This is a genomic window from Arthrobacter sp. 1088 (genome assembly GCF_031455315.1).
Lineage (GTDB): Bacteria > Actinomycetota > Actinomycetes > Actinomycetales > Micrococcaceae > Arthrobacter.
Window position 1 is genome coordinate 112,037 of sequence record NZ_JAVDSM010000011.1, and the last position, 57,671, is coordinate 169,707.

At 60.8% G+C, this 57,671-nt stretch carries 43 protein-coding genes, 2 tRNA genes and 1 pseudogene (2 of these 46 running past the window's edge); 25 read left to right on the forward strand and 21 right to left on the reverse strand.

All coding sequences use genetic code 11. The annotated features are described in order from the left end of the window. Positions 1–146 carry the start of a peptidylprolyl isomerase gene (locus J2Y41_RS17735; protein WP_216924370.1) on the reverse strand. The gene continues 397 nt to the left of window position 1, outside the view, so 146 of the gene's 543 nt are visible here — the first part of the coding sequence; it begins with the start codon at positions 144–146; the stop codon falls past the left edge of the window. Between the two features lie 153 nt (positions 147–299). Between J2Y41_RS17735 and J2Y41_RS17740 the strand changes: the two genes are divergently transcribed. Together J2Y41_RS17740 and J2Y41_RS17745 are read left to right on the forward strand one after the other, a co-directional pair. Beyond that, positions 300–1,265: a hypothetical protein gene (locus J2Y41_RS17740; RefSeq protein WP_224165939.1), complete on the forward strand. Its 966-nt coding sequence runs from the start codon at positions 300–302 to the stop codon at positions 1,263–1,265. Between the two features lie 144 nt (positions 1,266–1,409). Continuing rightward, positions 1,410–2,285, forward strand: a complete 876-nt coding sequence (locus tag J2Y41_RS17745; protein WP_309930395.1) for a glycosyltransferase family 2 protein — start codon at positions 1,410–1,412, stop codon at positions 2,283–2,285. A gap of 83 nt (positions 2,286–2,368) precedes the next feature. On the opposite strand, the gene J2Y41_RS17750 is transcribed toward J2Y41_RS17745, so the two are convergent. Then, positions 2,369–3,277, reverse strand: a complete 909-nt coding sequence (locus J2Y41_RS17750; RefSeq protein ID WP_224094507.1) for a DMT family transporter — start codon at positions 3,275–3,277, stop codon at positions 2,369–2,371. 119 nt (positions 3,278–3,396) lie between these two features. Here J2Y41_RS17750 and J2Y41_RS17755 point away from each other — a divergent pair, with 119 nt between their 5' ends. Further along, on the forward strand, positions 3,397–5,397 hold the full coding sequence (locus tag J2Y41_RS17755; protein ID WP_309930398.1) for a beta-N-acetylglucosaminidase domain-containing protein: 2,001 nt from the start codon (positions 3,397–3,399) through the stop codon (positions 5,395–5,397). A 98-nt stretch (positions 5,398–5,495) separates the two neighbouring features. Here J2Y41_RS17755 and J2Y41_RS17760 read toward each other — a convergent pair. From J2Y41_RS17760 to dnaA, 11 genes and pseudogenes are all read right to left on the reverse strand, one after another. Next, positions 5,496–5,571: transfer RNA gene (locus tag J2Y41_RS17760), tRNA-Ala, on the reverse strand. 71 nt (positions 5,572–5,642) lie between these two features. Further along, positions 5,643–5,762 (reverse strand): DLW-39 family protein, encoded by a 120-nt coding sequence (locus J2Y41_RS17765; protein ID WP_216924378.1) that lies wholly within the window; start codon positions 5,760–5,762, stop codon positions 5,643–5,645. A 46-nt stretch (positions 5,763–5,808) separates the two neighbouring features. Beyond that, positions 5,809–5,882, reverse strand: a tRNA-Ile gene (locus tag J2Y41_RS17770). A 113-nt stretch (positions 5,883–5,995) separates the two neighbouring features. Then, positions 5,996–6,700, reverse strand: a complete 705-nt coding sequence (locus J2Y41_RS17775; protein WP_309930401.1) for a DUF3566 domain-containing protein — start codon at positions 6,698–6,700, stop codon at positions 5,996–5,998. Beyond that, on the reverse strand, positions 6,697–9,366 hold the full coding sequence (gyrA, locus tag J2Y41_RS17780) for a DNA gyrase subunit A (RefSeq protein ID WP_224094503.1): 2,670 nt from the start codon (positions 9,364–9,366) through the stop codon (positions 6,697–6,699). Before gyrA ends, J2Y41_RS17775 begins: the two co-directional genes overlap by 4 nt. A gap of 60 nt (positions 9,367–9,426) precedes the next feature. Further along, on the reverse strand, positions 9,427–11,505 hold the full coding sequence (gyrB, locus tag J2Y41_RS17785) for a DNA topoisomerase (ATP-hydrolyzing) subunit B (protein WP_224165935.1): 2,079 nt from the start codon (positions 11,503–11,505) through the stop codon (positions 9,427–9,429). A 338-nt stretch (positions 11,506–11,843) separates the two neighbouring features. After that, positions 11,844–12,398, reverse strand: coding sequence for a DUF721 domain-containing protein (locus tag J2Y41_RS17790; RefSeq protein ID WP_224094502.1), 555 nt, complete (start codon positions 12,396–12,398; stop codon positions 11,844–11,846). Next, positions 12,385–13,578: a DNA replication/repair protein RecF gene (recF, locus tag J2Y41_RS17795; protein ID WP_309930406.1), complete on the reverse strand. Its 1,194-nt coding sequence runs from the start codon at positions 13,576–13,578 to the stop codon at positions 12,385–12,387. The genes J2Y41_RS17790 and recF overlap by 14 nt, the downstream gene beginning before the upstream one ends. Positions 13,579–13,601: 23 nt before the next feature. After that, positions 13,602–14,513: pseudogene (gene gnd, locus J2Y41_RS17800) on the reverse strand (phosphogluconate dehydrogenase (NAD(+)-dependent, decarboxylating)); the annotation flags it as partial. Positions 14,514–14,528: 15 nt separating this feature from the next. Continuing rightward, positions 14,529–15,653 (reverse strand): DNA polymerase III subunit beta, encoded by a 1,125-nt coding sequence (gene dnaN, locus J2Y41_RS17805; protein WP_309930408.1) that lies wholly within the window; start codon positions 15,651–15,653, stop codon positions 14,529–14,531. Between the two features lie 574 nt (positions 15,654–16,227). Beyond that, entirely contained in the window at positions 16,228–17,649 is a 1,422-nt protein-coding gene (gene dnaA / locus J2Y41_RS17810) for a chromosomal replication initiator protein DnaA (RefSeq protein ID WP_224094500.1), read from the reverse strand. Positions 17,650–18,114: 465 nt separating this feature from the next. On the opposite strand from dnaA, the gene rpmH reads away from it, so the two are divergent. The 8 genes from rpmH to J2Y41_RS17850 all read left to right on the forward strand — a co-directional run bounded on the left by rpmH (position 18,115) and on the right by J2Y41_RS17850 (position 23,788). Beyond that, positions 18,115–18,252 carry a 50S ribosomal protein L34 gene (gene rpmH, locus J2Y41_RS17815; protein ID WP_011776797.1) on the forward strand — a complete coding sequence of 46 codons (138 nt, stop codon included), beginning with the start codon at positions 18,115–18,117 and terminating at the stop codon, positions 18,250–18,252. Positions 18,253–18,293: 41 nt separating this feature from the next. Further along, entirely contained in the window at positions 18,294–18,704 is a 411-nt protein-coding gene (gene rnpA / locus J2Y41_RS17820; protein ID WP_309930412.1) for a ribonuclease P protein component, read from the forward strand. A 79-nt stretch (positions 18,705–18,783) separates the two neighbouring features. Further along, positions 18,784–19,137: a membrane protein insertion efficiency factor YidD gene (yidD, locus tag J2Y41_RS17825; protein ID WP_309930502.1), complete on the forward strand. Its 354-nt coding sequence runs from the start codon at positions 18,784–18,786 to the stop codon at positions 19,135–19,137. Between the two features lie 16 nt (positions 19,138–19,153). Continuing rightward, positions 19,154–20,128: a membrane protein insertase YidC gene (gene yidC / locus J2Y41_RS17830; RefSeq protein ID WP_309930414.1), complete on the forward strand. Its 975-nt coding sequence runs from the start codon at positions 19,154–19,156 to the stop codon at positions 20,126–20,128. Beyond that, the gene (locus J2Y41_RS17835; protein ID WP_309930416.1) at positions 20,128–20,679 is read left to right on the forward strand and encodes a R3H domain-containing nucleic acid-binding protein; all 552 of its coding nucleotides are present in this window, start codon (positions 20,128–20,130) and stop codon (positions 20,677–20,679) included. The genes yidC and J2Y41_RS17835 overlap by 1 nt, the downstream gene beginning before the upstream one ends. 6 nt (positions 20,680–20,685) lie before the next feature. Beyond that, the gene (gene rsmG / locus J2Y41_RS17840) at positions 20,686–21,336 is read left to right on the forward strand and encodes a 16S rRNA (guanine(527)-N(7))-methyltransferase RsmG (protein ID WP_224165928.1); all 651 of its coding nucleotides are present in this window, start codon (positions 20,686–20,688) and stop codon (positions 21,334–21,336) included. A 129-nt stretch (positions 21,337–21,465) separates the two neighbouring features. Continuing rightward, complete coding sequence (locus J2Y41_RS17845) at positions 21,466–22,479, forward strand: ParA family protein (protein ID WP_396133561.1); 1,014 nt, start codon at positions 21,466–21,468, stop codon at positions 22,477–22,479. A gap of 67 nt (positions 22,480–22,546) precedes the next feature. Then, positions 22,547–23,788, forward strand: a complete 1,242-nt coding sequence (locus tag J2Y41_RS17850; protein WP_309930421.1) for a ParB/RepB/Spo0J family partition protein — start codon at positions 22,547–22,549, stop codon at positions 23,786–23,788. 5,852 nt (positions 23,789–29,640) lie between these two features. Here the strand turns inward: J2Y41_RS17850 and trxA are convergent. From trxA to J2Y41_RS17875, 5 genes are all read right to left on the reverse strand, one after another. Continuing rightward, positions 29,641–29,967, reverse strand: a complete 327-nt coding sequence (trxA, locus tag J2Y41_RS17855; RefSeq protein WP_216924410.1) for a thioredoxin — start codon at positions 29,965–29,967, stop codon at positions 29,641–29,643. A gap of 37 nt (positions 29,968–30,004) precedes the next feature. Then, positions 30,005–30,961 carry a thioredoxin-disulfide reductase gene (gene trxB / locus J2Y41_RS17860; RefSeq protein ID WP_224165925.1) on the reverse strand — a complete coding sequence of 319 codons (957 nt, stop codon included), beginning with the start codon at positions 30,959–30,961 and terminating at the stop codon, positions 30,005–30,007. Positions 30,962–31,250: 289 nt separating this feature from the next. Then, positions 31,251–32,996 (reverse strand): ABC transporter substrate-binding protein, encoded by a 1,746-nt coding sequence (locus J2Y41_RS17865; RefSeq protein ID WP_309930424.1) that lies wholly within the window; start codon positions 32,994–32,996, stop codon positions 31,251–31,253. A gap of 140 nt (positions 32,997–33,136) precedes the next feature. Then, positions 33,137–35,200: a murein biosynthesis integral membrane protein MurJ gene (murJ, locus tag J2Y41_RS17870; RefSeq protein ID WP_309930426.1), complete on the reverse strand. Its 2,064-nt coding sequence runs from the start codon at positions 35,198–35,200 to the stop codon at positions 33,137–33,139. Between the two features lie 26 nt (positions 35,201–35,226). Next, positions 35,227–35,730, reverse strand: a complete 504-nt coding sequence (locus J2Y41_RS17875) for an NUDIX hydrolase (protein WP_216924651.1) — start codon at positions 35,728–35,730, stop codon at positions 35,227–35,229. 196 nt (positions 35,731–35,926) lie between these two features. Between J2Y41_RS17875 and J2Y41_RS17880 the strand changes: the two genes are divergently transcribed. The 5 genes from J2Y41_RS17880 to J2Y41_RS17900 all read left to right on the forward strand — a co-directional run bounded on the left by J2Y41_RS17880 (position 35,927) and on the right by J2Y41_RS17900 (position 41,846). Beyond that, positions 35,927–37,408, forward strand: coding sequence for a CCA tRNA nucleotidyltransferase (locus tag J2Y41_RS17880; protein WP_309930428.1), 1,482 nt, complete (start codon positions 35,927–35,929; stop codon positions 37,406–37,408). Further along, entirely contained in the window at positions 37,405–37,986 is a 582-nt protein-coding gene (locus tag J2Y41_RS17885) for a histidine phosphatase family protein (protein ID WP_216924419.1), read from the forward strand. Before J2Y41_RS17880 ends, J2Y41_RS17885 begins: the two co-directional genes overlap by 4 nt. 611 nt (positions 37,987–38,597) lie before the next feature. Next, the gene (locus J2Y41_RS17890; RefSeq protein WP_223935169.1) at positions 38,598–38,738 is read left to right on the forward strand and encodes a hypothetical protein; all 141 of its coding nucleotides are present in this window, start codon (positions 38,598–38,600) and stop codon (positions 38,736–38,738) included. Between the two features lie 155 nt (positions 38,739–38,893). After that, the gene (locus tag J2Y41_RS17895; protein ID WP_309930433.1) at positions 38,894–40,405 is read left to right on the forward strand and encodes a glycosyltransferase 87 family protein; all 1,512 of its coding nucleotides are present in this window, start codon (positions 38,894–38,896) and stop codon (positions 40,403–40,405) included. Then, positions 40,398–41,846, forward strand: a complete 1,449-nt coding sequence (locus J2Y41_RS17900) for an NAD(P)/FAD-dependent oxidoreductase (RefSeq protein WP_309930435.1) — start codon at positions 40,398–40,400, stop codon at positions 41,844–41,846. Before J2Y41_RS17895 ends, J2Y41_RS17900 begins: the two co-directional genes overlap by 8 nt. Before the next feature lie 21 nt (positions 41,847–41,867). Here the strand turns inward: J2Y41_RS17900 and J2Y41_RS17905 are convergent, their stop codons facing one another. Then, positions 41,868–42,473: an NAD(P)H-binding protein gene (locus tag J2Y41_RS17905; RefSeq protein WP_309930438.1), complete on the reverse strand. Its 606-nt coding sequence runs from the start codon at positions 42,471–42,473 to the stop codon at positions 41,868–41,870. 83 nt (positions 42,474–42,556) lie between these two features. Here J2Y41_RS17905 and J2Y41_RS17910 point away from each other — a divergent pair, with 83 nt between their 5' ends. Continuing rightward, entirely contained in the window at positions 42,557–42,955 is a 399-nt protein-coding gene (locus tag J2Y41_RS17910) for a helix-turn-helix domain-containing protein (protein WP_309930439.1), read from the forward strand. 48 nt (positions 42,956–43,003) lie between these two features. On the opposite strand, the gene J2Y41_RS17915 is transcribed toward J2Y41_RS17910, so the two are convergent. Then, complete coding sequence (locus J2Y41_RS17915) at positions 43,004–43,705, reverse strand: ABC transporter ATP-binding protein (protein WP_396133562.1); 702 nt, start codon at positions 43,703–43,705, stop codon at positions 43,004–43,006. Positions 43,706–43,735: 30 nt separating this feature from the next. Further along, positions 43,736–44,815 carry an FtsX-like permease family protein gene (locus J2Y41_RS17920; RefSeq protein ID WP_309930441.1) on the reverse strand — a complete coding sequence of 360 codons (1,080 nt, stop codon included), beginning with the start codon at positions 44,813–44,815 and terminating at the stop codon, positions 43,736–43,738. A 196-nt stretch (positions 44,816–45,011) separates the two neighbouring features. Here J2Y41_RS17920 and J2Y41_RS17925 point away from each other — a divergent pair, with 196 nt between their 5' ends. The 8 genes from J2Y41_RS17925 to J2Y41_RS17960 form a co-directional block, all read left to right on the forward strand. Beyond that, positions 45,012–46,289, forward strand: coding sequence for a sensor histidine kinase (locus tag J2Y41_RS17925; RefSeq protein WP_309930443.1), 1,278 nt, complete (start codon positions 45,012–45,014; stop codon positions 46,287–46,289). Next, positions 46,286–46,942 (forward strand): response regulator transcription factor, encoded by a 657-nt coding sequence (locus J2Y41_RS17930; protein WP_309930446.1) that lies wholly within the window; start codon positions 46,286–46,288, stop codon positions 46,940–46,942. The genes J2Y41_RS17925 and J2Y41_RS17930 overlap by 4 nt, the downstream gene beginning before the upstream one ends. A 191-nt stretch (positions 46,943–47,133) precedes the next feature. Then, complete coding sequence (locus J2Y41_RS17935) at positions 47,134–50,982, forward strand: NPCBM/NEW2 domain-containing protein (RefSeq protein WP_309930448.1); 3,849 nt, start codon at positions 47,134–47,136, stop codon at positions 50,980–50,982. 103 nt (positions 50,983–51,085) lie between these two features. After that, positions 51,086–53,062, forward strand: a complete 1,977-nt coding sequence (locus J2Y41_RS17940; RefSeq protein WP_309930450.1) for a penicillin-binding transpeptidase domain-containing protein — start codon at positions 51,086–51,088, stop codon at positions 53,060–53,062. A 13-nt stretch (positions 53,063–53,075) separates the two neighbouring features. Then, complete coding sequence (locus J2Y41_RS17945) at positions 53,076–54,338, forward strand: FAD-dependent oxidoreductase (RefSeq protein ID WP_309930451.1); 1,263 nt, start codon at positions 53,076–53,078, stop codon at positions 54,336–54,338. A 68-nt stretch (positions 54,339–54,406) separates the two neighbouring features. After that, positions 54,407–56,089, forward strand: coding sequence for an ATP-binding cassette domain-containing protein (locus tag J2Y41_RS17950; RefSeq protein ID WP_309930453.1), 1,683 nt, complete (start codon positions 54,407–54,409; stop codon positions 56,087–56,089). A gap of 156 nt (positions 56,090–56,245) precedes the next feature. Further along, positions 56,246–57,013 (forward strand): DeoR/GlpR family DNA-binding transcription regulator, encoded by a 768-nt coding sequence (locus J2Y41_RS17955; RefSeq protein WP_309930455.1) that lies wholly within the window; start codon positions 56,246–56,248, stop codon positions 57,011–57,013. Continuing rightward, positions 57,010–57,671 carry the 5' portion of an MFS transporter gene (locus tag J2Y41_RS17960; RefSeq protein WP_309930457.1) on the forward strand. 532 nt of this gene lie beyond the right edge of the window, so only the first 662 of its 1,194 coding nucleotides appear in the window; its start codon is at positions 57,010–57,012; the stop codon falls past the right edge of the window. The genes J2Y41_RS17955 and J2Y41_RS17960 overlap by 4 nt, the downstream gene beginning before the upstream one ends.

Below are 57,671 nucleotides of genomic sequence, written 5' to 3' on the forward strand. Positions count from 1 at the left end.
CCGGTTTCCGGGTGTGTCCAGGACTTTTCGCCCGTAGCGAGGCCAATGAAGTTGGCGACCGTCTTGGGGGCGTGGTTGCCGAAGAGGTCAACCTTGATGTCGCCGAGGCTCGTGTGGATCGTTGCTTTTGCGGTTGCGATGGTCATGGCCCCATTCTTTCATGCAGGGTCAACGGGGGCATGGCTGTAAAGCCGGTTCCGCGCTGGGTGAAATCCGGGAAGAATCCTGCAGATGAATAGCCGCTGTTCCTCAAGGCACGTAGGCTAGCTTCAAACGAGCATGTGTATCGGGAGGTAGTTGTGAAGAAATCAGACCGTATTGCCCGCGACCTTGAACACTCCGTTGCGGCTGGTGTGGATAACGCCCGCGACTGGGCGGCGCCCCGTGTGGAAGCAGCCGTCAATTGGGCTGTTCCCCGTATTCAGCACGGCATTGATACCGCTTCCCCCAAGATTCAGGAGGGACTGAAGTCGGCGGCGCACAACCTCGCCGACGGCGTGGCAACAGTTACGCCACGGCTTCAGGATGGACTGGCGCACCTCGCGCCGAAGATCCATGACGCTGTGGAGGACGCCACGCCCAAGATCCAGGAGACCCTTAATAAGGCAACTCCGGCCCTTGGACTCGCCCGGGACAAGGTAGTTGAGGAGTACCTGCCCAAGCTGTCCGAGCAGCTGGGCCAGGCTTCCGTAGTTGTCCATCACGTACTTGAGAACGCGCCCGCCCAAGTGGATGCCGTTGCGCAGAAACTGGTGGACTCGGGTGTGGTCCACAGCGTGCAGGAGCAAGCTCAGGCCACCGGCAAGCAGATCAAGGCAGTGGCGGACCAGACCAGCAAGGCTGTTTCCCAGCAGTTGGCTGTCCAGCAGAAGCCGAAGAAACGCGGATGGCTGGTTGTCACAGTTATCGCAGCCGCGGTTGCTGCCGGTGTTGCTGCGTGGAAGGCCTCCAAGCCTGTGGAGGATCCTTGGAAGACGCCGGCCCCGGTCAATCCAACCCCTGCGCCAACGCCGGCCCCGGCTCCCGCAGACACTGCAGCATCAGCTACGGCGACGGCAACCGTGCCGGCCGAATCCAAAACTTCTGACATTACGCCCGAGGAAGCGGCTGCCGAAGTGGAGCAGGCAACCAAGGATGCGTTCGAGAAGGGCAAGGATTCCACGTCCAACGTCGCTACGGATGCCAAAACCGCTACCAGGAACATTGCGGCAAGCGGCCACAAGGACGACGACACAACGTCCACGTCCAAGGACTCCCAGCTCTAGGGTTCTGATTGGCCTGGTTCATAGAGGCCGCCATTGATACAAACACTGAAGGGATCCCGGCCAGCCCGGGATCCCTTCAGTGTTTGCCAGCTTGTAACCCAACAGTCCGCTGGGGACGCTCTGCCGGGTGTTAGATTTGAAGTGATGTCAGCCGATAGACCCGTTGCGGGTGCCCTCAAGGAAGTCCCGGTGCCTCCGGGGGTTTCAATCGTCATCCCGGCGTATAACGAGGAAAGCGTCATTCGCCAGTGCCTCATCGCGGCCATCTACCAGTCTGTTCCTGCTGAAGAAATCATCGTGGTGGACAATCTCTCCACCGACCGCACCCCCAGGATAGTGCGCCAGATGCAGCAGGAATACCCGGAAAGCCCCATTATCCTTTTACGGCAGGACGCCACGCAGGGACTCATTCCCACCCGCAACTTTGGGCTCAACAGCGCCAACGGGGAAATCGTAGGGCGCATCGACGCCGATTCCGTCCTGGAGCCTGACTGGGTTGAGCAAGTCCAGAAGGCCTTCATGGACCAGTCCGTCCAGGCGGCTACCGGACCCGTGGTCTATTACGACATGCCAATGCGCCGGTTCGGGCTCAAAGCGGATGACAAAATGCGCCAGCTGATGCTGCGCCTTGCCAAGCACCAGTACCACTTCCTGTTCGGTTCCAACATGGCCCTTCGGCGTACCGCATGGGAAACCATCCGGGACGAAACATGCCTGGATGAAAAGGATGAGATGCACGAGGACATCGACCTCTCACTGCACCTCGCCGAGCACGATCTCCATGTCCGGTATTGCCCGCAAATGGTGTCCGGCATGTCGGCCCGACGCCTTGAGGACTCTCCGCGGGACTACCGCTATTACGTCACGCGCTTCGACCGGACGTACAAGGCGCACAACGTCAAGAAGATGGCCCTGAAAGCGCCCATGGTGGTCTTCTTTTCGGTCTACTTCCCCGCCAAGCTCCTGCGGGCCATTCATACGGCCAACGCGGCGCAGGGCATTAGACGCAGCAGCCTCTAAGGCCCCCAGTCCAACAACTTCCTGCCCGGCCACTTCCTGCCCGGCAACAGCACGCAGGGCAGTAGAAGCCCGACGGCGGAAGCTCAGTCAGTTCCCAGCTCGGCCTCCCGCCGGTCTGCTTCGCCTTTGTCGCGCCGTTGGCCGGCGACCACCACCGCAAGTCCAATGAGAATCAGCGCAAGGCCGGCGTATGTCCCGGCGGGCAGTGTTTCGTTCAGGAAGATGGCCGCAAGGATCGCTGCCCCGGGAATTTCCAACAGGATGATCATGGAAACCAGCAAGGGGCTCATTGTGGCCAGCAGGTGGTTGAACGCAGTGTGTCCTACCAACTGTGCACAAACGGTGATGGCGAGAATCCCAAGCCAACCTCCGGCGTCGAACCCTGCCAACGGTTGGCCACTGAGCAAAGCCAGCACAGCAACAATCGCGGCACACATTCCATAGCAGAGCGTGGTGTACGTGCCCGTTCCCATGGACTGGCGGGCTTTGCCGCCAGCCAGGGTGTACAGGCCGGCCAAAGCTCCGCCAGCCAGCGCCAGGACGTCGCCCAGCAGGGCCTGCGGTGAAGAGCCCATATCGAATCCGGTAATGGCCACGACTCCGCCAAAGGCTATCCCCAAGCCCACCAGGACCGGCCAGCGATGGCGGGCGCCCCTGAACAACTGGAAGACCGCGATCCATGCTGACTGGAGGCAGACCAAGGCAGTGGCTGCAGCTACCGAGGTCAGCTGCAGTGCCGTGATGAAGCAAGCGAAGTGAAAGGCCAGGGCGACGGCGGCAACCGTGCACCAGCCAAACTCGCGGCGGTTGATCTTCCCAAACTGTTTGGGCTCCCGGATGGCCACCGGCGCCGCCATCACGACTGCTCCGATCGCGTTCCGCCAGAAGGCGATCGCCAACGCCGTCACTGACGTGGCACCCAAGGTGCCGGCGATCAATGGTCCTGACGAAGCCACGCCAAGGACTCCCAGCGCTGAAATGAGAAGGTTCACGGATCAACCTTAGTTTGGTGCGGCACCCGTCCCGCCCTCTATGTGCGGCGCGGACAGTGTGGTTGTCTTGATTCAACATTCCAGACAGTCGGCGACGGCTTTCCCAAGGGGACACCTGATTGAACTCAACGCCCGTCCGTGGAGCCAGACGGAGACGATCAGTACTGCTGCTGATCGCAGTTGCGGCCCTGGCTGTCGCCCTGGTCGTTACGGGCTGGTTGGTGGTTTCCCGGGAACGGTCCGGTGGCCAAGGTACGGGCAAGACCGAAATCCCAAGTATCTTCCCCGTCCCACAACATCTCCAGGCCGGAGGGGGAGATCCCATCCCTCTGAACGGCCACGTTTACCTTGTGGCTTCCCCCGGCACAGACCAAGCGTCCATCGCTGCCCTCCAAGACCTGGTGACAGGAGCCGGGGGTACCGCAGAAGCCGTGACAGCCCTGGACAGCCCAGCGGCCGGCACTTCGGCCGTCTTCCTTGGCACCGCAGCAGATCCCACAGTAAGCCCGGTACTCAAAGAGCTGGGAAAGGAAAGCGCGGCGGACATCCAGAACGCAGTCGGCCGAGCTGAAGGCTACGCCATAGCCACTGGAAAAACTTCAGGGATTCCGACGGCGGTACTCGCCGGAACGGACGCCGACGGCGTCTTCCATGCCGTGCAAACCGCGCGCCAGTTGCTTAAGGATGGGGCCATGTCGGCGGCCCGGGTCAGTGATTGGCCGCTGATGGAAACCCGTGGCGTCATCGAAGGGTTTTACGGCACCCCATGGTCCCATCAGGCCCGTCTGGATGTCCTCAAATTTGCGGGACGCCAAAAAATGAATACCTACATCTATTCCCCAAAGGATGATCCATTGCTGCGGGAGAAGTGGCGGGCACTGTACTCGGACGAGGACCTCAAGCAACTACGGGAGCTGGTGGATACCGCCACTGCCAACCACATCCGCTTTACTTACGCGCTGTCCCCGGGCATCGATAGTTGCTATTCCGCCGAGGCGGATCTCAACTTTGCAGTGGCCAAGCTTGAATCCTTGTATTCGATCGGTGTCCGTTCGTTCGTGATTCCGCTTGATGACATTGCCACCAAAGTCCAGTGCGCAGAGGACCTCAAGGAATTTGGTGCAGGTCAAGCCAACCTGGCCAAAGCACAGGCTTCATTCCTCAATGACGTCAATGACCGGTTCATTTCGACAAAGCCGGACATCGAACCCCTGCAAACGGTTCCCACCTTCTACAGCGGTTCCGGGAGCAATCCTTACAAGCGGGAACTTGGCCGGTCCCTGAACCCCGGGATCGTTGTCCAGTGGACCGGTGAAGATGTGGTCTCCCACAGGATCAGCGCCAACTCAGCCGAAACCGCCAGGCTGACATACGGGACCCCGGGTTCTCCACGGGACCTTGTCATTTGGGATAACTACCCCGTGAACGACTTTTCCCAAGACCACCTCTTCATGGCCCCGGTCGTCGGGCGGGACCCGGACCTGTACAAATCAGTCCGCGGAATCGTAACCAATCCAATGATTGAGCCTTATCTGTCTCACCCCGCCATCTTCAACTACGCCGACCTCTCATGGAATGCACCAGCGTACAAGTCCGGCAAGTCGATGGACTCAGCCCTGCAACAGGTCTCGGGCCCGGATCCGGAGGTCCGCGCAGCCGTAAGGGCTTTCGTGGACCTCAACCAAGACTGGCAGGACGACAAGCTCACTCCGTCTGCTCCGGAGCTCCGGCGGGACATGGAGCAGTTCTGGTCGGATTACGACGCCGGCAGGTCACCTTCGGGCGGTCTGAAGGCGCGGGCCGAGCTGCTCCAGAAGCTACCGGAATTGTTGCCGAGGATGGCGGTGCCAGGCTTCGCGGAGGACGCCAGCCATTGGGCAAAGGCAGCAGCCAATTACGGACGGGGTGTGGAGGAGGCCCTGATCATGCTCGAGGCTGCCAAGCGAGGGGATTCCCCTGCCGTGGCTGAAGCCCGCCGCAATGTCCAGGCTGCGTTGGCAGCGGCGGAAGCCAAGACCCAGCCGACACTGGAGCTCGGGGTGGTGACTCCAGTGCTGGGGGATGGTGAACTGAAGGCATTCCTGGAGCGGGCCCTTAACACCGTGGCCCAGGCCAACTGAGGGTTAGCGGCCACTGGGTTGCGCAGTCAACTGAGTTGCTCAAGCCAAACTGGGTTAAACGCAAAAGTCCCGGTCATTTCTGACCGGGACTTTTCTTATGGTGGAGGCACGGGGACTCGAACCCCGAACCCCCTGCTTGCAAAGCAGGTGCGCTACCAATTGCGCCATGCCCCCATAAGAAGCAACCCGTCAATCATACCCCATGTCAGGACCGGCTTTTGCCAGTTCCAGACCGGGCTCCGTGGCTAGTCGACCTTGTCGGTTGACTTGCTCCAGAGATCCTTCCGAGCTTCGGATTCCTGCGCCTTTTTATAGACCAGGACGCCTGCGACCGCCGCTGCAACTACCACCAGCAACTTCTTCACAAGCACCTCATTCCGGTTCAGTGTTACCTGAACCTGTTAGGTTCCGTGGGCGTACCAGGACTTGAACCTGGGACCTCTTCGTTATCAGCGAAGCGCTCTAACCGCCTGAGCTATACGCCCCGATGCCTCATCGGGCCGAGATATGACTGTACAGCACATCCCGGCCCGATCTCAAATCGAGGCATTCCGGCCGCTGAATCCCACCGTTTTCGGCGTAAATCCGCGGCTTTTTGCTAGTCGTCCGTCAGGGTGACGCCGATGCCGCCAACCAACGTTGCCGAAATGTTATAGAGCACGGCAGAGAGCATCGACAGGGCGGTCAGCAGAACCACATTCACCACGGCAATAATCGTGGCAAAGGAAGCCACCTGGCCAAGTGAAGCGATTTTCTTCAGCTCGAAACCACTGCCTTCGGATCCGGCCAACGTTCCAAGCAGGCTGTCCACCTGGTTGAAGATGCCTGTGAGATCCAACACAGTCCACAGCACGATCGCGGCGACAACGGTGACGATGCCCAGTGCCACGGACAGCAGGAACGCCATCTTCAACACCGACCACGGGTCAACCTTGCTGACAAGCAGGCGCGCACGACGCACCTTGGCCTTGGGGGCTGGCTTCACAAGTCCCGGGCCGCCCTGGGCAGGGCGTTGACCGGGAGCACCAGCCGGACGCTGCCCCGGCTGCGCGGGCCGCTGGCCGGGAACTCCGGCGGGACGCTGCCCGGCTGAAGCGGGGCGTTGTCCAGGAGCTCCTGCTGGTCGCTGGGCCGAGTTGGTGGCAGTTGCCGGCCGGGCTCCGGCAGCTCCGGCACCGGCAGAGCCGGCTCCCGGGCGTTGCTGGGGCCTTGCAGGCGCTCCTGCCTGCGTGCTGCCCGAGGGCTGCCGGAGTCCGCCGGGGACACCTGTGCTCGGCTTGGGATATGAGTCGGAATTACTCACTCGTTACCTCCGGTGTTGTCTTCGTTCAGCTCCGCGCCCGATTCTGTATCCGGGTCCACGTCGTTTTCCGTTTCTGACGTGACGGTCGCCTCAATGGCTCCGTCTTCTGCAGCCAACGTTACGTCATCGTCCTGTCCGTCCTCGGACTCTTCGCCTTCCAAACCGCGTTCGCTGTTGCGGGCGACCTCAATAATGCGGTCGTTCTTGTCGGGCTTGGCAAAGATGACGCCCATGGTGTCACGGCCCTTTGCCGGGACGCCACTCACGGCAGAGCGGACCACCTTGCCGCCCTCCATGACCACCAGGACTTCGTCTTCTTCCTGCACAATCAAAGCGCCCACAAGGTCACCGCGATCCTCCGCGAGCTTGGCAACCTTGATCCCAAGGCCGCCGCGGCCCTGCAGACGGTACTCATCCACGGCGGTGCGCTTCGCATAGCCGCCCTCGGTCACGATGAAGACGAAGGAGCCGTCCTGGACCACATCAGCGGCCAACAGTTCGTCATCTTCACGGAACTTCATACCCGTCACACCTGACGTTGCCCGGCCCATCGGACGTAGGGCATCGTCCGTGGCGGTGAAGCGGATGGACTGGCCCTTGCGCGACACCAGCAGGAGGTCATCAGTTTCACTGACCAGCTGTGCGGAGACGAGTTCGTCACCGTCGCGCAGGTTGATGGCGATGACACCGGCGGTGCGGTTGGTGTCGTAGTCCTCAAGCCTGGTCTTCTTGACCAAACCGTTCTTTGTTGCAAGCACCAGGTAGGGAGCTTGCTGGTAATCGCGAAGATCCAGGACCTGTGCGATGTGCTCATCGGGCTGGAATGCCAGCAGATTTGCTACATGCTGTCCCTTGGCGTCGCGTCCCGCTTCTGCCAGTTCGTAGGCCTTGGCACGGTAAACCCGGCCCAGGTTGGTGAAGAACAACAGCCAGTGGTGCGTGGTGGTCACAAAGAAGTGCTCCACGACGTCGTCGCCGCGCAACTGGGCACCCTTGATGCCCTTACCGCCGCGCTGCTGCGAGCGGTAGTTGTCACTGCGTGTGCGCTTGACGTAACCACCACGGGTAATGGTGACGACCATTTCCTCTTCAGGGATCAGGTCCTCCATGGACATGTCCCCGTCGAAGCCCATGAGAATGTGCGTCCGGCGATCATCGCCGTGCTTTGCAACAATCTCAGCAAGTTCCTCGCTGATAATCTGGCGTTGACGCTCTTCCGAAGCCAAAATCGCGTTGTACTCCTCGATCATGGCTTCGAGTTCGGAGTGACGGTCCTGGATCTTCTGGCGTTCCAAGGCGGCCAAACGGCGCAGCTGCATATCGAGGATTGCGCGGGCCTGGAGTTCATCGATCTCCAGGAGCTCCATGAGTCCCTCGCGGGCTGCCTCTGTGGTGTTGGACGCGCGAATGAGGGCGATAACCTCATCAAGCATGTCCAGCGCCTTAAGGAGTGCACGCAGGATGTGTGCTTCTTCCTCAGCCTTGCGCAAGCGGTAACGCGTCCGGCGGGCGATAACGTCCATCTGGTGTGTCACCCAGTGCCGGATAAAGGCGTCCAGGCTCAAGGTGCGGGGAACGCCGTCGACGATTGCCAGCATGTTCGCTGAGAAGTTGTCCTGAAGCTGCGTGTGCTTGTACAGGTTGTTCAGGACGACCTTGGCCACAGCATCGCGCTTCAGCACGATCACGAGGCGCTGACCGGTGCGGCCCGAGGTTTCATCGCGGAGGTCCGCGATGCCCTGGATCTTGCCGTCCTTGACCAGTTCGGCGATCTTGATGGCCAGGTTGTCCGGGTTGGCCTGGTAAGGCAGTTCGGTGACCACCAGGCAGGTGCGCCCCTGGAGTTCTTCCACGTTGACCACTGCGCGCATTGTGATGGAGCCACGGCCAGTGCGGTAGGCGTCTTCGATGCCCTTGTGACCGAGGATGGTGGCACCCGTGGGAAAGTCCGGTCCCTTGATCCGCTGCAGGAGCGCCTCAAGGAGTTCCTCCCGTGAAGCGGTGGGGTTGTCGAGGGCCCACTGCACGCCTTCGGCAACCTCGCGCAGGTTGTGCGGCGGAATGTTGGTGGCCATACCCACCGCGATACCGGAGGAACCATTCACCAGCAGGTTCGGGAAACGCGCCGGCAGGATGGTGGGTTCCTGGTTCTTGCCGTCGTAGTTGTCCTGGAAGTCGACGGTTTCTTCGTCGATGTCGCGGACCATTTCCATGGCCAGTTGGGCCATCTTGGTTTCGGTATAACGGGGAGCAGCAGCGCCGTCGTTGCCGGGGGAACCGAAGTTGCCCTGGCCCAGGGCCAGCGGGTAACGCATGGTCCAGTCCTGGATCAAGCGGACCAGGGCGTCGTAGATAGCCATATCACCGTGAGGGTGATAGGTACCCATGACGTCACCCACAACACGGGCGCACTTGTTGAAAGAACGGTCAGGACGGTAGCCGCCGTCGAACATCGCGTACAGAACGCGGCGGTGCACCGGCTTGAGGCCGTCGCGGACGTCCGGGAGCGCGCGCCCAACGATAACGGCCATGGCGTAGTCCAAGTAGGAGCGCTGCATTTCAGTCTGCAGGTCCACCTGCTCGACGCGGTCAGTCAGCACATCGCCTTCAAGGATGAGGTCGTCGACGGTGGGTTCCGCCGGGACTTCGGGAGTTTCGTCACTCATAGTCTAAGTTTTCCGTTTCAGGTATATGTCAGCTCTGGAATATCTACGCCTTGTAAGGCACTAGATATCCAGGAACCTGACGTCCTTGGCGTTCTGCTGGATGAAGTTACGGCGCGATTCGACGTCCTCGCCCATCAGTACCGAGAAGGTCTGATCGGCAGCCAGGGCATCGTCCATGGTGACCTGCAAAAGAGTGCGGCGGTCCGGGTCCATGGTGGTGTCCCACAACTCGGTGTAGTCCATTTCACCAAGACCCTTGTAACGCTGGATTCCGTTGTCCTTGGGAAGGCGCTTGTTCATGGCCGCCCCCTTGCGGATGGTGTCGTCCCGTTCGCGATCACTAAAGACGTAGTCGTGGGCGGCGTTGGACCACTTGATGCGGTACAGCGGCGGCTGCGCAAGGTAGACGTACCCGTTCTCAATCAGCGGGCGCATGTAGCGGAACAAGAGCGTCATCAACAGCGTGGTGATGTGCTGGCCGTCAACATCGGCGTCTGCCATCAGGACGATCTTGTGATAGCGCAGCTTGGCGATATCGAAATCTTCGCCAATGCCGGTGCCGAACGCTGTAATCATGGACTGGACTTCGGCGTTGCCGAGTGCCTTGTCCAGGCGAGCACGTTCCACGTTAAGGATCTTGCCCCGCAACGGCAGGATGGCTTGAGTCTCGGGGTTGCGTCCCCGCTTGGCCGAGCCACCTGCGGAGTCACCCTCCACCAGGTAGACCTCGCAACGCGAAGGATCCTTGGAAGAGCAGTCGGACAACTTGCCCGGCATGCCGAAGGATTCCAGCGGGCTCTTGCGGCGGGCATTATCGCGCGCCTTGCGGGCAGCCATACGTGCCTGCGCAGCGGAAATGGCCTTCCGGATGACGTCACGGGCAGGACCGGGGTTGCGCTCCAACCAGTCGCCCAACTGGTCCGTGACAACGCGCTGGACGAAGCCCTTGACCTCTGAGTTGCCCAGTTTGGTCTTGGTCTGGCCTTCAAACTGGGGCTCGGAAAGCTTTACCGAGATGACGGCCGTCAGACCCTCACGGATGTCATCACCGGTAAGGTTGTCTTCCTTTTCCTTGATGATGCTTTTCTCCCGCGCGTAACGGTTGATCAGCGAGGTCATCGCAGCGCGGAAACCTTCTTCGTGGGTTCCGCCCTCGTGGGTGTTGATGGTGTTCGCGTATGTGTGGACACTTTCGGAGTACGCGGTTGTCCACTGCATTGCGACCTCGACGGCGATGTGGCGCTCAGTGTCTTCGGTTTCGAACGCGATGACGTCCTCGTGGACGATCTCCACCTTCTTGCTCGAGTTCAGATGCTTGACGTAGTCCAACAAGCCGTCCGGGTACTGGTAGACCACTGTGCGGTGCTCGGCGGCAACTTCACCTTCGGTGGCGACGGCGTCGAGATCCAGATCGTCCTCACCTTCCCGGGCCACGGGACGTTCGTCGGTCAGGGTGATCCGCAGGCCCTTGTTGAGGAAGGCCATCTGCTGGAAGCGCGCACGGAGCGTCTCGAAGTCGAATTCGGTGCTCTCGAAGATGGTGCCATCAGGGTAGAACGTCTGTGACGTCCCTGTTTGGTCCGTCTCTTCTCCCTTGACGAGTTCGCCCTGGGGCTTGCCGCCGTCTGCGAATGACATGCGCCAGACGTGGCCCTGGCGACGAACTTCCGTGTTCACCCGGCGGGACAATGCGTTCACCACAGAGATACCCACGCCGTGAAGACCACCGGAAACCGCGTAACCGCCGCCGCCAAACTTACCGCCGGCGTGCAGGATGGTCATCACGACTTCGACGGTGGGCTTGCCCTCGGTGGGGTGGATGTCAACAGGGATGCCACGGCCGTCGTCAACAACCTGGACACCGCCGTCTGCGCGGAGCGTAACTTCAATGTGCGTGCAGAATCCGGCCAGAGCTTCATCGACAGAGTTATCCACCACTTCATAGACCAAGTGGTGCAAACCGCGCGGACCGGTGGAACCGATGTACATACCGGGACGCTTGCGTACCGCTTCAAGGCCCTCCAGGACAGTGATGTCGCTGGCACCATACTCCCTGGGGGTTTCCGCGGGCGTGTCAGGCTTAGGAACAGTGTCCTCTTCGGGCTCTACTGCCAAGGTCTCTGCATTGTCGTTAGCCACAGGCGCTTTCGACTCCTCTGTATTCGATGACGGCCGTTCCCCTTGAAGGCTGCGGCAAACCGAGGCCTTCAACGAGCACGTGACTGATTGCGCCGATTACTCCGACGAAGAGGGCCCTGGAACCCACGAAAGTGTTTCCAGGACCCCGACGACGTTTCACCGGCGCTCAGTGATCTACGCCAATTCTATCGTGGAAATGCCGGAATCCTTGCAAATACGGGGGCAGCCGAGAGCTGAATGTGCCTATGGGAGGCCACTGGCCCTATCTGAAACGGCCCTACGGTGGTCCTGATGGGGGCCTATACGACTCGGGGGCGTTGAAACGCCCTGCACGCCGTTTAGCCGTACGTGTCCCGGGGTCCCCGACCGTTGACGCTGCGCCCACCTTTGCGCCAACTTGGCGCAGACGGACCGAGCACGTGGATGCTGGTCACCACGCCTTCCCCCAGTTCATTCCGGAACATCTCCAGCAGGCTTGTACTGAGCAATCGCAATTGGGTTGCCCATGCCGTGGAGTCGCAACGGACATGAAGTGTGGTGTCAGTAAAGCTCTCCGGCGTGCAGTGCGCAGAAATGTCCGCGCCCACCAACGTTTCCCACTCGGCCATGACCGAGCCAACGGCCACGGGCGACGTCCAACCACGTTCTGCCACCAACCGGCCAACGACCTTCCCCAGGCCCAACGGGTCACGTCCGGTCCCATGAAACTGGGTAAAACCCCTGGTGTCGCGAAGGCCCTTGCGTTTAGGCGCGGATCCGGGGCGGGGAGCCCGCTGCCTGACTTCGCCTCGGGCCGCTGCGGCCTCCCGCATCCGGTTCAGCGCGGCTTGGGCAGCATCGATTTCGTCCGGATCGCGGCCGGGTTGAAGTCCGTCGGGGCTATCCTTCGCCATCGATGCCTCCCGGAACAACGGTTATACGCCGCCCGGCCAGCTCCTCGGGAATATCGGCGATGACGGCGGCCGTGACGAGTACCTGTTCGGCACCGGCCACTATTGCTGCCAGTTTACGCCGGCGCTGGACATCGAGTTCTGCAAAGACATCGTCAAGAATGAGGATCGGCGCGGTACCGCCGGTACGCGCATCATCCAGCATGACGTAGTAGGAAGCGAGGCGCAGCGACAAGCACATGGACCACGTTTCACCGTGTGAAGCGTAGCCCTTGGCCGGTGCTTGCCCAAGCACGAGCTCCAATTCGTCCCGGTGCGGGCCCACCAGGGAGATGCCCCGCTCCAGTTCCTTCTTGCGGGAGGCGGCGAAAGCCTGGACGTAGCGCTCAGTGAGTTCGTCAACCGACAACAGCCTGAGGTCCTCGCCCGACGCCGAAGGTTCCGTTGGGCGATCGGCCGGCCCGCCGTCGTCGTCCAGTACGCCCTGGATGGTTGAGCGGTACACCGCGCCGGCGTCTTTGGAACCGTCAGTGAGCTGCGTGTAGGCACTGTTCAGGTGCGGGCGGAGCCGTTCCACAAGTTCCAGCCGCGCATGCAGGAGTTCTGCACCGGCCCGGGCCATATGCTGGTCCCAAACATCCAGCGTGGCCTCATGGCCTGCAGTAAATTTGCCCGTCCGGGCCGATTTCAGCAGGGCGTTGCGTTGCTTCAACACTCTGTCGTAGTCGCTGCGGGTGGCCGCGTGGCGCGGAATCAGGCTAACCAGGAGCTCGTCAAGGAAGCGTCTGCGGTTGGAGGGATCGCCCTTGACCAGCGCCAAGTCCTCAGGCGCAAAGAGGACTGTCTGGCAGATGCCCAAAATGTCCCTGGCACGCACCGGGTTTCCGCGATTTATCCGGCCGCGGTTTGCCCGGCCTGCATTAATTTCCACCTCGATAACCGTGGACTGCTCGCCGCGCACCAACTTTGCCCTGATCATTGCGCGTTCGGCGCCGAAGCGAAGGAGTGGGGCATCCGTACTGACACGGTGCGAGCTCAGGGTTGCCAAATATCCGATGGCTTCCATGAGGTTGGTCTTACCGATCCCGTTCGAGCCCACCAGGACAGTAACCCCGGGGCCGAGCTTCAGGTCAACCTGTGAGTAGCTGCGGAAATCGGTCAGCGAAAGATGTTCAAGATACACGCCGTCTGCTGGACTCCTGCGGCCTAGTTGGCCGGACGTGTGGCGTGTCCGCCAAACTGGTGGCGCAACGCTGAAACCATCTTCATGGCCGGTGAGTTGTCTTCCCGGGAAGAGAACCGGGCAAAGAGGGCCGCTGTGATGGCCGGTGCCGGAACAGCGTTGGCAATTGCCTCTTCCACAGTCCAACGGCCTTCGCCGGAGTCTTCCACGTAGTCATCGATCGAGGCCAGTCCCGGATCCTCGTCGAGTGCTTTGACCATGAGATCCAGAAGCCAGGAGCGCACGACGGTTCCTTTTTGCCAGGCCCGGAAGGTTCCTGGAAGATCCTTCACGATGTCCTTGGCCGCCAGCAATTCATAACCCTCGGCATAGGCTTGCATGAGCCCGTACTCGATGCCGTTGTGAACCATCTTGGCGTAGTGGCCGGCTCCAACCCCGCCTACGTGGACGAAGCTGTCGGCTCGTTCGCCTTCAGGGCGGAGGGCATCGAAGACCGGCATGGCCAGTTCGATGTCTTCCTCAGCGCCGCCAGCCATGAGCCCGTAACCGTTCTGCAGGCCCCAAACACCGCCCGAAACCCCGCAGTCCGCGAAGCGGATGCCTTTTTCAGCGAGTGCAGCAGCGTGTTTCTGGTCCTCAGTGAAACGTGAGTTGCCGCCGTCGATGACTAAGTCGCCCGGGCTGAGCTTTTCGCCGAGTTCGGTGATCACGGCATCGGTGATGTCGCCTGACGGAACCATGACCCAAACGAGCTTCGGAGAGGGCAATGCAGCGATCAGGTCGTCCACGGAAGCGACGTCTGTCACGTCGGGGTTACGGTCGAATCCAGTTACTTCGATGCCACCGTTCCGCATGCGTTCCCGCATGTTGAAACCCATTTTTCCAAGGCCGATCAGTCCGATGTGCACGGGGTGAACTCTTTTCTGCGCTAGTGGATAGGTGGCGGATCGCTAGTTTGGAAGGCGAACCGGCATCACGAGGTAGCGGTAGTCATCCTGGTCTTCGCCATCAGCCTCAGCCTGGGCCGTGATCATGGCTGGTTTGGGGGCGGTGGTGAAGGAGAACCGAACGTACTTCGTCTCGATGACGCTCAAGCCTTCAACGAGGTAGTGCGGATTGAAGGCGACCGTGATGTCCTCGCCGGAGAGCTGGGCTTCCAGTTCTTCGGACGCCTGCGCATCTTCGCCCGTACCGGCGTCGAGGTTCAGCAGACCCTGGCTGAAGGCCAGGCGGACCGGTGTGTTGCGTTCTGCCACAAGCGACACACGACGAACCGCTTCAACGAGTTCCTGTGTTTGGACCGTTGCGTGGATGGGTGTGGAGTCCGGGAAGAGCGAGCGGATTTTGGGGTAGTCGCCATCCACGAGCAGGGACGTGGTGGTTCGGCCTCCACTTTCGAAGCCGATCAGTCGGCTGTCGTCGTCAGCGAGGGCAAGGTTGATGTCGCCACTGCCGCCGAGGGTCTTTGCCACCTCGTTCAGCGTCTTGGACTTGACCAGCGCGCTGGTGGAAATGCCCGGAGTTACAGGTTTCCACGGGACTTCGCGCATGGCGAGGCGGTAGCGGTCCGTAGCGAGGAGAGTGATCATGTCATCCTCGATTTCCATGCGCACGCCGGTGAGGATCGGCAGGGTGTCGTCCTTGCTGGCAGCGATGATCACCTGGGAAACTGCCTGTGCGAAGGCGTCACCTGGCAAAGTGCCGCTGATGGCTGGCAACGCCGGAAGAGCCGGGTACTCCGCCTCAGGCATCGTAGCCAGGTGGAAACTGCTGCGCCGGCAGGTGAGGGTGACTTTGCTCCCGTCGGTTTCAACTTCCACGGGAGCTGAGGGCAGGCTGCGGCAAATGTCTGCCAGGAGACGGCCGGACACCAGAATGGTGCCCTCCGTGGTGATATCCGCCGGGATCTCAAGGCGGGCTGATGTTTCGTAGTCGAAGCTCGAAAGGCTTACCGTTCCTGCCTCGGCTTTGAGGAGGAGGCCGGAAAGCACAGGTACGGGCGGCCGCGGAGACAACGACCGCGCGGTCCACGTAACGGCTTCTGCCAGGACGTCGCGGTCGACTCTGAACTTCACGGAAGGGTGCCGCCTTTCATTGCTGCTGCCAAGTAGTAGCTGCGGATCCCTGCCTGGAACCCGCCAAACCTTTGCTGTCCGATACCGGAACCTGCATGGTCCGCACTCAAGCGAACTACAAACAGACCCAAGGATGGGAGCGCTGCTGACAGCTTAGCCGGAAGATCCGCGATTAACCCATCCCCGGCAGCACTCACCCCTCGTATGTGGATAGCCGGAGGCTGGCCATCGATGGGGTTGATTGGTCTGCCGGCGGCAGACCGGGTGGCGCAGAACGAGATTGTTATTTGAGGGATTTCAATTTTTTGGGATTCGTAGTGTTAATAACTGCTGTGGAAACTGTGGATAACTGGATCTGGCCGCGCGGTTCCGGGGTTAAGCCCTGTTCACGGATTGTGCGTTAACTGGGTTTTAAACAGGGTGTGGATGGGGACAACTCCCAACCCGGTTTTTAACGATCCACAGATGCCTTAAGGGTTTTAAGCCCATTAACCGCGCTTGTCCCCTTAAGTATCCACAGGGTTATCCACACGCACCTGTTAATAAGGTATGTAGTGCGCGGCCGGATGTGGATTCAGGAGTCCCGCTGCTGTTGCTTGATGCGGTTTGTGAGTTCCGTGACCTGGTTGTAAATCACACGACGCTCGGCCATCAGCTCACGGATCTTGCGATCGGCGTGGATGACCGTGGTGTGGTCTCGTCCGCCGAGCTCCTGTCCGATCTTCGGCAAGGACATGTCAGTGAGTTCGCGGCAGAGGTACATCGCGATCTGGCGGGCGGTGACAAGCGTGCGGGTACGGGACTTGCTGCAAAGCTCTTCCATGCTGAGCTTGAAATAGTCAGCCGTCTGGTCCAGGATCTGCTTCGCCGTGATCTCCTGGGCGCCGTCGTCCGTGATGAGGTCCTTGAGGACCATCTCGGCGAGGGCCACGTCCACCGGCTGTCGGTTCAGGCTCGCAAAGGCAGTGACGCGGATCAGGGCACCTTCAAGTTCCCGGATGTTGCTGGAGATCTTGGAAGCGATGTACTCCAGGGCGTCGTCCGGTGCGGACAGTCCTTCGCTGAGGCCCTTCTTGCGGAGGATGGCAATGCGGGTTTCAAGTTCCGGCGGCTGGATGTCCGTCAGCAGGCCCCACTCGAAACGGGAGGTCATCCGGTCCTCGAAGCCTGCCAACATCTTGGGGGGCTGGTCGGAGGTAATGACCACCTGCTTGTTGGCGTTGTGCAGGGCGTTGAACGTGTGGAAGAACTCCTCCTGGGTCCGGTCTTTACCCGCCAGGAACTGGATGTCGTCGATCAGCAGCACATCCACGTTTCGGTACGTGGTCTTGAAGCTGGTGCCTTCGTCATCGCGGATCGAGTTGATGAAGTCGTTGGTGAACTCTTCGGAGTTGACATACCGTACGCGGATTCCGCTGTAGAGGCGACGGGCATAGTGGCCGATCGCGTGAAGGAGGTGCGTCTTGCCGAGCCCCGAGTCGCCATAGATGAACAACGGGTTGTAGGCCTTGGCCGGGGCCTCGGCTACTGCAACCGCGGCCGCGTGGGCGAAGCGGTTGGAGGAACCGATCACGAAGGTGTCGAAGATGTACTTCGGGTTTAGCCGGCCGAATTCATGTGAGGTGCTGGGCGGTGTCGGCTGCGGCTTCGGCTCAGCGGCCAGGTCCGGCATCGTGGAAAGCTCGACGGCGGGTTCCGGCTCTTCGTGAATGGGCACCAGATCGGTGTCAACGTCGATCGCGCAACGGATGTCATCGGAAAAGACGCTGCGGAGAGCGTCGTCAAGGGCGTCCTTGACCTGCGTCTGCAGGACTTCCCGGGTGAGCTCGTTGGGAACGGCGACCAGAAGCGTGGAGCCGATGAGCCCTTGGGCCTGGGCGAGGATGACGAAACCGCGCTGGCGGGGTGTGACCCGGTCGTCCTGTTCCAGAAGGCTAAGCACCCTGCGCCAGGAACTTCCGACAGTATTGGCGTGGTTGGCTTCGTCTACTGTCATCAATCAGTTCCTAAATACTTGCTTGCCGGCGTTGCTGGCAGCCGAAAGTGTCTCCGACTGGCGATGTTTCCGGGGTTAATCCACAGAGTTATGCACAGCGGGTGGACAATGGGCTACTGAGCCACTCTAGGGGATGGAATCGCTAGAAGATAGCTGGGAAGTTGCTTGTGGATAATTACACGGTTGTGGTTCTGATTTGGGCCTTGTGAGCCACTTCATCCACAGGCTGTGAAGCGTCCGTTGACACAGCTGTGGATAGCGGCAGGAATGGCTCCCGGTTTGACTGAGGGTGCCTTTTTGCCCTAACGTTGTGAAGTCCTTTGTGTCCGCTTTTGTGATCAGCTGCATCGACGTACGTTTATCGTGCGGCAGGCAGCGGCGGCAGGCACATACAAAACTTAGCGTCGGCCAGTTCTTCCCCTTTTGATCGGGTGGGCGCACCTTTGATCCACTGGAGTAACTAACGTGAGCAAGCGGACTTTTCAGCCGAATAACCGCCGTCGGGCCAAGAAGCACGGCTTCCGCCTTCGTATGCGCACCCGTGCCGGCCGCGCCATCCTGGCTGCACGTCGCGGCAAGGGCCGCGTCGAACTGTCGGCGTAAATAACTGACTTGTCGGTCAGTGTCTTTTTGCGGGTTCGACGGTGCTAGCCACCCCTAACCGTCTGCGGACGTCTACCGACTTTTCAACAACTGTACGTTCCGGCGTCCGCAATGGACGCCGGAACTTAGTGTTATATACGGCCCCTATCGGGGCCGCGGAGCCGAGTCGAATCGGCTTCATTGTCTCCAAAGCCGTCGGGAACGCCGTGACCAGGAACCTCGTTAAGAGGAGACTGAGAGAAGCAGGCGCACTGTCCTTGCACACGCATGGAACGGGCCTGGCGGTCGTGGTCCGGGCACTGCCCGCAGCTGCATCTGCCAGCTGGGAGCAACTGCTCTCGGATTACAACGCCGCATTGGCAGTGACGACGAAGCGACTGGGTGGATCACTTCCACGCAGCGCTTCGCCAGAACACAACGGCACCACAAGGGAAGGGACACCGCGTGCATGACATAAGCACCGCCGTCGTTCCTTCCTCAGGTGACCCCGCTGGTTTAAGCGAGCCCGTCGGCAAGGTTCCCCACGGCAACCTGTGGGTGGTGGTAGGTAAGTTCGTCTGGGACCTGCCCCGAAATATCCTGATTCTCCTGCTGAAGATGTACCGAAAGGTCATTTCACCCCTGTACGGCCAGGTTTGCCGTTTCTTTCCGTCCTGCTCGGCGTATGCCCTGGAAGCGGTGACGGTGCACGGCGCCATGAAGGGTAGCTGGCTCGCAGCCAAGAGGCTCGCCAAATGCCATCCTTGGAATGCTGGCGGAGTGGACCATGTCCCCGCCGGCCATCGTCATTGGCCGCAAGGCCAGACGCCCACAATTGTTGTACTGAACAACCCGGACCAGTTCCTGGCTGCTCAGGCTGATGAAGAAGGCCGCACTGCGGCCTAACGAATAGGGATATCGTATGGACTTCTTTGGAACGATCATGTTTCCGTTCAAGTGGTTGGTGTCAATCATCATGGTTGGCTTCCACGACGGACTGAGCTTCATCGGCCTGCCAGCCGCCAATGGCTGGACGTGGACGCTGTCGATCATCGGCCTGGTGCTGGTGATTCGTGCCGCCCTGATTCCTGTGTTCGTCAAGCAGATCAAGGCCCAGCGGGGCATGCAGCTGCTTCAGCCTGACTTGAAAAAGCTGCAGACCAAGTACAAGGGCAAGACCGATCAGCTCTCCCGCCAGGCCATGGCACAGGAGCAGATGGCCCTGTACAAGAAGCACGGCACCAACCCGTTCTCCGCGTGCTTGCCCATGCTGATCCAGATGCCGTTCTTCTTCGCCCTGTTCCAGGTGCTGTCTGGTATTTCGACTGCCAAGAACGCTGGTGAAGGCATTGGTGCGCTGAGCCACGATCAGGTTGTTCAGTTCGATCAGTCCAGCATCTTTGGCGCCCCGCTGTCGGCATCATTGCTCCACGGCGGCGCCCCTGGTAGCGAAGTTGCCGTCTGGACGCTTTCCATCATCATGATTCTCGCCATGACTGCCTCGCAGTTCATTACGCAGAAGCAGATCATGGCCAAGAACATGTCCGAGGAAGCTCTGGCCAGCCCGTTCATGCGGCAGCAGAAGATGATGCTCTACATCCTGCCGCTCGTATTCGGTATCGGTGGCATCAACTTCCCCATCGGTGTCCTGATCTACTGGACCACCACCAACCTCTGGACCATGGGACAGCAATTCTTCGTTATCCGCCGCATGCCCACACCTGGCTCGCCCGCCGCGAAGGCACTGGAAGAGCGCCGCGCCGCGAAGGGCCTGCCTCCGCTGCTGGGTGGCAAGAAGAAGGACGACGACGACGCCGAGGCTGCCGCGGCTGCTGCTGCGGCCGAGATCAGGGCCCAGCGCGTCCAGCCACAACGTAAGAACAGGAAGAAGAAGTAATGTCTGCTGAGAGCACTGAAGATGTAACTGCCGCCGAGACTGAGGAACAGGACGACACCCAGGAAGAGTCGCTGTCCAAGACAGCCAGCCGTCTGGAAGAGGAAGGCGACATTGCTGCCGACTACCTCGAGGAACTTCTTGATATCGCTGACATTGATGGCGACATTGACATTGAGGTCCGGAACGGTCGTACCTACATCTCTATCGGAACCGATGAAGAGTCCGCTGCCCTGGATAGCCTTGTAGGTCGCGACGGTGAAGTCCTCGAAGCCCTGCAGGAGCTGACCCGTCTGTCCGTCCTTTCCGCGACTGAAAGCCGGTCCCGTTTGGTGTTGGACATCAACGGTTACCGCAAGGAACGTGCCGGCGTACTTCAGCAGATCGCCGAAGACGCCGTTGCCAAGGTCAAGGAATCCGGTGGGACCGTTGCCCTGGAGCCGATGAGCGCCTATGAGCGCAAGATCGTTCACGACGCCGTCGCTGACCTCGGATTCGTCTCTGAATCCGAGGGCGAGGGCGCCGGCCGTCACATCGTGGTCTCGGCTGACTAGCAGCTCATGGTTGAAATTACCGCAACTGAACTGCAGGCAGCAGAGAAGATCTTTGGGGAGCGCTTGGATCTCGCCAAGCGCTATGTAGAACATTTGGCTACCTCCGGAACCGAACGTGGGCTGATTGGTCCTCGTGAGATCCCCCGCTTGTGGAGCCGCCACGTCCTGAACTGTGCAGTCATCGAGTCAGCCATTGCCATGGACAGCCACGTGGCAGACGTTGGGTCCGGTGCCGGACTTCCTGGGCTGTGCCTTGCAATTGCCCGCCCAGACCTTGAATTGACTTTGATTGAACCTCTGGAGCGTCGAGTCATCTGGCTTCAGGAAGTCGTGGACGACCTTGGCCTGGACAATGTGACCATTATGCGAACCCGCGCTGAACTGGCCGTGGGATTGGTGGACGCAGACGTCGTTACGGCACGCGCAGTTTCTGCGCTTTCCAACCTGGCTGGCCTGACCATCCCCCTGCTGAAGGGCAAGGGGGAGGTTGTGGCAATCAAGGGCCGCAGCGCTGCCGAAGAAATTGAGAAGGCCAAGAAGGTTATCCGTAAACTTGGCGGCGTGGAAACGTCCGTTGTGGTTTGTGGACAGGAGCTTTTGGAGGAACCCACCACCGTGGTGAGGATCATCGTCAACAAGCCCGGAAAGACGGGCTAGTCGCCGCTCGGTTTCCCGCGTGTCGGCGGCTGAGCAGTTAGGCTAGAGAACGGCAGCAAGCGCCGAATGAGAGTGAGAGTGTGACCAGTGGGCAGTAGCGAAACCTCCACGCAACGGATCCCCCCCTTTATGTCCTTGGGGTCCGCGCGGGCCATGGCCACACCTTCGGCATCACTTCAATCCGCCATTGTGCGAACGAATTCAGTTGATAATGCTGCAGTTTCACGTGAAACGCTGACGGATGAGGTTCACAACGTGATGGACTCCATCGATGATTCGAGCCCTATAGCTCGCCAACTGGCCAACGAGACGCGCCGGCGCGAGCGGCTGATTGGACGCGAACTCCCTAAACCTGATCGGACCCGGATTTTCACGGTCTCCAATCAGAAGGGTGGCGTTGGCAAGACGACCACCACCGTCAACATTGCCGCTGCACTGGCGTCTGCAGGACTCAACGTTCTGGTCATTGACATTGATCCCCAGGGAAATGCATCTACAGCCTTGGGCATTGAGCATCACGCAGATGTCGACAGCATCTACGACGTCCTGATCAACGACCTCCCGCTGAAAGATGTAGTGGCTCCTTGCCCTGACATTCCCAACCTCATCTGCGCCCCGGCGACGATCCACCTGGCAGGCGCGGAAATCGAGTTGGTTTCATTGGTGGCCCGCGAACAGAGGCTTCGCCGCGCCATAGATGTCTACTCCAAAGAGCGCGAGAAAAACGGTGAGGGACGTTTGGACTTCATCTTTATCGACTGCCCTCCGAGCCTGGGTCTGTTGACTGTCAATGCGTTCTGCGCCGCCAGCGAAGTCCTGATTCCCATCCAGTGCGAGTACTACGCCTTGGAGGGCTTGAGCCAGCTCCTGAAGAACATCGAGATGATCCAGAAGCACCTCAATGCTGACCTGGTGGTTTCGACGATTCTCCTGACCATGTACGACGGCCGAACCAACCTCGCGGCACAGGTTGCGTCCGAGGTCCGCCAACACTTCCCTCAACAGGTCCTGAGCGCTGTGGTTCCCCGCTCGGTACGCATCTCTGAAGCGCCGAGCTACCAGCAGACTGTCATGACCTATGATCCTTCATCGAGCGGCGCGCTGTCCTACATGGAAGCCGCTGCCGAAATCGCTGAACGCTAGAATTCTTGAAACACTGCAACAGCCTGGGCGGGTCCGCACCCGGCTATTCCATCGGAGGGATGAATCAATGAGCGAAAAGCGAAGGGGCCTCGGCAGGGGTCTTGGGGCTCTCATTCCTAGCTCACCCGCGGGTGCCCAGGGAAACGGCGCTGCGCCTTCACGCCCAGTGGACCTCTTCTTTCCGGAAGCCCGTAAGACAGCGGAGCCTCTGGAACCGCTCGAAGGTACAGCTCCTGCACCTGCTCCGGCGGCCGAATCCGCGACGCCGAGTCGAGCAGATGGTTCACGTGCCGGCGCTGTGAAGGAAACATCGAAGTCTGCGGCCGAGGCACCTGCTGCAAGCAAGTCAAGCGAAGCCAAGGCCCCGGCGTCCAAGCCATCGGCTAAGCGCCCTTCATCTACCTCGGTGAAGACCTCAGGCGCAGGGACGAGTTCGACGCCGTCTTCGACTCCTGCTGCAGCTGCTCCGCCTGAGGTGGAGTTGGTTGAGGTTCCGGGAGCGAGATTCGCTGAGATACCGGTGACGGACATTCATCCGAACCGCAAGCAGCCTCGATCTGTCTTCGATGAAGACGACATGGCCGAATTGGTGCACTCCGTCAAGGAAATCGGAGTCCTCCAGCCAATTGTTGTACGTACTTCAACCGAAAAGGGTGGAGAACCGTACGAACTGGTCATGGGTGAGCGCCGCTGGCGTGCCGTGCAAGCCGCGGGCCTGGAAACAATCCCGGCCATCGTACGTGACACCACTGACGATGATCTCCTTAGGGACGCGTTGCTGGAGAACCTGCACCGCAGCCAGCTGAACCCCTTGGAAGAGGCAGCCGCATACCAGCAGCTCTTGGAAGACTTCGGAACTACACATGAGCAGTTGGCCGATCGTATTGGTCGGTCCCGTCCTCAGGTATCCAATACACTGCGTCTTTTGAAGCTTCCGCCGTTGGTGCAGCGCCGTGTGGCAGCAAGCGTCTTGTCAGCAGGCCACGCCCGTGCTCTCTTGGCGTTGCCGGATGCGGCCGCCATGGAGCGCCTTGCACAGAAGATTGTTGCTGAAGGTATGTCCGTCCGTGCCACTGAAGAAGCCGTAGCTTTGTATCAGGACCCAGCCGCGCCGGCCAAGAGTGCTATTCCCAAGCCCAATGCCCGGCATGAGCGACTGGACTACCTGGCTTCCTCGTTATCCGACCGCTTGGATACGAACGTGAAGATTACCCTTGGTGCTCGCAAGGGCCGCGTCAGCATTGAATTTGCCAGCGTGGAGGATCTCAACCGAATCATGGATGTTTTGGGACCAGGATCTGACGACTAGTTCTCCCGACCAACTAAATGGGGTTTGCCTTGGGGTAGACCCCATTTTTGTGTTCTAAGGCGTCCTTTTTTTGTTTTCCAGGACAGGCGGTGTGGGCCTTCTGGGGTCGTGCCACTTGCTTCTTGTGGAGTTTCACGCGAAACATTGGGCTGGGGGTTCCAAGACGGCTTGGGATGTGCCTGTTGCGGGTGAAAGCAGCGGCTGTGTTGCGCCCAGCAGGTCTCTCTCTTCTATACTTCGGGATACGCGTTTGAATACTTGGACGGTCTTTCGCTCGCAGCAGCTCCAGAGGAGTTCGCTATTGGCCTTTCTTCAGGCTATGTCGCTCTAGCGCTGCCTGAAGCTGCGGCTTCGGGCACGGATTCGTGTTATTGGGGGCTCGATCCTGGAGCGCGCTCTGATGCCAGTGTGCGGCGGTTCTGGGGCCCTGCGTAGTGCTCTTGAAGAAGACCACTCGCGCCTTGAAGCAGTGGGCGCGCACTTTAGGATTCGAAGTTTCACGTGAAACGCGCCAGTCGGGAAGCATTAGAATGCGCGGGCTCTTTTGCCTTTCGTTCTACTCTCGCTCTTGGCCTAGAAGGCGCAGATTTCTCGTTCTGAACTCAGGTAAGCCGCGCTGGAATCAAAGAGATGTAAACCAAACGGAAAGCCCACCATCTACGGTGTCCCGGGGCACCATCTACGTGTCCCGGTGGCCCAGTGCCGCGTTGTTCGGTTGTTCAGTGGTGTGTGCCTTGGCGTTGCCTCACAATTGCTGCGACCCCTTCGCTGCCCTTGCACAACGGCCTACATTAGAGTTCCCTTAGGTGTCGTGCGGCCCTGCCGCGCCGAATGGCAAACACTTCTCTGGAGTGCTTCCGTCAAACACTGCTTTGGCCGAGTCGAGCGCCCCGGACAAATCAATTCCTTCGATCATGCGATTTCCGCGGCGTTTTTGTTTCGTTGAGGCGCGCGCGTTGGAAGCATCATGGACCGCTGGCCTTGTTTCACGTGAAACCGTGCCGCGCCCCTGGAGCTCGTTGGATGGACGATCCTCGTGGAGGTAGTGAATACGCTATTCTCCTTTAGCAGAAACCGACAATGCGGAGACGAATCGAAAGGCTTGGCATCTGATCGTCGAGGAGATGAAGACTGCTACGTGTTTCACGTGAAACACCTATTTCTCTGGGGTCTGACGGCGTTAATTACAGCGGCCAAACGAAGGCGTTGCCACCGAGCGATTGGATCGAATTACACAGATGTTATTCGGAAACACCTCCGGTCCTATCAGCGATCGGATGGAGGCTTCATCTACGACTTCCAACGTCTGGGAGCACCGTTATCAGCGAGCTCCTGGCACAGAAGATGTGCTTGCCCTTTGTGGAGGATTCTTCTGAGAGATAACTACCCCTTTTGGTGATCTATAGTTCAATGGGCAGACGGGCCATCCAATAGGTCCATGCCCCCACGGTTCCCGTGCGTTCTTGTAGCGGAAACGGAGCAATGGTTTAAGACCAAACGGCCTAGCGGCGGCGTAGCGATCGGATCCTGCCTTGACCTTCTGTCTATGCCAACGACGGGTGCAGTATCGCTGCACAAATTCCCAAGGGAACGCACTGGCTGGCCAGGAGTTGGGGACTTCCGTTTTCGCGTTAGTTTAGGATCTTCTTCTGCCGTTGGACTTGCCGCCCAAATCTGAACTCATCTTTCGCCCACTGGGGGCCGTGTCCCGGAGGCACTGCCCGCTCTATATGGGCTGTGTACTGACTATACCGATGGATCGGCGAGACCCCGACATAGAACAGCAGAACGTACCTTGTTCCATATGGCTGGGACGACAATTGAGGCCGGGAGAGGTTCAGCGCCCTGCCACGAAGAGGTGTTCCAAGTTCGGTGGCCCTCTGGTCGACATCGTTCTTCCTTGATTGGTGAGTGAGATGGCACGGCGCCTCTCACGGCCGAAGCAGCGGTCCCGGGGCGCCCATGTCCATCCTCGACAGCAGGAATGCCTATGCGGACGATGGGGTGTGTCGCATGGTGCGCTTCCCTGCCGTGCCGGCTTCGGCTGTCGAACGTCTAAACATTCCCCGCTCTGCCTGAGAAGCGCTGAGCCTTTTGGTGCCGGTTGGAGTGTTCCCTGGCATCGGCACTGGGCCGCCTGGGTGTGTGTTGGCGCATGGCGGAACCTAGCGTTGGAGTCTTTGATTGTCGTCACGGGTTGATAGATCTGATGTTGTACGTTTGACCGCATGGAGTCGTGCTGTTTGTCGCGTCAGCCACACTTCGAGCTGTGCTGGTCCGGTGCCACTACGTCTCTGACGCCAGCTTCAACGAACAAGGCCGGACCGTCATTTAGGCGCGCCGGCGAGATTCTCTTGTTTCACGTGAAACGTATTCCAAGGTGGCTCATGATCATTCGAAGGCTGGAGGAGGCAGGAAGGGGCATGTGTATCGGCGGATTTAGGCAGTGGATAAGCCTGTGGATAACTTTGGGGATAACCCTGTCGCTGGTTCGGGATTCCCTGGCTCCAATCACCAGCAACTTGCTTCCGAGCACCCGCCGCGGTGGCGCGACTCTTTCCGCACCAAGTGCAGAATGTTCCACGTGAAACGATCCCCTACGGGGCCGCGTGTATTTCATGTCACATGATCACAAAACCCTTTGATTTGCGGGAATTTGATGCACCGTGGTGCAGTCAAATGGACCGGCAACATCAAAGCTTTCAAACTCGCAGGAGGGGAAGGAAGTGACGGACCGCGGGGAGCTGTACCGGGAGCTCGGCAAATGACATTTGGATCGCCTGGTGGCCAGTGGAAAACCCTGTGGATAACGTTGTGAACAACTTGGTCGTTTGTCCTCTGCTACCTCGCTAGTGTCTTGACCTGACATGGTGCTCGGGGAACCTCCTGTTGATTGGAAGGCATCCTGAGTCGATCTACGAGACGCTCCCACGCGGGCCTGTGGAGGCCGATGGGGTGCCAAACGAATCGCGTCACTCTTCAGACGGGATAGTCGGCACCATTCGAGGGGCGCGGTCTACGGGGCGTGATGCTGTAGAGCGTTCAGATCCAGACATCGTGTCGAAGCAGGGGCGCCTTTGATCCGATGTCTGCCTACAGGGAGCCACAAAAGAATTGGCGTAGCGCGCTGGCTTGGCGGGCATGCTGATCTGCCGCGGCTGGGCCAGGGAACTCCAGGTCGGGGCATGCAGGCTGCTACCCAGCCGCGCTAGTGGTTGAGACAAGAAGGGCTCGATCGACGATCTTGTGAGTTGGCGATACTGGACGGAAGATCAGGAGCACGGATGGAAGGTAGGAAGGGAAGAACTGCTTGCTGCTGTCCTCCGGATTAGGACTGCTGGCGTCCCAGGCGGTCTTCTGCATCTGCAGCTTCTTAGGCGGTCGACGTATGAGTCTTAGTTCCGGCCAGTCTGCAGCAATACAGTCAGGTTCCTGACTAACTTCACTCGGATCCGCTCATGTTTCACGTGAAACAGCCCCTGCTCCACGTGGTTGTTGGTTGCCCCTAGATCAAATGGAAAGCTCGGTTCCGGAGAATGAATCTTCAGTGCCGCCGAGCACCCTTTTGGCGCCAGTGAAGTTGCTCCCTGATTTGGATAGTGGTTAAGGTCATCCGCCAGCAGCAAGACTCCATTAGAAGGGATCGTCTCGTGCCCATTTCCCAAGTTCTGTGGATGTGGAGTGGAAGCCGATGGCTGGATCGACCATCGGTAGTTGGCCTCCCCTAGGCTTCGAAAAGGAAGGGGGCGCTATAAGAAGCCCGTCAATCGCTAGGGTTGGAAACGGCCGGGGCTCCTGCTTGGCTGGGTGAGACGGTGTGGGCAGCGGTATTCATGGACGTATGTTCGTCTCGTGAAGGCGTCTTTCGCCGCTGTGTGCGTCTGTTTGAGTTACGGCGGTCCGCTCATCTGGGACACGTCCGTTCATATGTAGGGCCATATCTTGGGACTCGCTAGCGGTGAGAAATCGCCTAGGCTACAAAGGCGAGAGCGATGTGTGGTGGATGCAAATACCGTGACGTGATAGATGTCGGTGTTTCACGTGAAACAAATCTCCGGGGTCGGGAGAGTTTCTGGATCAATCAAAGTTGGACGGACCAGCCCATCCGCAGGTCGAAAGCGGCGTTGGCGGTGCAGCGCAGCGGGACTATATGTGGAATGACGGGAGTCCCGGGCATAGTTGGCAGCACGGGATCGAATGCCCATCGCGAACCCGGCCTCGACGAGGGTATTCACAGAGTGGACGCGGGTCTTGAGATATTTCGTGCCTGAGACCACAATTTGCCCTCAAATTCAGCGCGCAGTCCCCCGGGAGGGCAGGTATTGGAGGGCCCTCCGAGCACAGGCGAGGGCGTAGCGAGCCTCGGGGAGTCATTGTCCTCAGGAGTGGTTCACTTGTGGCTGGCCGAAGAGACTGGGCCATTCGTCCGCGAACGCCGCTTCTGGGACCGGCGGCCCGTTCGCAGACGCATGTCCGGTCTATGGGGGCTTTTCTGCGTGGGACGAGGGCAGCCTACTTGTTTTCGCTTGAGGATTGAGTAGACACACGAAGAACAGCACATACGATGTGTGTCTGAGGCTGGCGTCATATCCAACGAGCGCTTTTCCCGCTTTGATCCTGGACAACACCACCGCTCGCACACGAACTTTTGCACTGAGGTAATGCATCAGATTGGAGAGCAATTCTCTTACGCGGCACCAGGGCCGGCCGCTCATCAGGAAACGTAGATCGGAACCTCAGAGATTCGGCCATTCCGTCGGACTATTTGTGCTGCTGTGAAGAGACAGGCGTCATCTTACTACTGTGACAGATCCCCCTTTGGGCGATCTTTGCAGGTTCTGGATCCACCGGAACTATCAACTTTCATGAAGTTGCATGCCCATGTTTCACGTGAAACAAGACGGGGCAACCTTCACGATGATGATCCCAGTAGCGCCGCGCTCGGAGCCCCAGTCGCTGAGAGTAACGCAAGTGAGGCCGAAGGAATGCCGTTTCACGTGAAACATATCCGGAGGAGCGGCCAACAAAGGAAGAGGGCAGCGATGGAAAAGGTCGCCAGTTCGGGTCGAAGAAGCTTCCAAGAGCGTCTGCGGGCATGAAAATCGTTGCCCTGAAATCCCAACTTCACCGTGGTGGAAACACAACTCCTTCCGGACGGAGTGAATGATGGAATGAGTCATGGCGGAAGGAGCTGATAGAGCCCCAGGCGTCTGAGACTCGTGGGTGTTGCGTGACATGAGCGCAGGGTCCTCCAAGGCGTTGCGTTCAGAGTCGAGGCTGGGTGCTAGCGAATCCAGGACCGCTACGAAGAGTTGAAATTCAAATGATGCCGGTGATTCGTAAGGCTTTGTACGCGTGTCATTGGCATGCGTACAACGGAAAAGTGCCCGGACTAGTCGAAAATGTCCGAAATTCTGGCACCCCATCACGCAGCCCAAGCACGACTGATTGGTTGCATAAGCGGAATCCTTCCCGTCGGACTATGAATAATGCGAAGCTTTCCACCTGGAGTCGGAGCTGGCTTTGCCTCTTTGTTTACCCCGCGAGAAGCGGACTACCCGATCCATGACTCAGTAGGTCGGGATGTGAGAGAGGGATGCGCGGGGTGGGGTGGGGATGTGAGAGAGGGATGTGCAGGGTGGGGTGGGGATGTGCGAGAGGGGCCGTGTTTGCCTACCCGAGGTAAGGGGAACCCAAATCGTTGGCTTCAGCGGACGTTCAAGGGCTCTGAAGCAATCAAACGCCGAATAACAAACGCTATGGGATGCATTTGGCTTAAACACGAAAAACCGGCGACTCCCACTCCTTCAGGAGGGACAGCCGCCGGCCTTTTACTGACTAACTATGGGAACCTAGGACAAGACGTCCGCGAATTCCTTTTCGAAGAACTGCTTTGGCTTGGCGCCGATGACCGTGCTCTTCACTTCTCCCCCACTGAACAGGTAGACGGCGGGGATGGACGTGATGCCGTACTCGGCGGCGATGGCAGGGTTGTCGTCGACGTTGAGTTTCACGACGTCAACCTTCTCGCCGTATTCAACGGAGATCTCGTCGAGGATCGGGCCAAGCTTGCGGCAGGGTCCGCACCACTCTGCCCAGAAGTCCACGATGACCGGCTTCTCGGAAGCCAGGACGTCCGTGCTGAAGCTTGCGTCAGTTACGTCTTTAGCGTTGCTCATAACTTTTCCCTTCGTATGGTTGCTGGTCTGGTGAAGCTCAGGAATGCAGGTCTGCGAGGTAGTGCTCGACATCGAGGGCAGCCACACAACCGGAGCCCGAGGCCGTGATGGCCTGGCGGTATGTGGGATCGATGACGTCGCCTGCGGCGAACACACCCTTGATGTTGGTACGTGAAGTCCGGCCCTCTACAGCAATGGTTCCTTCGGGGGTCAGATCAACTTTGCCCTTCACAAGTTCCGTGCGGGGATCGTTGCCGATGGCCACGAAGACGCCGGTAACGTCGAGTTCGGACTCGGTACCGTCCACCAGGTTCTTGAGTTTGAGGCCTGTGACCTTGTCACCGCCGAGGACATCCTCTACAGCCGTGTTCCAAATGAAGTTGATCTTCTCGTGCGCCTGGGCACGATCGCCCATAATCTTGGAAGCCTTGAGGGTGTCGCGTCGGTGGACCACTGTAACGGACTTGGCGAACTTGGTAAGGAAGAGCGCTTCTTCCATGGCGGAGTCGCCGCCACCGATGACCGCAATGTCCTGATCCTTGAAGAAAAAACCGTCGCACGTTGCACACCAGCTAACGCCGTGCCCGGACAAGCGCTTTTCGTTCTCAAGTCCAAGCTCACGGTAGGCCGAACCGGTGGACAGGATAATGGCCTTCGCCTGGAAGGTCTCCCCCGTGCCAATGGTGACCGACTTGATGTCGCCGTCGAGATCCAATTCGGTGACATCCTCGAAGAGAATCTCGGTACCGAAGCGGGCCGCCTGCTTTTCGAAGTTTTCCATGAGATCGGGACCCATGATGCCTTCGGGGAAGCCTGGGTAGTTTTCAACGTCCGTAGTGTTCATCAATTCGCCACCTGCAGTGACGGAACCGGCAATGAGCAGAGGCTTCATGTTGGCGCGGGCGGTGTAAACGGCGGCTGTGTAACCGGCGGGGCCTGAACCTACGATGATGACGTCACGCACCTGCGATGCGCTGTTTTCTGCAATGCTCACGTGGCGTGAACCTCTTCCTTAGTCGATGCTGCGGCTTTCGGGGCAGCCACCTGACTCAACCCCTGCAACGGTCCAAATATTCCGTTGGATTTGGAGGGCCTAAAACCCACCATCATTCAGGGTACCGTCTGGAGGCTCGGCCAATCGAAGCGGGGACGCCGGATGACTGGTGGCCACATCAGTCACAAAGCACCGCGCACATGCGAAAGTAAGTAGCAGCTGATGCCCTTTTGAGCCCTCAAAAGGGCATCAGCTGCTACCTAGTTGGGTAAGCGGAGCGAAAACGGAACTACTGGACCGTGACTTCGGCCAAACGCAGACCAAATCCGAACTGGGTCTTGGGAGCAGCAAGTTTAGGCAGCGTCTTGATGACCACAATGACGTACTGGGTCTGCGTGGGCGCAGCCAGCGGCATTGTCAGTTCCGGGGACGTGAAGCTGTTGGTGCCCACGAGCTTGGCGCCATCCATGGCCGGGCGGTCATTGGTGTAGACGCTGATGCTTCCACCCGATCCGCCCAACTGGTTCAGCACCACTGACTTGACCTCTGTGGGCTCCTTGAGCTTCACGACCAAGGGCATCTCACCCGAGAGTCCACCCCAGTTGGCGGAAGCGAACTCCATGTCGGACCAGTAACTGGCCGGGTTCCCATCAAATGCTTTGGGAAGGTCTTTGTCGAACGATGCAGCGAACGGGAAATCGCCGAGGCGCGTAATGCCATCGATGGCCGGAGGCGTCGCGGGAGCAGCGGTCTCGCTTGGCGTCGGCTTTTCGGATTCGGTGCCTGCTGATGGCGATGACGCTGTTGTTTTATCCGAGGCCGCCGGAGCTCCGCTCGGCAGGAGGCTTCCCAGGTTGGTGACCGCCAGGACAAGGCCCACGATCAATACGGCAGCAAGCAGTCCGCCGACCAGCCAACGCATGGACCGCGGCTCGCGTTCCGGAGTTTCGTCCTCGTAGACTTCTTCATCTTCGTAATCTTCAGTGGCAGCGGCCGACGCCGGGAAGCTGGTAGGAGCGCGATCGTAACCAGGGCCGGAGCTTCCTCCAGCGGCTTGAGCTGCGCCACCGGCAGCGAGGCCGTAGTCCTCTTCAGACCAGAGGGAAACCTTTGGTTCCCCGGCAGGTTCGCGAGTCGGTGCGGGCTGCGGTTTCACAGGTTGTGAAGCCACGGGCTGCGAAGTGACGGCTTGCGTAGGCGGCTGAACCGGGGCAACGGGCGTGGTAGCAGGCGAAGCTCCGGACGACGGCGACTGTACAGCCTGCGTCCGAGGCTGGGTCCCCGTAGTAGAACCGGCACCCGAAGCACCGGCAGCTCCGGCACCGGAAGCCCCGGCACCAGAAGCCCCCGCACCGGCAGCGCCATTAGCGGCAGCCCCGGCGTCGTGGTTCTTGGACCCGGCGTTCTTCAGCGCGGCAGCGGCAGCAACGCCCGCTGCACCGGCGCCAGCCGCAGCAGCAGCGAGCTTTCCGGCGAGACCACCCTTGGCCGATGACGGGCTGGAGGAGGGCATAGGCGGCAGGTTGCTGGCCTGCGTGGCTGGCGCCTCGTGGGCAGCATCCGATTCGGATTGGATCGGGTAGCCGTTTTCGTCGTACTGGATGTACTCGGCTTCGTGCTCATCGTCTTCGTAGAGGCCGTCATAGGTTTCGGGCTCGTAGGTACGCGGCTGGCCGAAGATCTCGCTGCCGAGGGTTTCCGTAAAGAACGGTTCCACGTACGGCGGGTGGGTTGCGACTACCAGGTCCAGGAGGTCCGGCGCAGTGCTGTGGTTGGTAATCAGGTACGTAGTGTTGTCGCTGACTCCGAGGTCCAGGATCTGGACATGGCCAGGGCGCTCTCCCGTGGCGACTTCGCGGGCGCTCTGTGCTACCTGCTCGGCATTTCCGGGACCGGCAACGAGGATGCTGACGGGGCGATTGAGGACCTGGTCCACGCCGTCGAGCACCAGATCTTGGTCATGCGAGGTCAATACGGTGGCCGTGACCTTATAGCGGCCGCCAAGCACTGATCCGACGTCGATCGGGTGGGACACGTGTTCCTCCTAGGCTGTCCGGGAGCTGCGGGTCCTGCACGCGGTCCGCCCGGCGAGCCGGTTGTACCGCTTTTGCAACTACCTGTATTCATTTCTAGCCTAGCCGATTGGCGCCCGCCGCCCATGTTGGCGGCACCGGTTCACTTCTTCCGCTTCTGCCTGGTGTGCTGTCCAGCGTCCCCGTTGGCGGGAAAGTAGGGATTGTGGCCGGAGTCGCCCTGGTAGGTTCGCCTGCCTGGCAACGGGACCTGCGGGTGGAACCGTCCTCCCTTGGCCGTGCTCGGTACGTCCTCATCCGGCAGGTAGTTCGTGTGCGGTTCTTCAGAGCTGGAGGTGTCGGAATAGTCTGAAGTTTTGGCTGGAGCCTCGGCGGCGGGCTCCGGTTCGAGTGCCGGGCCGGCCCTGAAGGACGCAGCATCGAACTCGCCCGAGATACGCGGAATCAAACCGGTGTCATCCGAGACCGTGGCGCGTGCCGCCGTCGTGGGTTCAGCAGCGGCCCCCGCAACCGCAGGTACGCCGCGGCCAAAGCGGCCCATCAGCGGACGCATCAGATCACGCAACTCGGTGACATGGAAGAGGCGAAGCAGGAGCAGATAGGCCACCAGCATCACGGGCCCGACGACGACCACGGTCACCAAGGCCGCCGGCCGGCTGCTCCAGGCGAAACCGTCGGCACGGTAGCTGCCCAGGAGCCAGAGCGCCACAGCACCGGCAATCGCCGAGCCGAGGCCCGCATAGCCCATGCGGATGTACGAGTTGGCGATGCGCGGGCCGTCCAGATGTCCCAGCATCCTGCGGAGGAACCACACGCTGATGACCACGGAAAGTATGTTGCCCAAGGTATAGAGGACGGCGATCGCGTAGATGATCTGGCCTACGGGAAGGAACTGGATGAAGAAGGCGCCCACCACATAAACGACGGCGAGCAACAGCTGCACATAAAGGGGTGTGCGGGCGTCCTCGTTGGCGTAAAAGACACGCGACATCATGAAGTTTGCGCTCATGAACGGCGTGCTCAAAGCAAGGATGGTCAGCGTCTGGGCGAGCATGACGCCGTCCTGCGGCTTTCCACCGGAGAAGAACATGCCCAGAGGGCCAGCCAGCGCGAACAGCGCCAATGCTCCAAAAACTGTTGCGACGGCCATGGTTCGCAGTCCGTGCGAGAGCGCGTCGCGCAGCTCGGCCTTGTTGCCATCCTGGGACGCCCGCGTCATGCGGTTAAAGAGGACAGTGGCCAGGGACAGGGCGATGATCGAATGCGGCAGCAGGTAGAGCTGGCTCGCAACTTCAAGGACCGCGTTTCCCGGGAGAGTGGAGGCCGCTGTGGTCTGGCCTGAATTGTCCAGCCGGAGCCGTTCGGCACCGGGAATCGTGGCAATTTTCATGACGTACAGGAACGCCAACTGCCCGACGGCGGCAGTCAGAAGCGTCCACACGCTCAACTTTGCGGCCTGGCCAAGTCCAACCCCGCGCCATCCGAAACGGGGCCGCAGGCCCAGTTTCAGCCTCATGACGGGAATCAGCAGGATGGCCGTTTGCGCGATTACGCCGAACGTTGAGAATCCGGCAATCAGGAACGTCTGGGTGGGCCCCCAATTATCCAGTGTGTGGGGGTTGGTGTAGTTGGCACCCAGGATCCAGATGAACATGCCCAAGCCGGCGATGGCCACCACATTGTTCAGAATGGGAGCCCACATAGCGGGACCAAAGGCGCCGTGCGCGTTCAGGACCTGTGTGAGAAGCGCGTACAGGCCGTAGAAGAAGATCTGTGGAAGGCACCAGAACGCGAATGTGACCGCCAGGGCCTTCTGCTGGTCCGAGTAGCCCTGGGTGGTGAGGTCGATAACGATGGGCGCGGCGAGGGTCACGAGGGCCGTCAGCGCCAGCAGCACCAACACAGCGAGGGTCAGGAGCCGGCTGATGTAATCGGCGCCGCTGTCCGCACCTTTGCTGGCCTTGATGATCTGCGGGACCAGGACAGCGTTGAACACGCCGCCAGCCACCAACAGGAAGATCAGGTTTGGAAGGTTGTTCGCGTTAATGAACGTGTCATTGATCGTTGAACCCAGGCCGAGTGCAGCGCCGAGCATCCACGTTTTGGCGAAGCCAAGGAACCGGGAAACCAGCGTTCCTGCCGCCATGATGGCGCTGGAACGTGCTTCTCCGGATTGAACGGACTGGGTGGTTTTGGCTTCAGACATCGCCTTTATCGTCCCACGTAGCCGGGTCAGAGGTGTTCCGGCAGCACTTCCCGTGCCAGGTCAGCGATGCGGCGTTCGTTCGGGAAGGACAGTTTGCGCGCCAATTCCTGGATCGGCACCCACGCGGCGTCCACGGCCTCCTGGTCCGGGTCATTCTCGATGGTGAGCTCGCCGCCTGTGGCCCGGAGCAGGAAATGGTGGACGGTTTTGTGGACCCGGTGGCCGCTCACCGTGAACCAGTAGTCAATACTTCCTAGGGGCGCAAGGATGTTGCCCTCGATGCCGGTTTCCTCGGCGATCTCGCGGACAGCAGCTTCCTCGTTGTTCTCCCGGCCTTCCGGATGGCCCTTGGGCAGGCACCATTCAAGCCGGCCACCCCTATTAAGGCGGGCGATAATCGCAACCCGGAGTTCGCCGTCGGACGTGTCTACTACGACACCGCCAGCCGAGACTTCCTCCACAGTGGGAAGCGAGGCCTGGACCGGGTGCTGCGGGGCAGGCGCGACGTGGGCGCCGATTGCCGACGGCAACGGTGCGTTCGTCCTCCTGCCAGGAGCGCTCGGGATCGGATTGGCCATGAAGTCCACTCTAACGACTCTTGCCCTCGAGTGATGACCGGGACATGGCCACAAGATGGACGGCAGGAGACACGCGTTACGGGTCCGCTGGTTTTCGGATGCAACTGTGGCCCAATGCTGCACAAAAATCTGCCAAGCTTAAGGAACTATGGCGCACGTATTGGACAGCTCTTCAGTTAACTTCACCATCGATCCGGTGGTGCTCGACCTCGGGCAGCGCTTTGTCGACGCCGGCTTCGAGCTGTCCTTGGTTGGTGGACCTGTGCGCGACCTTTTCCTGGGGCGGACGTCCCCGGACCTGGACTTCACCACGGATGCGACGCCCGACCAGACGATCTCCGTCATCAAGAAGTGGGCGGACAACTTCTGGGAAATCGGACGGGCCTTTGGCACGATCGGGATGAAGAAGAACGGCTTCCAGATCGAAGTCACCACGTACCGCGCCGAGGCGTACGATCCTGACTCCCGCAAGCCCGTGGTCGCCTTTGGCAACTCCTTGACGGAGGACTTGCTGCGCCGCGACTTCACCATCAACGCCATGGCCTTGCGCCTGCCGAGCCTGGAGCTAGTAGACCCTTTCGGTGGCGTCCGGGACCTCCACGCCTCCGAACTCGCCACTCCCGGCGCGCCTGAGGCGTCCTTCTCCGATGACCCGCTGCGCATGATGCGGGCGGCCCGTTTCGCGTCCCAGCTCGGCGTGTCGGTTCACGACGACGTCCGGCTAGCCATGTCCCAGATGGCCGATCGCATCAAGATCATTTCCGCCGAGCGCGTCCGCGATGAACTGGTCAAGCTGATTAACGGCGCGCACCCGCGCGTGGGCATCGACCTCCTGGTGGATACCGGGCTGGCTGAGTTTGTACTCCCCGAGGTATCCGCGCTCCGCCTGGAAGCCGATGAACACCACCGCCACAAGGACGTTTACCAGCACTCCCTGCAGGTACTCGAACAGGCCGCGGCGCTGGAAACCGGTGCGGACGGTCCCGTACCGGGCCCGGACTTTGTGCTTCGGTTCGCCGCGTTGATGCACGACGTCGGCAAGCCGGCTACGCGCCGGTTCGAACCGGGCGGCGCGGTGAGCTTCAGGCATCACGACGTTGTGGGTGCCAAGCTGACGGCCAAGCGAATGAAGGCCTTGCGTTTCGACAACGAGTCGATCAAAGCCGTGTCCCGGCTGGTCGAACTGCACATGCGGTTCTATGGCTATGGAGACGCCGGCTGGACGGATTCCGCCGTACGCCGGTACGTGACCGACGCCGGTCCGCTGCTGGAACGCCTGCACCGGCTCACACGATCCGACGTCACCACGCGTAACCAGCGCAAGGCCGACCGCTTGTCCTTCGCCTACGATGACCTTGAGCATCGAATCTCTGCGCTCCTGGAGCAGGAATCGCTGGCGGCTGTCCGGCCTGACCTCGATGGAGCGCAGATCATGGCGCTCCTGGGGCTCAAGCCGGGTCCTGTCGTCGGCAGGGCCTACAAGTTCCTCCTGGAAGAACGGATGGAACACGGACCGCTGTCCCCCGAGGAAGCCGAGAAGAAGCTCCTGGCGTGGTGGGAAGCGCAACCCGAGTCCGCCGTCGTCGAACCTTCAACCGAAACCGCCGCAGAAACCAAGGAGTCCTCATGAACGCCGCGATCTCCCCGCGTCCGCAACTTTGGATCCTCCGCCACGGTGAGACGGAATGGTCCAAGAGCGGTCAGTACACAGGATTGACCGACCTTCCCTTGACGGTCGAGGGTGAGCAGCAGGCTGTCGAAGCGCGCAAAGTCCTTGAGGGCATCGACTTCGATCTCGTTCTGACCTCCCCACTGCGTCGCGCCCGCCGCACGGCTGAACTTGCAGGCTTTCCCGATGCTGTCCACGAACCGCTGGCTGTGGAATGGAACTACGGAGACTACGAGGGCGTCAGCTCCGACCTCATCCGCAAGGACAATCCGGACTACCTCATCTGGACGGACGGCGTGCCCAACGGCGAAACGCTGGACGAAGTGGCCGCCCGCGCCGACAAGATCATTGGACGTGTCCTGGAATCGGGCATGGACAATGTCCTGGTAGTGGCACACGGGCATTTCTCCCGCATTCTCACGGCGCGGTGGCTGGAAATGGACGCCAAGGAAGGTCGTCACTTCATTCTTGGAACTGCGAAAGTTTGCACGCTTGGATGGGATAAGCGGACGCCTGCGATTGTCCGTTGGGGTCTCTGAAACGCGAATTTAGAAAAACTTTGGCTAAATAGTGAATTGCACTGGCCAAGACTCCTATTCATGCGGTAGCTTATATCTTGTTCCCAGAGCGACCCGCCGGGAACAAGGCGCGCATTACCCCGGTTAGTCAGTCGGGACGTAATGCCACAGCGGAAAAGGAGGTTGGGAAAAATGATTACTTTGACTAGCGGATGGAACGTGACCGTCACTGCTACCCCGGCCTCCTGCGCTGATCGACGCCATTTTTCGAAGCATTTTTCGAACCACTGACCACTCCCTGAACCACCGGACCGGCTCCAACGCCGGCGGTCTTCATGGCCACCCCTCAAGGGTGGCATTCTGAGCGGTCAGTTGTAGGCGCAGACCCACGCAACAAGCCACGGGTGCGCAGTTTCCCCAAAGTTCGGAACCAGCTTCTTGTTGGGGACGACTGCAGGAAGCACACGCAATTGTGCACGGTCATTCGCTGCTCCCGCACAGGTCTGCTCTCTCCCCTTATTAACGTCGGGCTATTTGTGCGCTCTTTTATGCCTTGATTTCCCTGAATTCAATTGGCTCTATTTGTTGTGCCCAATTCCGGCAATTTTCTGCAATGAAAGGAGGTGAACCACATGCCAAAGCGCCCTAAGGACCTGCGCTTCTACAAGAGCAGCGATGCTCCCAAGGAACGCACGCTGTTCAACGACCAGTTGCTCAAGCAAGGCCGTGAAGACGTCTTCGTCGTTCTGCACCAGATGGGACTCATCCGTTGATGCCCTTCAGCCCTTCCGAAGGAGTTTCCGGTGCCGCACATGCATGCTGAACCGCAGGAAGCCCACGCGGCTACGCGTGGGCTTCCCCCTTTTAACCGGTCGGCCAGAGTTGCTCCAGTGGCGTTACCCAAGCTGCCTGACGGTAAGCTCGATTTATGCAGGAGACGAAGCCGCACCGGCAGCGAAAACGTGCCCGCTTTGTGGTTCCAAGCCGCAGCGACTCCCTGCTTCGTAACTTCACGGAGGTTGTAGGTGGGCCCTTGGGCCGCCACTCTGCTCCAGGACAGATCTCCCCCGCGCCGTTCACGGTTGAACGCGTCCTCGTTGTCCTCACAGTGATCACTGCCCTACTTGCCGTGCTCGCGAAGGACTATTGCCGCGTCAATGGCTGGGAGACGCCCACACAGTTTTACGCCACGTGCTACTCCGACTTCCCTGAGCTCTTCCGCAACCGTGGCCTGGGCGATGGCGTGTTCCCCTTCTTCACGCAGGGCAGCTTGTTTGAGTACCCGGTCCTCATGGGGATCATCGCAGGCTTGACCGCGCTGCTCGTACCGGGACAAGGGCCGGGCGCGGAACGCATTCTGGGCTACTTCGACGTCAACGCAATGCTGATTGTTGCCGTATGGATAATTACCGTCCTCCTGACCGCCCGGATGAACAAGCGTCGCCCCTGGGATGCCGCCATGGTGGCCCTGGCCCCCGGAATCGTGCTTGCGGGGTTCATCAACTGGGACATGTGGGCTGTGGCTCTGCTCGCGTTGGCCATGTACTTCTTCTCCCGCGACAAGTTGATCCTGGCGGGAATCTGCATCGGGCTGGGAACGGCCACCAAGCTGTACCCCGTCCTCATTCTCGGTGCCATTTTGGTGTTGGCGCTACGCACTGGTCGTCTTCGGACCTTCTGGATGACTGCCGCTGCAGCTGCCGGGGCATGGCTGGCCGTCAACCTGCCCATCGCCGCGATGAACCCATCAGGCTGGCGCTACTTCTTTGAATTCACCCAGGAACGGCCCGCCGGATACAGCTCGCCGTGGTTCGCGTTCAACCTCGTGGCCGATCGGCTTCATTGGACCCAACTTGACGCCGCCACTATCAACTCGCTTGCGCTGAACCTCTTTGTCATTGCGTGCGCATTGATCGGTGCACTGGCTTTGACGGCGCCCAGGCGCCCCCGCATCGCCCAGCTGGCCTTCCTGATTGTGGCGGCGTTCATCCTCACAAACAAGGTGTACTCCCCCCAGTTCGTCATCTGGCTCATTCCCCTCCTTGCCCTTGCGAGACCGCGCTGGCGGGACTTCCTGGTTTGGCAGGCGGCTGAAGGCCTGCACTGGGCTGCCATATGGATGTACCTGGGCATGGCCACCAGCGGTGGATCCGTGCAGCACAACATTGATATGTCCTACTACGTCCTGGCTGTGGCGCTGCACATGGTTGCAACGGCGTACCTGATGGCCAGGGTGGTGATGGATATCCTGGATCCATCGCAGGATCCCCTACGCGCTTTGGGCGAAGACGATCCCCATGGCGGGCCTTTCGAAGGCACCAGGGATTGGCTCAGGATTAACCTTCTTCATCCGTCCATGTCGGTTCTGCCCTGGCGTTCAATGGTTGAGCCTGCCGCACCCAAAGCACCCCAACAGTCGGAGGTGGGTAGCGATGGCTGATGTCGCCGTCGTTGGTTCTGGTCCCAATGGTCTGGCCGCGGCAGTGACCATGGCCCGCGCCGGGCTGGAGGTGCATCTGTACGAGGCCGCCGATGCCATCGGAGGCGGGACCCGGACAAGCGAGCTGATCGAACCGGGATATCTGTACGATGTATGCTCCGCGGTGCATCCAATGGCATTGGCGTCTCCTTTCTTCAAGGAATTCGACCTGTCTCAGCGCATTGAGCTGCGCGTGCCTGACGTCCAGCACGGCACGCCGTTGGACGTGGGAGGTGCCGCCCTCGCGTACCAGTCGCTGGAACGGACCACCATGGAGCTGGGGGCGGACGGCCCAGCGTATCGTCGCCTGATTGCGCCCCTCCTGTCACGCTTGAATGGCGTCGTGGACTTTACGTCGAACCAACTTCTCCGCGTGCCCAAGGATCCCCTTGCTGCTCTGTTGTTTGGTCTCGCGACCCTTGACCAAGGAACACCGTTCTGGGGCCGGCGCTTCCGTGAAGAAGCTGCTCCGGCTTTGTTGACCGGCGTAATGTCCCACGCGTTGGGTTCCCAGCCCGCGCTTAGTTCCACGGGTGCCGGACTCTTGCTCGCCGTCCTGGCCCACGCCGGCGGATGGGTGGTGCCTGTGGGCGGATCCGCGGCTATCGCAGGTGCAATGGCCGAGGACCTCATTGCCCACGGCGGCACCATCCACACCGGTGAGCGCGTGGATTCTTTCGACCAGGTCAGGCCGGCAAAAGCCATCCTCCTGGATGTTGCTCCTCCGACGCTCGCTCGTCTGGGTGGTGCTGAAATACCCGGCAACTATCGTCGGGCATTGGATGCATTCCGCTTCGGGAATGCAGCCTGCAAAGTCGACTACATCCTCTCCGAACCTGTTCCCTGGCTTGCCCCTGGCCTGAGGCGGGCGGGGACGGTTCACGTGGGCGGTTCGCGAATGGCCATGGCCGAATCCGAGAACCTCGTGGACATGGGCAAACACCCAACGGAGCCCTACGTGCTGGTTTCCCAGCCGTCCCTCGTGGACTCGTCGCGGGCACCGGCCGGGCGACACGTTCTGTGGACGTATTGCCATGTGCCGGCTGGCTCAGATGTGGACATGGCTGAGGCTGTCACTGCACGGATTGAGCGATACGCCCCAGGCTTCCGGGATGTGGTGGTTGCCTCGAAGACCACGACGGCGGCTGATCTGGCCGCGTACAACGAAAACTACGTGGGTGGCGACTTCAGCGCAGGTTTGTTGGATATGCGGGGTCTGGTGCAGAGGCCAGTAGTGTCCAATGTTCCGTGGCGTACACCGATGCCGGGCGTCTACTTGTGTTCTTCATCCACGCCGCCCGGGCCTGGTGTTACAGGGATGCCCGGGTACCATGCAGCGAAGCATGCCCTCAAGGACATATTCCAGATGCCGGTACCCGGGCTCGGCCTGACTCTCGGTTAGCTGGTTTGCAGCCGCGAAACGTTAGTTTGCAGCCGTGAAGCGTGCCCGGCGGTGGGCCGGGCTTTCGATTTCATCCAGCATGGCGACGGCGTAGTCCTGCGAGGAAATGGTGGTGCCGGCAGGAGAGTCCTTGGCCACGTTGTATTTGCCGGTACGCTCACCGGGCTGGATAACGGGAGCGGGGGCAAGGACCGTCCAGTCCACGTCCTCGGGAGTCTGCTTGACCGCTTCCAGTGCCTTCGCGGCGGTGGTGGCTTCCGCCTTGTATGCCTCGGGGAAGTCCGGGGAATCGAGAAGTCGGACGCCGTCCACCTCGAGAGTGCCTGCACCGCCAACGATCATGAGGCGGGTTCCTTCGGCGTTGCTGTATGCAGTGGCCATGGCATCGAGCCACTCTCCATGGTCGCCGCCGGTGCGGCTGGGACCCGTAGCCAGCACAACGACGTCGTGGTCCTTTGCAATGGAGGCGAAGACCTCCGCGTCGGCCAAATCGGCTGCCTGGGCCGTTGCGCCGGTGATCTCGGCGCCCTTGCGGGAGATGGCCGTGACTTCGTGGCCGCGGGTGATGGATTCATTGACGATTTCACTGCCGACCATGCCCGTTGCGCCGTAGACTGCGATTTTCATGACTCTCCTTTGGGTTGCTATCCTTGCGATAACACGAAGGTATCTATTGGATACTGATAGCTTCAAAGGAACTGAGTTACCTCATGGATACTAATGCCCTGCCAGGGAACATCCTGGATCCCAATTGCCCATCCCGCGTGATCTTCCAAAGAATCGGCGACAAGTGGGCGTCTTTGGTGATCCAAGTCCTCGGTGACGGGCCCGTGCGGTTCTCGGAGCTGCGCAAGATGGTCCACGTTGTCACGCCGAAGGTCCTGACGCAGACGCTGCGTGCCCTGGAACGCGATGGGCTCATTACGCGGACCGTCCACGCCCAGGTGCCGCCGCGGGTGGATTACGAACTAACGCCGATGGGTGAATCCCTCCTGCAGCCCCTCACCCTTCTACGTCAGTGGGCGGAGAGCCACGTCCCGACGATTCTCGAAGCCCGCGATACGTACGACGAGGCGCAGGACGATCTGTTGCTCGGGTCATCCAACTAAGTAGCAGTTAAGCGCGTTCTGAACGTCCAAAACGCGCTCTACTGCGACCTAGTTGGGCAGAACGGACGGGAGCACGGCAGGGCTGATTCGTCCGTCACGCATGGTGGCCACTGAGTCTGTGAGGGGCAGGAACTCGGTGTCGTGCGTGACCATCACAGTAGCGGTGGAGAACTCGTCCGTAATCCGCCGCAACAACCTGACGATCGATTCACTGCGTTCGTGGTCCAGGGCTGCGGTGGGTTCGTCCACCAGCAACACGGTGGGGCGGCCCATGAGCGCCCTGGCGATGTTCACCCTCTGACGCTGCCCGCCCGATAGCTGGTGCGGCCTCTTGTTCGCCGATGCGGCCAAGCCCACGATCTCCAGGAGTTCATGCGCTTTGCCAAGGGCCCCGCGGACAGCCTTGCCGCGCAGGTGGTCCCGGATCAGCAGCTGCTCGACGGCGGTCAAGGACGGAAGAAGATTGGGCTGTTGAAAGATGATGCCCACCTTGTCGCGCCGCAGGGCTGTGCGTTCGGCATCCTTGAGCGCGGAAACGTCCTGGCCATCGATGACGACGAGTCCGGAGGTGGGCTTCACGAGTGTGGCCGCAACAGCCAACAGCGAGGATTTGCCGGAACCGGACGGACCCACCAAGGAGAGGAACTCGTCGCGCCCAACTGCAAGGCTTACAGCGTCCAGGGCCTTGAGCGTGGAATCGCCGTCGGGGTACTCCAGGGTGATGTTGATGAGGTTCAAAGCAGGGGTCACGATGTATGCCTTTCTGGGAATGTTCTAGACCTAGTTACCGCCGAGGGCAAACAGTGGATCGACTTTGGTGACCTTGCGGACCGCGAGGACAGCGCCGCCCAGGCCCAGGACAACGACGCCGGCAACGGGCACCAAGGTGGTCAAAGGCGTGACGAGGAAAGGCGCTGCGCTGGCCGCGAAAAGTCCGCCCGCCAAGCCCAGCAAACCGCCACATGCTGCTCCGGTCAGCAGCACGATTGCGGCCTGGCCCAACGCATCACGGAGGACATACCCGGAAGAGCCGCCGAGTGCTTTGAGGACCGCGATGTCACGAGTCCGCTGCACTGTCCACACGGTAAGGAAGGCCACGATCACCAAGGCAGAGATTCCGTAAAGAAATGCCTGCATGAGCATGAGCGAACCGTTCTCACTCTTGTACGAGGCCAGAGCCTGGAACGAGCCGACGGGATCCATGCTCACCGTGCCGGCCGCAGCGTTGGCGGCATCAACGCTGACTGAAGCACCGGCGTCGTAATTTACGGCCAGGACCGTGGCGGTGCCCTCAGGAGCGTGGGCGATCTTCCGCCAGGTATCGAGCGTCGTCCAGGCCACGCCGGTGTGCGAGTACCACTGGTCCTGCACAACTTCTGAAACAGTCAGCTCCGTCCCGCCGACGCGGACACGGCTGCCGACCTGGAGCCCCAGGTCCTTGGCCACGGTTTTGCCGATCACGACCGTCCCGTCCTGGACGGGGGCAGGAGCCGTCAAACCGCCAAAGATTGCGACATTTGCGGTCCCGTTCGGAGCACCACCGCCAGCCAAGGATTGGATGCGGGTTTGGCTGATGCCGACTGCGTGTGCTGATGAAACGCCGGGTTGCTCCCGCCAGGCCTCGAGTTGGGCATTGGAAACCTCAGACTCGGTGTAGGAGGCCTTCGGCTCCCCGCCCGCCGGTGCACCGAAGACGATCTGCTGTGCGGGCAGTGATTCAATAGCCGATGTCGACTGGTTTCCGAGCCCGGCTGTAAGCCCCGAAAGCATGACCAGCAGCAGGGTAATAAGGGCCACAACACTTCCCATGAGCGCGAAGCGGCCCCTGGCGAAGCGGATGTCGCGGATGGCTAGAAACATCAGAATCCTTTGCTTGGATGCGGGCTTGGTCCCGGCTGAATCCACTCTTCCGTCCAATGGATCCGGGCACATCGGGAACCTGATGGATTCGAGCACTTCGAGGGGTTGAACCGGCAATCATCCGATTGGTTGATTCCTGCCCCGGGACGCGGAATTTCGAGGGAGTGGAGCGACGGGCGGGGATAGGCTGGGACGCATGCAGGAGACTCCTACCGGCACCGCCACCATCCTCCGTGTGCTGCGGATAAGTCTCCATGTTGGCTTCGCCGTGCTGCTGCTGGTGGCAGTGGTGCGGCTCCTGGCAGGCACTGCGGGTAATCCGTCGCCGTTGGCGGTCATTGGTGGACTGGCGCTGTCAGCCGCCTTGGCCCTGGTGTACCTCGCGGGAACCGTCCTCGAGAAACGCCACGCGGGCAATGCCACCCGGTTCGATCCCACACCTTACTCAGGCTGGTGGCTTGGTGCCGTGATGGTCCTGTGGCTGTTGCTTCTGCTGGTCAGCGGCGATTTCACATGGGTTGCCTTCCCACTCTTCTTCCTCCAATTGCACATACTCCCCCGACGCCTCGCCTTGCCGGCAATCGTGGTGAGCACGGCTCTGCTGATTGGTGCCCTCTGGTTTCACAGCCAGGGCCCGGCCGACGGCGGTCTGCAGCTCGCGATGGTCCTGGGACCCATGTTCGGGGCTGGTTTTGCTGTGGTCACGGGACTGGCATACCGTGCCCTGTTCCTGGAGGCCGAGCACCAACGCATTGTTGCTGACGATCTCCGACGAACACGGGCAGAATTGGCCAAGACCCAGCATGACGCCGGAGTCCTGACAGAGCGCGAACGGCTGGCCCGGGAAATTCACGACACGTTGGCGCAGGGATTCTCCAGCATCATCCTGATGGGCAGGTCTGCGGGGAAAGCGTTGGACGAGGGGGACCTGAAGACCGCGAATGAACGGTTGAGGATCGTACAGGAGACCGCGTCAGCCAACCTTGCCGAGGCCCGGAGCTTTGTCCGCGATCTTCGGCCACCCGCTTTGGAAGAGTCTGGTCTGGTGGATACCTTGCGGAGGCTTTGCGAAAAGACCGAGACCGAAGCAGCCGCCCGGGGAACCGCACTGCGCTGCCGTTTCGAGCTTGTGGGCACGCCCTTGGACCTGCCCAATGCTTACCAGACCACCCTGCTCCGGGCCGCCCAGGCTTCCCTTGCAAACGTATGGGCGCACGCCCGCGCAAGTGCCGTCGTCGTGACTTTGTCCTTCCTCGGTTCGGAGGTAACCCTGGATGTTTTCGACGACGGCATCGGTTTTGAACCGTCGACGGCGGCCGGTACAGCGCGCGGCGACGGCACCGGCGTCGGGCTTCAAAGCCTTCGCGAACGCCTGGCTGCGCTGGATGGCAGCCTGGATATCGAATCGGCGCCTGGCGAGGGAACAGTGGTTGCCCTTCGGGTGCCGCTGCCTGCCCGGGAGGGCGGGGCATGAGTGACATCCGCATCCTCCTGGTGGACGACCATCCTGTTGTGCGGGCCGGACTCCGGGCGATGCTCGCCGATTTTCCTGGTGTCAGCGTGGTGGCCGAGGCCGCGGACGGTGACGAGGCGCTGGCCGAACTGGGCAGGTTGAACACCCTGGGTGAGCCTGTGGACCTGGTGCTGATGGACCTGCAAATGGGTACCGGTATGGACGGCGTGACGGCCACAGGCAAGATCAAAGCAGGGCTGGCCGGGACTCCCCCGCCGCCCGTCCTTATCCTCACCACCTACGACACGGACGCTGACATCCTCGCCGCTGTTGAGGCCGGCGCCAGTGGCTACATGCTGAAGGACGCCCCGCCTGAACAGATCCAGCAGGCTGTGTTATCCGCTGCCGCCGGTCAAACCGCGCTGGCACCGGAAGTGGCGGCCCGGCTCATGGGCAGGATCCGGAATCCGTCACCTGCATTGAGCCCGAGGGAAGTCCAGTTGCTGGAACTCCTGGCCACCGGAATGGGCAACCGCGCCATGGCGAAGCAGTTGTTCATTTCCGAGGCAACAGTGAAGACACACTTGGTGCATATCTACTCCAAGCTGGGCGTTGATAACCGAACGGCGGCGATAGCGGTGGCGGCGCAACGCAGGATCATTCGCGGCCACTGACGGCCACTGACGGCCAGGCGGCTTGAGGGACACTGGACGTCCCAATGAGGCCCCGACAAAGCAAGTGCCGTCCCCAGTGGCGAAGAAATTCTTTGTTAAACGATTGACCTTTTGCCTTTTTGCAGTGACGATTAGTGCACGTTTCGCCATGAGTTAGATCACAAAAAGTCACTCGTCGAAAGTTGGCCCCCATGTCCGCACCCCTCAAGGGCTTATCCAAGGCTGCGCCCAACAGCCCTGGATGCGTCCGCAATTCCTTCCTCAAGAAAGCAGCGTCCCTCGGATTGGCGTCGCTTCTGCTTGCTGGCGGCATCCCCGCCCTGACCTTCGCAACGGCAGCAAATGCCGCTCCCGGCGACCCCGCCCCCATCAAGGCAGTCACCCCTGAAGTACCTGTCGATGCAGCGGGAGTACCTCTCGGAGCGGTAACCGGATTCACCCAGTCCGGAAACGTCGTCGACCTCTCCACCGAGCGAGGCGCCATCCGCGTCACGTTCCTGGACGACGGCAACTTCCGCCTCGAAGCCGATCCCAGCGGCAAGTTCACCGACCCCGCCAACACCGATCAAGGGGACCCGGCACGGACTGCCAACATCGTGGTGGGGAAGGACAAGTTCCCCGGCAGCGCACCAACAGTCACTGACGGTGACTGGCTGGTCCTGAAGACTGCCAAGATCAGTGTCGAGATCAACAAGGCCACCACCCAACTCCGGCTGCTGAGCACCGATGGATCCCTGGTCTTCGAGGAGTCAGCCCCCATCACCTTTGGTGCGAACTCGGCAACACAGCACCTCGCCCCACAGGACGGTGAGCAGTTCATCGGCGGCGGCATGCAAAACGGCCGCTCCGTCCACACCGGCGCGCTGATCAACATCGCCCGGAATTTCGACTGGGACGACGACGGCTATCCCAATGCGGTTCCGTACTATATGTCTTCCAAGGGATATGGCGTCCTGCGGGACACGTTCGCCCGCGGCTCCTACAATTTCGGCGGGCAACCCAGCACCACCCATGAGGAAAAGCGCTTCGACGCCTACTACTTCGTGGGCGACTACAAGCAGTCCCTGAACGCTTACACCACGTTGACCGGCAAGCCGATGATGCCGCCGGTCTACGCCTTGGAATACGGCGACGCCGATTGCTACAACCGCTCCAACCCCGGCTATTCGTCGTCTGGATTCGGCGATCCCGACGGCGCCAAGCAGCGCACGCCCGACGCCATCAAAACGGCACGGAAGTTCGTTGAGAACGACATGCCTGCGGGCTGGATGCTGGTCAATGACGGCTACGGCTGCGAGTATCAGCAACTTCCCGAAACCGTGAGCAACATCGAGGACGAAACAGATCTCAAAGTGGGTCTCTGGACGCAGCGTTCCCTCACCAACCAAGAATACGAAGTAGGCGATGCAGGTGTACGCCTGCGAAAGCTCGACGTCGCCTGGGTGGGCCAGGGCTACCGTCAGGCACTTACCGGCTGCGAAGCTGCGCATGGAGGGATCGAGCAGTACTCGAACGCCCGCGGCACGTCCTTGATGGTTGAAGGTTGGGCCGGCTCGCAGCGTTGCGGCATGCAGTGGACGGGTGACCATTCAGGAAACCTCGACGCCGTTCGCTGGCAGGTCCCGGCCCTCACCGGTGCCGGCAACTCGGGCCTGGCGTTCACCACCGGCGACGTGGATGGCATCTTCGGCGGATCCCCGGAGTCTTACGTCCGCGACCTCCAGTGGAAGGCCTTCGCCCCGGCGCTCTACTCGATGTCCGGCTGGGCAGCGACGGACAAGCGTCCATGGCTTTACGGCGAGGAAGCCACTGCCATCAACCGTCAATACCTTCAGCTTCGGCAGCAGCTCATGCCCTTCATCTACTCACTCGCGCACAACGCTTCTGACACAGGCGTCTCAATGATGCGTTCCATGGCCCTCGAATTCCCTGACCAACAGTGGTCTTACGGCGCCGAGGCGAATAACCAATTCATGCTCGGATCCGACTTCCTGGTGGCCCCGGTCTTTACCCAGACCGACGTCCGCAACGGCATCTTCCTTCCTGCCGGCGAGCAGTGGGTGGACTACTGGACAGGCAAGCTATACCAGGGTGGCCAGATCCTCAACGGCTACAACGCGCCACTCGACAGGCTGCCGGTTTTCGTTCGCGCAGGTGCGGTGATCCCACAAGGTATCGTGGCCCGCAACGCCTCCTTGGTTCCCGAAGATTCCATGATCACTTTGGATATCTACGCCAAGGGGCAAAACACTTTCACCCTGTACGAAGATGACAAAGTCACGCGGGAATTCAAGGACGGAAAGTCTTCCACCCAGCTCCTCGCCGTGGAGGCACCCGGCACGGGCAACGGCAGCGTCAAGGTAACTATCGGTGAGCGAAAGGGCGAGTACACGGGCAAAGCTGCCGCCCGCCCCTACCAGCTCAAGGTCCATGCAGGTGCGGCGCCCAAAGACGTCAAAATTGGAGGCACCACACTGGCCCGGCACACCACCAGGGACGCCTACGATGCCGCTGCCGCCGGCTGGTTCTTCGATGAGGCCAACAACGGTACCGTCCTCGTGAAGACAGGTGTGATCGCCTCCAACCAGTCAGCCACCATCCAGCTTCAGCAGGCCGGACCCCTGGGCGGCAAGAGCCAGGAAGATACGGCAGCCGAGGTGCGCGTAAGCACTGGCCAGCAGGTATTCCAGGACCAGGAAACCACTGTCACTGCAGCTTTTGTAAACACCGGGATCAAGGCCAAGACAAACGTTGTGCTGACGCCGGTGCTGCCCGACGGGTGGACCGTCATCTCCTCTTCGGGGGCAACTGCCGCAAGGGTTGAGGGCGGCGCGACAAACACGGCGACATTCGTCATCAAGCCCGGCCCCATCGCGAACGCGGGTCAGCAGACCGTGCGGGTCTCGGCGTCGTACGCTGCTTCTGACTCAAGCGAGCAGTCGGTGACTGGGGGCAACCAGATCTACGTGGCCTATGGCTCCTTGGCAGCTGCATACAACACCGTCTCCGTGACCACAGTGGCGGGGAAGGCGCTCGGAAACTTCGACGGCGGAGGGGCCACCTTCGCTGCCGAGCAGCTGGCTGCCGCTCCCATCCCGGTAGGCGGCGTACGGCCGGGCAGCACTGTGACAGTGGAAGCGGGCACGCCCAAGCAGGTTGATTACACGTGGCCCGCCGTTGGTGCTGACGTCCCCAACTCCGTTGCACTGTCCGGACAGACAATCGCGGTCAAGGGCAAGGGAACACACCTGGCTGTTCTCGGATCAGCAGCTGTTGGCAATGGAACAAGCCCTGAGTTGACCCTGACATATGCCGATGGAAGCATGGAAAAGCAGTCGATCTTCTTCCCCAACTGGTTGCAGCCCTCAGTGCTGAACGGCGCCGTGGTTGCGGTGTCCGAACAAGGCCGCAACAACGCCAACGGACCGTCCCCGGAATACACGCAGTACAAATACCAGGCGTTCTCCAACACGGTCCGGCTCAACCCCACGAAGGAACTTGCCTCCGTCACGCTGCCTACAGACACGCGGGTGAAGTTCTTTGACTGGAAGGTCACGTCGCAGCCGCTGCCCGACGTGCCGCACGGATCGGTGTACGCGTCTGAAACTCCGTGGATCCAGGCCATCAACGGCTACGGCGTGATCGGCAAGAATGTGGCAAACAAGGATTCGGCGTCATCACCGGACAAGCCGTTGACCATCAATTACACCGATCCTGCAACAGGCCAGCAGCCTTCCTTCGCAAAGGGTCTGGGCGTTCACGCGGCCTCCAGGATCACGTATTACCTGGGCGGAAAATGCACGTCGTTCACCTCGCAAGTGGGCCTGGAAAGCGGCTTCGGTGGCAACATCATCTTCAAGGTCAATACCGACGGCGTGAACAAGTACCAGTCGCGAACGTACACGCCCGGGTTCGCTCCGGAAGCCGTTTCCGTAGACCTGACGGGTGCGGCATACGTGGAACTCGTGGTGGACCCCTCCGGATCCATCAACGGCGCGCACGGTGTCTGGGGTGATGCCAGGTTCACGTGTGCCCCGTAATCTGACTCTCCAGAGCCCGCCCCGCCCAGCTCCTTTGGGTGGGGCGGGTCCGGGTTGTGGTCGCGGAGAGAAACTGTCGGGGGAACGGGGCATAATGTCGCAAATGGGGAAAATGAGAACACGGAATCTTGTCCTTGGCTTGGTAGCGCTGGTGATGGTTGGTTCGCTGACGGCCTGCGATGACGGCCGCGCCGGTGCGGAAAGTGCAGCGAAGCAGCTCGCCTCCTCTCTGGCCGCGCTCGACGTCGGTTCACTCGCCGTAGAGGGCAAGGACGCTTCCGCGGCCAACGATCAACTCAAAGCGGTGTTTGAGGGACTCGATGCCAAGCCATCGGTTCAGTCAGGTGACGTGAAGCTCGACGGCGAGACCGCCACCTTCCCTTTGAACTACAGCTGGAACATTGGCTCAGCAAAATGGGAGTACAGCTCCGAGGCCACGTTGAAAAAGTCCGGCGATAAATGGGCTGTCCAATGGAATCCCCAGCTCCTTGCCCCGGAACTTTCGGACGGCGAGACGCTCTCCGTCAAGACGGTTCCTGCCCAGCGCGGACAGATCCTCGGCGCAGGGGATGCCCCCATTGTCCAAGACCGTCCGGTTTTCCGCGTTGGTATCGACAAAACCAAGCTTGCCGCTGATCAGGCGGATTCCGCCGCGCGGGCAATGGCTGCTTTGCTCGGCCTTGACGTTGAAGAGTATGCCAAGCAGGTGGGAGCCTCGGGTCCACAGGCTTTCGTGGAGGGCATCGTCCTCCGCGCTTACACCCCCGAAATTACCGAAGCAAAGATCACTGCCATTCCGGGCGGCGTGAGCATCCTGGACTCCATGGCGTTGGCACCAACACGCACCTTCGCCAGGGCACTCCTGGGAAGTGTCGGCCAGGCCAGTGCAGAGCAGATCGAAAAGTCCAACGGCGCCTTGCGGGCCGGGGACACCACAGGAACCGGTGGCCTTCAACAGAAATACGATTCTCTGCTCCGCGGGAAGGACGGCGTGGAGGTGGTCGCCAAGCAGGAAGCGAAGTCGGAAGGCGAGACCCCTGCAAGCAAAGTATTCTTCTCGTCCCTCCCTGTGCCCGGAACAACCCTCAAGACCACGCTTGACCTGAAGCTGCAGCAACTGGCCGAAGAGACGCTTGCCGGGGTAGGACCGGCGTCCGCCATCGTGGCGCTTAAGCCTTCTACCGGAGCTGTTCTCGCGGCGGCATCGGGCCCTGGCAGCAACGGCTACAACACGGCGATGCTTGGCCAATACGCTCCGGGATCCACGTTCAAGATCGTCGATTCCCTGGCGCTGTTCCGCGACGGCGCGACGCCTGATTCCAAGGTCGAATGCACCCCGACGCTGACAGTTGACGGCAGGACCTTCAAGAACTCCGAGGGATACCCGGAAAGCTCCTTGGGTTCCGTTACGCTGCGGGACGCTTTTGCCCATTCCTGCAACACCGCTTTCATCAATGCCCGTGACACGGTCAGCCAGGACCAGCTCGAGTCTGCCGCCATGGCATTGGGCGTGGCCGTGGAAGCGCCCAAGCTGGGCGCCGACGCCTTCCTCGGTTCAGTCCCCGGCGCCGCAGAGGGAACCGAGCACGCGGCATCCATGATCGGCCAGGGGAAGGTGCTCTTCTCCCCACTGTCTGCGGCGATCATGGCAGCCTCCGTTGGCAACGGCGCTCCGGTGTCCCCTCAACTCGTGCTGAACCCTGAAGCCGGGAACTCCAGCGCGGCAGCTGCGCCCACGGAAAGTGGCAGCGCGCCGTCGTCGTCCGCTTCCGTTAGCGCAGCGCCCGCGTCACCGCCCTCAGGCAAGCCGATCACCAAGGAAGAAGCGGCCGCGCTATCCGACATGATGCGGGCCGTGGTTACCTCCGGGCATGCTGGATTCCTCGCCCAGGTGCCGGGAGCGCCCGTCGGGGCAAAAACGGGTACTGCTGAGTTCGGCAATGAGGACCCGCCCAAGACCCACGCGTGGATCGTTGCCGTCCACGGAGACCTGGCGGTTGCTGTGTTCGTGGAAGACGGCGGCCTGGGGGCAACCACCAGCGGCCCGTTGTTGAAGTCGTTCCTCACCGCCGCCGGCTAAATCGGGAGAAGCCATGGAAAGCAGCACGCAGTGCGTTGTGGTTGGCGGAGGTCCGGCCGGGATTGTGCTGGGCTTGCTCCTTGCCCGGGCCGGAGTTGAAGTCACTGTGTTGGAGAAGCACGCCGACTTCCTGCGGGACTTCCGTGGCGATACTGTGCACGCCTCCACCATTCGCCTCCTCGACGAGTTGGGGTTGGGCGAAGGGTTCCGGCAGCTACCGCAGAGCAAGCTTGGTAATTTCCAGCTGCCTGCAGGGACCGGGGATTCCGTGATCCTCGCTGATTTCGGGCTCCTCAAGGAGCCGTACAACTATGTGGCAATGGTGCCGCAATGGGACTTGCTGAACTTTCTGGTGAAGGCAGCCAAGCAGGAACCCACGTTCACGTTGCGGATGAACACTGAGGTCACAGGGCTGCTCCGCGACGGGTCCGGCGCAGTATCGGGTGTGGCGTACAGAACCCGGGACCCCCTCACCGGCGAAACCCTGGGAACGGGCGAACTGAAGGCTGCATTGACGGTGGCGTGCGACGGCCGTAGTTCGGTGCTTCGTGCACGGGCGGGTTTGGTCCCACGCGAATTTCCGGTGCCGTTCGACACGTGGTGGTTCCGGCTTCCGAGGAACGCCGATGAAAGGGATCCCGTGGCGTCGATTGCCCCGAGTTTCGGGACTTCGGACGTTCTGCTGAGTTTGACCCGCAAGGACTTTTATCAGATCGCCTACCTCGCGGCCAAGGGACTGGATCCGAAGTTGCGGGCAGAAGGCGTAGAAGCGTTTCGTGCACGCGTCGCAAGGTTGCGGCCAGACCTATCAGACCGTGTGGACAACATCCGCTCCGTGGATGATCTCCACCTGTTGGACGTGAAGCTCAACCGCTTGTCCGAGTGGCACAAGCCGGGCCTCCTGCTTATTGGCGATGCTGCCCATGCGATGTCCCCCGCCGGCGGGGTGGGGATCAACCTCGCGGTGCAGGACGCCGTCGCGGCGGCCCGGATCATTGCTTCGCCGCTGCTGAGTAAAACGCTGGACGACCACCACCTCGCCGCCGTCCAGAAGCGGCGCTGGCCGCCAACCGTGATTGTGCAGACGTTTCAGCGGGTGCTGCATCGCGTTATCTTCGCACAGGTCATGGCGGGCAAGCAGCCAAAGCCACCCAAGCTGTTGCTCATTGTGCTCCGTAATTTTCCCAGCTTCCGGAAGTTGCCTGCACGGATGATTGCCTTCGGGCCACGACCCGAACACGCACCGCAGTTTGCCCGGCGAAAGCCTGACGCTTAGCTCGCTCGGGGCACCCAGGCCAAGTTCCGCCGTCGGGCCTTAATACCTGGGCGTGGGAAGATTGGGCGGTGGCCCATATTGACGTTTCCGGCATCGACTACTTCCTCTCCGACGGCACCCAGCTGCTCAACGGCGTGACTTTCAGGGTGCCTGATGGCACTAAGACCGCGTTGATTGGGCCCAACGGAACCGGCAAAACGACGCTGTTCAAGATCATTTCCGGCGACCTCACACCCGACGAAGGCGTCGTAGGCAAGTCCGGGAACATGGGCATCATGCGGCAGTTCGTGGGCCAGGTCCGGGATGAATCAACCGTCCGGGACCTGCTGGTCTCCACGGCCCAAGCCGGGCTGGCGGCAGCTGCCAAGGCGGTTGAAGAGGCCGAACTCGCCATGATGGAGCACGACGACGAACCCACCCAGATGAAGTACGCCCAGGCGATCGTGGATTGGGGAGACGCCGGCGGTTACGACGTCGAGACGGTCTGGGACGAAGTCTGCATGGCGGCTTTGGGGATATCCTTCGACAAAGCACAGTTCCGACGTGCCTCCACGTTGTCCGGTGGCGAGCAGAAACGCCTCGTGCTGGAAGCCCTGTTCGCGGGCCCGGATGAACTCCTGCTCCTGGATGAACCGGATAACTACCTTGACGTCCCCGGTAAGCGCTGGCTGGAGTCAAAGCTCAAGGAATCCAAGAAGACCGTGCTGTTCATTAGCCACGACCGCGAGCTGCTCAACAACGCCGCCGGACGAATAGTGACGCTTGAACCAGGCATAAACGGTGCCGGTGCGTGGATCCACGGTGGCGGTTTCGGCTCCTACGTGGAGGCGCGTGCCGATAGGAACGCCCGGTTCGAGGAACTCCGCAAGCGCTGGGACGAGGAGCATGTGAAGCTCAAGGAACTCGTCAACATGTACAAGAACAAGGCTGCGTTCCGGTCCGACATGGCCAACAGGTACCAGGCAGCGCAAACCCGTCTTGCAAAGTTCCTTGAGGCTGGGCCGCCCGAGGCCCTGCCAATCGAGCAGAACGTCAAGATGCGCCTCAAGGGAGGGCGAACAGCCAAACGCGCCGTCGTGGCGGAGAAGCTTGAACTGACGGGGCTCATGAAGCCGTTCTCCACTGAAATCTGGTTTGGCGACCGTGTGGGCGTACTCGGTTCCAACGGTTCCGGAAAGAGCCACTTCCTGCGCTTGCTCGCCACCGGAGGCACCGACCCTGAGCGGGAGCACTTGCCGGTGTCGGACGTTGTCATTGCTGAAGTGCCGCACGAAGGAACTGTGAAGTTGGGCGCCCGTATCCGCCCCGGATTCTTCGCACAGACGCACGTTCGCCCGGATCTGCTGGGCCGGACCTTGTTGGAGATCCTGCACCGCGGCGATGAACACCGATCGGGCCTTCCCCGCGAAGCTGCCGCAGGTGCCCTGGACTCCTACGGTTTGGCCGGCCAATCGGAGCAAAAGTACGAGTCCCTGTCCGGTGGCCAGCAGGCGCGGTTCCAGATCCTCCTGCTGCAGCTGTCCGGAGCAACCCTCTTGCTCCTGGACGAGCCTACCGACAACCTGGATCTGCACTCCGGCGAGGCACTGGAGCGTGCCATCGATGCTTTCGAGGGAACGGTCCTGGCCGTCACCCATGACCGCTGGTTCGCCAAGTCCTTCGACCGCTTCCTGATCTTCGGCTCCGATGGAAAGGTCTACGAGTCCGAGGAACCCGTCTGGGATGAGAAACGCGTGGAGCGCGCCCGCTAGTCCACACGTTCTCTCACATCATTGCCCTTTTCGCCCGATGCTCTCTCAGTTGATGAGAGAGCATCGTGGTTTAAGGGGGTGGGATGTGAGAGAGCGCCGGTGAGCAAATGATCACATTGCATGATTAAGTGAGCGTCATCCTGATACCGTTGAACCATGGGAACTCCTGACCGCCACCGGCTCATTGGCGAGCTGCTGCGCAAACGCGAAGAAGTATCGGTGGACGAGCTGGTCGCGGCAACGGGAGCGTCGGGCGCCACGATCCGCCGCGACCTTGAGATCCTCGCTGCCAACGGAGTACTGAGGCGGGTACACGGCGGCGCCCGCAGTTTGGTAGCGCGCGGTGACAACCCAGGCTACGGGCAGCGCGAGCTGGAAGAGCACGAGGCGAAGCTCAAGATCGCAGCAGCTGTTGACGCTCTGCTGAAGGACCGCGAGCACGTGTGGTTGGACAGCGGATCCACCGCCACTGAGATCGCCCGGCGGCTGAGCCAGCGTGAACTCACAGTGATGCCGATGTCATTGCACGGCGTCGAGGCGCTGACCCACACCAAGGAGGGCCGCCGGCCGCAGCTCATTCTCCCCGGAGGAAGCCTCATTCCCGGCGAACAGTCTTTCCGCGGCCCCATGACCGAGGCGAACATACGCTCGTTGCGATTCGACACGGCGTTGGTCACACCCTGCGCCCTTAACCTCAAGGACGGACTGCTGGCCCATGACCTTGACGACGCCGCGGTGAAGCGCGCCGGCCTGGAATCGGCGTCGCGGGTCATCGTTGCCTCCTCCGCCAGTAAGTGGAATGCCAGCGCGGTAGCCCTGGTTGCCGCGATGGAGAGCGTGGACGTCATCGTGACGGACCTGAAGCCATCGTCCGAAGATCTTGCCCGGCTCGACAAACTCTCTGTGGAAGTTGTGATTGCATGACCACCAGCACCAAAAGCATCACCAACGTCAACGCCGCGGCGGTGGCGACGTTCCTGATCTTCGCCATGAACGGCCTGGTGTTTGCCAGCTGGGCGGCACGCATACCCGCCGTCACTGAGGCTCTCAGCCTGACCTCCGGCCAAATGGGCACCCTGCTGCTTTGCACCGCCGTCGGGTCCTTGATGGCTTTGCCGTCCGCAGGTTGGGTGGTGGGCCGGATCGGTACAGCCGGCACGGTTCGCCTTGCCGGCATGGTGGCGGGTGCCGCAGGTGCTGCGATTGCCTTCTCCCTGATGGCTGCATCGGTTCCGGCCACAGCCATCGGCCTCTTCTTCTTCGGCATCGGCATCGGCCTGTGGGACGTAGCCCAGAACATCGAAGGGGCCGACGTCGAACACCGGCTCAAGCGGACCATCATGCCGCAGTTTCACGCAGCGTTCAGCGGCGGGGCATTTGTGGGCGCTTTGATCGGCGCGGGGCTGTCGCAACTTGGCGTTGGCCTCCCTGAGCACCTGCTCGTGATCGCCGGACTTGCTGTCCTCCTCGCGCTGACCGTGCCGCGGTACTTCCTTCCGCACGAAGCGTCAGTAGCCGAAACGCTCGATGGCGGTGCGCCGGCTCCCAAGGGACCCACGGCTTGGCGGGACGCCCGGACCAT

Excerpts from the sequence above, each read along its gene's own strand:
- trxA (WP_216924410.1), bottom strand. The coding sequence starts at position 29,967 with ATGAGCAACGCTAAAGACGTAACTGACGCAAGCTTCAGCACGGACGTC.
- yidC (WP_309930414.1), top strand. The coding sequence starts at position 19,154 with ATGGACTTCTTTGGAACGATCATGTTTCCGTTCAAGTGGTTGGTGTCA.
- J2Y41_RS17940 (WP_309930450.1), top strand. The coding sequence starts at position 51,086 with ATGGGGAAAATGAGAACACGGAATCTTGTCCTTGGCTTGGTAGCGCTG.
- J2Y41_RS17850 (WP_309930421.1), top strand. The coding sequence starts at position 22,547 with ATGAGCGAAAAGCGAAGGGGCCTCGGCAGGGGTCTTGGGGCTCTCATT.
- dnaA (WP_224094500.1), bottom strand. The coding sequence starts at position 17,649 with ATGACAGTAGACGAAGCCAACCACGCCAATACTGTCGGAAGTTCCTGG.
- J2Y41_RS17905 (WP_309930438.1), bottom strand. The coding sequence starts at position 42,473 with ATGAAAATCGCAGTCTACGGCGCAACGGGCATGGTCGGCAGTGAAATC.
- J2Y41_RS17910 (WP_309930439.1), top strand. The coding sequence starts at position 42,557 with ATGGATACTAATGCCCTGCCAGGGAACATCCTGGATCCCAATTGCCCA.
- J2Y41_RS17920 (WP_309930441.1), bottom strand. The coding sequence starts at position 44,815 with ATGTTTCTAGCCATCCGCGACATCCGCTTCGCCAGGGGCCGCTTCGCG.
- J2Y41_RS17845 (WP_396133561.1), top strand. The coding sequence starts at position 21,466 with ATGTCCTTGGGGTCCGCGCGGGCCATGGCCACACCTTCGGCATCACTT.
- J2Y41_RS17930 (WP_309930446.1), top strand. The coding sequence starts at position 46,286 with ATGAGTGACATCCGCATCCTCCTGGTGGACGACCATCCTGTTGTGCGG.
- J2Y41_RS17925 (WP_309930443.1), top strand. The coding sequence starts at position 45,012 with ATGCAGGAGACTCCTACCGGCACCGCCACCATCCTCCGTGTGCTGCGG.
- J2Y41_RS17745 (WP_309930395.1), top strand. The coding sequence starts at position 1,410 with ATGTCAGCCGATAGACCCGTTGCGGGTGCCCTCAAGGAAGTCCCGGTG.
- gyrA (WP_224094503.1), bottom strand. The coding sequence starts at position 9,366 with ATGAGTGACGAAACTCCCGAAGTCCCGGCGGAACCCACCGTCGACGAC.
- J2Y41_RS17955 (WP_309930455.1), top strand. The coding sequence starts at position 56,246 with ATGGGAACTCCTGACCGCCACCGGCTCATTGGCGAGCTGCTGCGCAAA.
- J2Y41_RS17900 (WP_309930435.1), top strand. The coding sequence starts at position 40,398 with ATGGCTGATGTCGCCGTCGTTGGTTCTGGTCCCAATGGTCTGGCCGCG.
- murJ (WP_309930426.1), bottom strand. The coding sequence starts at position 35,200 with ATGTCTGAAGCCAAAACCACCCAGTCCGTTCAATCCGGAGAAGCACGT.
- J2Y41_RS17945 (WP_309930451.1), top strand. The coding sequence starts at position 53,076 with ATGGAAAGCAGCACGCAGTGCGTTGTGGTTGGCGGAGGTCCGGCCGGG.
- J2Y41_RS17935 (WP_309930448.1), top strand. The coding sequence starts at position 47,134 with ATGTCCGCACCCCTCAAGGGCTTATCCAAGGCTGCGCCCAACAGCCCT.
- rsmG (WP_224165928.1), top strand. The coding sequence starts at position 20,686 with ATGGTTGAAATTACCGCAACTGAACTGCAGGCAGCAGAGAAGATCTTT.
- J2Y41_RS17835 (WP_309930416.1), top strand. The coding sequence starts at position 20,128 with ATGTCTGCTGAGAGCACTGAAGATGTAACTGCCGCCGAGACTGAGGAA.
- J2Y41_RS17880 (WP_309930428.1), top strand. The coding sequence starts at position 35,927 with ATGGCGCACGTATTGGACAGCTCTTCAGTTAACTTCACCATCGATCCG.
- J2Y41_RS17895 (WP_309930433.1), top strand. The coding sequence starts at position 38,894 with ATGCAGGAGACGAAGCCGCACCGGCAGCGAAAACGTGCCCGCTTTGTG.
- J2Y41_RS17890 (WP_223935169.1), top strand. The coding sequence starts at position 38,598 with ATGCCAAAGCGCCCTAAGGACCTGCGCTTCTACAAGAGCAGCGATGCT.
- J2Y41_RS17790 (WP_224094502.1), bottom strand. The coding sequence starts at position 12,398 with ATGGCGAAGGATAGCCCCGACGGACTTCAACCCGGCCGCGATCCGGAC.
- J2Y41_RS17885 (WP_216924419.1), top strand. The coding sequence starts at position 37,405 with ATGAACGCCGCGATCTCCCCGCGTCCGCAACTTTGGATCCTCCGCCAC.